Genomic DNA, 53,649 nt, shown 5'->3' with positions numbered 1-53,649 from the left:
GAAGCTTGCCGATGCCTTCGGCGAACTGCCGGGCGTGACGACGCGGAAGATCACCGACGACGACGACGACAGCAACCACGGCGTCCTGCTGGTCCAGGCCAACGGCGACCCGCTGGAGGGTTGAGGTGGGGCCAAAATCCTTGAGTAAGGATTTTGACCTCTGCCCCGCCGCTTGCGCCTGCCGCCTGACCGGCTAGGCTTGGCCCGTCGACAACCGGGAATTGGGATTTGCGCATATTCGGGGTCATCCTCGCCGGAGGAGAAGGTCGCCGCATGGGAGGCGCGGACAAGGCGTTCCTGCCCCTGGCCGGGCGGCCGCTGATCGCCCATGTCCTTGACCGGCTGGAGCCGCAGGTGGAGCGGGTGCTGATCTCGGCCAATGGCGATCCGGCGCGGTTCGCGGGGCTGGACTGCCCCGTTCTGCCGGATGCCCGGCCGCAGGGGCCGCTGTCCGGCATCCTTGCCGCTTTGCTCCGGGCCGGAGAGATGGGTGCTTCGCATCTGGTCTCGACGCCTGTCGATACGCCCTTCCTGCCGGGCGATCTGGTGCCGCAACTCATGCTGGCGGCCGAGGGATCCTCGGGCGGGCTGGCCCATGCCGCCGATCCGACCGGGGACCATCCCGCAACCGCCCTCTGGCCGGTCGCGCTGGCCCCGGCGCTGTCCGCATTCCTTGAGGCTGGCGAGGCAAAGGTGACGCGCTTTGCCGCCGCGCATCAGGCGACGCGGGCCACCTTCCCCGACGCGCGCGCCTTCCTGAACCTGAACAGGCCCGAGGACCTGGCCCGGGCCGAGGCGATGCTGAAAGGCGCGGAATGAGGGTCTACGGCGTGATCGGCTGGAAGAACTCGGGCAAGACCAGCCTGATGGAGCGGCTGGTGGCCGAGATCACCAGGCGCGGCTTCAGCGTCTCGACCGTCAAGCATGTGCATCATTCGGTGGATCTGGACCAGCCGGGCAAGGACAGCTTCCGCCATCGCGCCGCCGGGGCGCGCGAGGTGGTGCTGGCCTCGGCCGACCGTTTCGCGCTGATGGTGGAGCATCGCGGGCCGGAGCCGGAACTGCCCGCAGTGCTGGCGCGGCTGGCCCCGGTCGATCTGGTGCTGGTCGAGGGCTACAAGCGCGACGCCCATCGCAAGGTCGAGGTCTGGCGCGCGGAGACCGGGCAGGCGCTGATCCAGCCGCAGGATCCGCTGGTGCGGGCGGTGGCGACGGATGCGGCCATCGCGGTGCCGGTGCCGGTGCTGGACCTGAACGATACGCGCGCCGTCGCCGATTTCATCCTGCGCGAGGTCGGGCTTGTTTGACCGGGTGATCGTGGTCGACTGGTCGGCGGCGAACCTGCCCACCAGCGCGACGAACCGGGCCAATGCCGTCTGGATCGGCTGCCATGACGCCGAGGGCGGGGCCGAGTGGCACCATCGCACCCGCGCGGGGGCCGAGGCGCAGCTGGTGACGCTGATCGACACCGCCCGCGCCGACGGGTTGCGGTTGCTGGTCGGCTTCGACTTCGCCATGGGTTATCCCGCCGGCTTTGCGGCCCGTCTGACCGGCGGCGATGTGCGCGCGGTCTGGGAGTGGCTGGCGCGCGAGATCACCGACACGCCCGAGAACCGCAACAACCGCTTTGCCGTGGCCGCCCGCATCAACGCGGCCTTCCCCGAGGGTCCCGGCCCGTTCTGGAGCCATCCAAGCGGGCAAAGCTGGCCCGGCCTGCCCTTCCGCCGCCACGGCATCGATTATGCGGCGCTCGGCCTGGCCGAGATCCGCGCGGCCGAGGTGGCGGTCCGGGGGGCGAAAAGCCCCTGGATGCTGTTCAATCCCGGCTCGGTCGGGTCGCAAAGCCTGCTGGGCCTGCCGATGATCCACCGGCTGTCGCAGCGGCCCGATGTCTCGGTCTGGCCCTTCGACGCGCCGGAGGCCCCGGTGGTGCTGGCCGAGGTCTATCCCTCGCTGCTGGCGGGGCCGGTGGCGATCCTGGCCAATGCCGAGGGGCTGCCGGCCGATCAGGCGCAAGTCCGGCTCTTGTCGCGGGCGCTGCATCTTCTGGCGCGGGAGGGTCGGCTGGCGCCCCTGTTCGACGCGCCGGAGGGGGCGGAGGAGGAGGGCTGGATCCTTGGGGCCGGGCACGTCCCCCTTCTGGCCGAGGCCTCGGGATGGGCGTGACGATCTATCACGGCCTGCACGAGGGTCTGCGCCGGGAAGCGGCGCTGCTGTATTGGGAGGCTTTCGGCGGCAAGCTGGGCCGGGTCATGGGGCCGGAGCCGCTGGCGCTGGCCTATTTCGAGCGGGTGATCCGCACCGACCTGTGCTTCGCCGCGCTGGACGGCGACGGACGGCTGATCGGCATCGCCGGCTACAAGATTCCGGGAGGCAGCTTTGCCGGGGGCAGCTGGGACGACCTGACCGGCATCTATGGCCGGTTCGGCGGGCGCTGGCGCGGCGGGCTGCTGTGGGCGCTGGGGCGCGAGGTGGACAACGACTGCTTCCTGATCGACGGGATCAGCGTCACCCGGGCGCAGCGCAGCAAGGGGGTCGGCTCGATGCTTCTCGCCGCGCTGTGCAACGAGGCGCAGGAGCGCGGCTATCCGGCGGTGCGGCTGGATGTGATCGACACCAACTGGCGCGCCAGGGCGCTGTACGAAAGGCACGGCTTTGTCGCCACCCGCTCGCAGCGGCTGGGGCTTTTGGGCTATCTGTTCGGGTTCTCGGCCGCGACCACGATGGTGCGGCCGTTTTCGGCCTGACAACGGGGCAGGCCCTTGCCCCGGCAGGGCCGGCCTGTCAGAATATGATCAAATTCCTGAAAGGACCGGATCATGATCACCAAGCGTGAGTTCTATATCAACGGCGCCTGGGTCGCCCCAGAGGTCGCGCGCGACTGCCCGGTCATCGACCCCTCGACCGAGGAGGTCTGCGCGGTGATCTCGCTGGGCGGCGAGGCGGACACCGACGCCGCCGTCGCCGCCGCCAAGGCCGCGCTGCCCGGCTGGTCCGCGACGCCCCCGGCCGAGCGGCGCCGGGTGGTGGAGGGGATCCTGGAACAGTACCAGCTGCGCAAGGAAGAGATGGCGAAGGCGATCAGCCTGGAGATGGGCGCGCCGATCGACATGGCGCGGGACGATCAGGCGGAGTGCCTGCCGTGGCATCTGAAGAACTTCCTGCGCGCCTTCGATCATGTCGAATGGATCAGGCCGCTCGGTCCGCATGCGCCGGACACGATGATCGCGCTGGAGCCGATCGGGGTGGTCGGGCTGATCACGCCCTGGAACTGGCCGATGAACCAGGTGACGCTGAAGGTGATCCCGGCGCTGCTGGCGGGTTGCACCTGTGTGCTGAAACCGTCCGAGGAGGCGCCGCTGTCCTCGATGCTGTTCGCCGAATTCTGCCATGACGCGGGCGTGCCCGCCGGCGTGTTCAACCTGGTGAACGGCGATGGCGCGGGGGTGGGGACACGGCTGTCCAGCCACCCGGACGTCGAGATGATCAGCTTTACCGGCAGCACCCGGGCCGGGAGGGCGATCTCGGTGGCGGCGGCGCAGACGCTGAAGCGGGTGACGCTGGAGCTGGGCGGCAAGGGGGCGAACCTGGTCTTCGCCGACGCCGACGACCGCGCGGTGGAGCGTGGGGTGCGGCATCTGATGAACAACTCGGGCCAGTCCTGCAACGCGCCGTCGCGGATGCTGGTGGAGCGGAGCTATTACGACCGGGCGGTGGAGATCGCGGCCGAAGTGGCCAGCAGCATCAAGGTCGCCCCCGCCAGCGAGCCGGGAAAGCAGATCGGGCCGGTGGTGAACAAGCGGCAGTGGGACCAGATCCAGGGTTACATCCAGAAGGGCATCGACGAGGGTGCGCGGCTGGTGGCGGGCGGGCTTGGCCTGCCGGAGGGAATGAACAAGGGCTTCTACGTCCGCCCGACGGTCTTTGCCGACGTGGTGCCGGGAATGACCATCGAGCGCGAGGAGATCTTCGGGCCGGTCTTGTGCATGATCCCCTTCGAGACCGAGGCCGAGGCGGTGCGGATCGCCAACGACACGCCTTACGGGCTGACCAACTATGTCCAGTCGCAGGATGGCGCGCGGCGGAACCGGCTGGCGCGGCAGTTGCGGGCCGGGATGGTGGAGATGAACGGCAAGTCGCGGGGGGCCGGGGCTCCGTTCGGCGGGGTCAAGGCCAGCGGTCGGGCGCGCGAGGGCGGGGCCTGGGGGATCGAGGAGTTCCTGGAGGTCAAGGCGATTTCCGGCTGGGACGTGGCGGCGGAGTAGCGCGCAACGGTTCGTCAGGGGCCAAAACTCTTCGAAGAGTTTTGCAATTTTCTTCGAAGAAAATTGAGCCTTGCCGCACCGTTTCGAAAAACTTGACACAAGTGTCGAGATTCGCTGACATGGGGGCGAATGGAGGCCCCCATGACCCAGCACCCTCGACTGATGTCCCCCCTGAAACTGCGCGACCAGACGCTGCGGAACCGCATCGTCTTTGGCGCGCATACCAACAACATGTCCGACCAGGGCATGCCCGGCCCGCGTTTCGGCAAGTATCTGCTGGAACGCGCGCTGGGCGGCGCGGCGATGGTGGTGGCCGAGCCGGTGCCGGTGCATCGGACCGGGGTGCTGACGCGGGGCAATATCCTGCATTCCGACGACCGGGTGATCCCGGCCTATCGCACCATCACCGACGAGGTGAAGGACGCGGGCGCGGTGATCATCCAGCAGCTTTACCACATCGGTGCGCATGGCGATTCCGACCTGAGCTTCGCGCCGCACTGGTCGCCCTCGGGCGGGCCGTCCTACCATGACAGCGACGGCTCGCATGCGATGACGGGGGCGGAGGTCGAGGAACTGCTGGAAGCCCATGTCGCGGCGGCGGTCAGGGCCAAGGCGGCGGGGTTTCAGGGGGTGGAGGTCTGGGGGGCCTATCACTCGCTGGTGGACCAGTTCTGGACGCCCTGGTCGAACCAGCGCACCGACCAGTGGGGCGGGTCGCTGGAGGGGCGCACGCGGTTTTCGCGCGAGCTGATCGAGCGGGTGCGGCGGGCTTGTGGCGAGGAGTTCATCGTCGGTTTGGCGGTCAGCTATTCCACGGCCTACGAGGTGACCCTGGGGGCCGAGGCCCTGTGCGAGATCCTGGAGTTGCATGACCGGACGGGGCATGTGGATTACGTGACGGTCGGGGCCGGGTCTTACCTCGAGTTCGAGGCGATCATCCCGCCCTTCACCCATGGCGAAAAGCTGACGACGCCGCTGACGCAGCAGCTGAAGGGCGTGCTGAAACATGCGGTCGTCACCTCGGAGGCCGGGGTCAGGACGCCGGAGAATGGCGAGGCGATCATCGCCTCGGGCCTTGCCGATCTGGTGTCGATCGTCCGGGGGCAGATCGCCGATCCGCATCTGGCGCGGAAGGTGGCGGAGGGGCGAGCGGAGGACGTGCGGGGCTGCATTTCCTGCAACCAGATGTGCTGGGGGCGGCGGTCGCGGGACTACTGGATTTCCTGCCTGATCAACCCGAGTGCCGGGCGGGAGTTCGAATGGGGCGGGGATCGGTTTTCGCCTGCGGCCGTGGCGAAGGATGTGCTGGTGGTGGGCGCGGGCCCGGCGGGGCTGGAGGCGGCGCGGGTCGCGGCCGAGCGCGGGCACCGGGTGGAGATCGTGGAGGCTGCGCCGGTGGTGGGCGGGCAGTTCCGGCTGGCGGGGATGCAGCCGCGACGCGGGCAGATCCTGGAGCTGATGGACTGGTACGAGCGGCAGTTCGACAAACTGGGCGTGCGGCTGCGGCTGAACACCTTCCTCGACGAGGCGGAGGTTGCGGAACACCCGGCGGAGGTTGTGATCGTGGCGACGGGGTCGTTGCCCGACGAGACGGGGTTTCAACGCTGGGTGCCCGGAGAGACGTCGCTGCCGGGGATCGAGGCGGGGGGCGTGTGGTCGCCCGAGGCGGTGCTGCGGCGCGAGGCGCGGCTGGGCGATGCGGTGGTGGTCTATGACGAGGGGTCGAACTGGCGCGGGGTTGGCACGGCCTGGGCGCTGGCCGAGGCCGGGAAGAAGGTGACCATCGTGACGCCGGAGCCCTATGTGGGCAAGGAACTGGCGCGGACCGCCGCCGATGGCGTGGTGCGGCGGCGGCTGGGGGCCCTGGGCGCACGGATGCTGCCCGAACACCGTTTGGTGCGCTGGCACGGCAACGGGGTGACGGTGCGGTCGTTCCTGACCGGCGCGGAGGAGGTGATCCCGGCCTCGGGTCTGGTGATGGCGACGACGAACCGGGCTTTCGATCCGCTGCCCGAGGCGATTGCCGGGAAAGTGATGCACCGGATCGGCGATTGCACGGCGCCCCGGCTGGCGGCCTATGCCTTCCATGAGGGGCGGAAGCTGGGACTCGCGCTCTGACCGTGCGGCGGCAGGGTGGGTGAATCACCCATCCTGCGCCGGGGTCAGAAGGGCACGGGCGCGGTGAAGCTGACCCGCTCGCCGGCGGTCGGGTGGTGCAGGGACAGCGTCTCGGCATGCAGCATCAGGCGGGGATGGGCGGCCCTGGTCTCGGGCGCATAGATCTGGTCGCCGAGGATCGGATGCCCGAGCGCCAGCATGTGGACGCGGAGCTGGTGGCTGCGCCCGGTATGCGGCGTGAGGCGGACGCGGGTCTCGTCCGGGCCGCGCCCGATGACCTGCCAGTCGGTCTGCGCCGGGCGGCCATGCGCATGGTCGACCTTCTGGCGCGGGCGATAGTCCCAGTCGCTGCCAAGCGGCAGGTCGACGGTGCCGCTCTCGCCCGCGATTCGGCCCTTCAGCCGCGCGACATAGGTCTTCTGCGCCCGGCGCTGCTCGAACTCCTGCCCGAGGAAGCCCTGCGCCTGCTTGGTGCGGGCGAAGATGATCACGCCCGAGGTGTCGCAATCCAGCCGATGCACCAGAAGCGCGTCCCAGCGCGCGGCCTGCAGGCGGGCGATCAGGCAATCCTGCCGGTTCTCCAGCTTGCCGGGCACGGTGAGAAGGCCGGCCGGCTTGTCCAGGACCAGGATGGCCGCATCCTCGTGCAGGATGGCGAGCGGGGTGTCGGGCGGGTCATAGGCGAAGTCGGGGATCAGCGAGGGCTTATGCAATGACGTGACCTTCGGCCGTGAGGCGGGCATGGAGATGGCGGATATGGGCCGGGCCGACCTCGCAGCAGCCGCCGATCAGGGTGGCGCCCTGCGCGACCCAGCCGAGCGCGAAGTCGGCGTAGCGGTCGGGCGTCAGGTCGTGGCGGGCACCATAGGCGGGGGCGGAGGTGCCGTGGCTGTGAGGCGTGATCTCGGAAAAGCCGTTCGCATAGGCCCCGAAAGGGAGGCCGAGCCGCTTGAGTTCGACCAGGGCGGCAGACATCGCCTCGGGCATCGAGCAGTTGGCGAGGACGGCATCGGCGGGGGTTTCGGACAGGACATCGGCCAGCGCGGCCACGGGTTCGCCGGAGCGCAGGCGCGTGCCATCGCGGTCCTGCACCGAGACGCTCAGCCACACGGGCCGGTCGGTGGTCCGCGCACCCTTCAGGGCGCCCCGGGCGAGGTCGAGCGAGGAGATGGTCTCGATCAGGAGCAGGTCGACATGCGGGGCGAGAAGGCGGGCCTTCTCGGCGTAGAGCGCGGCGGAAACCTCGACCGGCGGGGTCAGGTCGGGGCGGTAGCTCTCGCCCAGCGGCCCCATGGAGCCCGCGATCAGCCCGCGCCCGGCGGCGGCGCGGGCCTCATGCGCCTCGGCCAGGGCGCGGAGGTGCAGGGCGTGGTAGAGGTGATCAAGGCCCTGGGGAAGCAGCCGGTCATGCAGGATGTTGTAGGTGTTGGTGGTGGCGAGGCTGGCCCCGGCGGCGAAATAGTCCTCGTGAATGGCCCGGACCAGGCCGGGGTGGTCGAGCATCACCCGCGTGGCCCAGAGCGGACCGGGGTCGGCGCCGGCGCGGGCGACCAGTTCCTGGCCCATGCCGCCGTCAAGGAGGGTGATGGTGGTCATCTGTCGTCCTGCCGTCATGCTCCGTGGCTGGCGGCTGGGGGTTTCACACCCCCAGCCCCCCGTCGAGTATTTATGCCAGGAGGAAGCACAATTTTAGTCGAATTGTTCAGGTCGCGTCGCGGAAGACCTCGGCGAGGAGGGGGATGAGCCAATCCTCGTCGGCCCTGGTGAAGGCGGCAGGGGCGTTGCTGTCGAGGTCGAGGACGCCGAGGAGGTCTCCCCTCCCGTTCCAGACCGGGAGGACGAGTTCGGATTTCGTCGAGGAGGAACAGGCGATATGGCCGGGAAAGGCGTCGACGTCGGGCACGTTCTGGACCTGGCCGGTGCGGGCGGCGGCCCCGCAGACGCCCCTTGAAAACGGGATGACAAGGCAGCCATGGCCGCCCTGGTAGGGCCCGATCTTCAGAAGCCCGGGCGCGGTGACGCGGTAGAATCCGGTCCAGTCGCAGAACGGGTGGGCGTGGTGGATCTCGCAGGCCATGGTGGCCATCAGCGCGACGGTATCCGTCTCGCCATGGGTGAGGGCGCGGATCGCCTGGGTGATCGCGGGGCGGTCGGGTTCAGTAGCCAAGGGCGCAGCCATCCTTTCTGGGATCCGAGGCGCCGACCAAGAGGTCGCCGTCGATGCCGATTGCCTGGCCGCCGCCCAGCGGCACCTCGGGGATCACGACCTTGTGGCCCATGGCGGCAAGCTCGGCGCGGACCTGGTCGGAATAGCCGCGCTCGACCTCCATTCCCTCGGCGCTTGAGAAAGAACGGGGCGCGTCGATCGCCTCCTGCGGGTCCATGCCGAAATCGGTGAGGTTCGAGACAAAGCGGGCGTGGCCGCAGGGCTGGTAGGCGCCGCCCATCACGCCGAAGGGCATGGTGACGCGGCCGTTCTGGCGGATCATGCCGGGGATGATGGTGTGCATCGGGCGCTTGCCGCCGCCGGCCTCGTTCGGGTGGCCTTCGGCCAGGGTGAAGCCCGCGCCGCGGTTCTGGAAGTTGATGCCGAACCTGGAGGAGGCGAGGCCCGCGCCGAAGCCCCAGAAGATCGAATAGATCAGCGAGACCGCCATCCGGTCGCGGTCGACGACGGTGATGTAGATCGTGTCGCGATGCACGGCCTCGGCCAGGGGGGCGGCTTGCGGCATCGCCTGCTTCGGGTCGATCAGCGCGGCCAGCTTCGCGGCGGTTCCGGGCTCCAGCATATGCGCGAGGCGGCTGGTGTGGTCGGGATCGGCGATGAAGCGGTTGCGGGCGTCATAGGCGAGTTTCGTCGCCTCGGCCTCGATATGGGCGCGCTGGCTGCCGAAGGGATCCATCGACGCGATGTCGAAATGGCGGAGGATGTTGAGCAGAAGGATCGCCGTCGCGCCCTGGCCGTTCGGCGGATGCTCGACCAGCTCGACCCCCTGGTAGGGGCCGGCGACCGGGGTGGTGTAGTCGCAGGCGGTGGCGGCGAGGTCGTCCAGCGTGTGGGTGCCGCCCAGGGCCTGCAGCGAGGTGATCATGTCCTCGGCCACTTCGCCCTGATAGAATCCGGCGCGGCCTTCGCGCGCGATGCGGCGCAGGACCTCGGCCTGGCCGGGGGCGCGGAAGATCTGGCCCACGGCCGGGGCCTTGCCGCCGAAGCTGTAGAAGTCGCGGGCGGCCCCCTTCAGGCAGGGCAGGTCGTCGACCCAGTCGAAGGCGACGCGGGGGGCGACGGGAATGCCTTCCTCGGCATAGTGGATGGCGGGGGTAAGGATTTCGTCCAGCGATTTCAGCCCGTAATCGGCGTTCAGGCGGCAGAAGGCATCCACCGCGCCGGGGAGGGTGACCGATTCGATGGCCCGGATCGGCATGGCGGTCAGGCCACGGGCACGCAGCTCGGCGGCGTTCAGACCCCTTGGCGCGCGGCCGGAGCCGTTCAGGGCGACGATCTCCTCGGATCCCGGGGGTTTCAAGAGGATGAAAGAGTCGCCGCCGATCCCGGTCATCTGCGGCTCGGCGATGTTGAGGATCATGGCGCCGGCGATGGCGGCATCGGCCGCGTTGCCGCCGGCTTTCAGCACCTCGACCGCAACCTGCGCCGCGATCGGGTGCGAGGTCGCCGCCATGCCGTTCCGGGCATAGACGGCCGAGCGGCCGGGAAGGTGAAGGTCGCGCATCTGGTCCCCCGATGGTTCGCGCCAACCCTAGGGCCGGGACGGTCGGGAGTGCAAGGACGGCTGGCACCCGGAGATGATGGGGGCAGATGATCCGGGTGCCAGCGCGGCCAATAAGGCCACGGCCGGACCATCGCCGGAAGCCGCGGCGGAAAGGCGAATGGACTGCGGCAAATCCGGGACGCTTCGCGACAAGTCGAGAGGTCAGGCATCCTCGACCAGGGGAATGAGGAAGTTCAGCCGATTCGTGCCCCGCCGCCGCCGGTATTGCAGATCGCGGGTCATGCTGCGGATCAGGTGCCAGCCGAAGCCGCCCTCGGGCAGGTCGGTCCCGGGAAGGTCGGTCTGCGGCAACCTGCCTTCGGGCAGGAAGCCACCGGGCATGGATGCCCCCTCATCCACCACCTCGCACCAGAGCGCCCCGGGATGCAGCGCGACTGTGACCGCGACATGGCCCTCCAGATCGGCATAGGCATGTTCGGCGACGTTGTTCAGCACCTCGGCCAGCACGAGTTCGACCGTGGAGCGCAGATCGGGGGCAAGGTCGACGACCGGCGGCGAGGCGGTGACGCACCGGAGCGCGGCCCGGACCGAAGCAGGCTCGGCCCGGATCACCAGGTCGTGGGTGTCGGCCTGGGCGAAGGGGTCAGGTGCCGGGGGCATGCGAAACGGCAACCTCGACCGAGGAGTGGATGGTGAAGATCGAATCCATCCGCGTCAGGCGAAAGACCTTTTCGACGGTGGCGGTCAGCCCCGAAAGCTCCAGCGGGCGGTCGGGGCCGAGCATCTTCTTCACCGCGACGATGGCGCCGAGACCGCTGGAATCCAGGAAGCGGACACGGGCCAGGTCGAGCACCACGCGCTGGTCTCCGGTCCCGGTGACCTCGCGCATCCGTTCCTTGAACTGGATGGCGGTGGCGGCGTCGATCCGGTCCTCCATCACCGAGACGGTCAGGACCCTGGGTCTTGTCTGGGTTTTCAGCTGCATCTTGGTTCCCCTGGCTGCATTTCCTGCAGGCTAGGGGAAAAGCGTTAAGCGTCAGTTGAGCTGGAAGGTCACCGGATAGCACCCATCCTGGAAATCTCCGAAAAGATCGCCGAGATCGGGATGGTCCACTGGCTCTCCCGTCTCGTCCGGGATGAGGTTCTGTTCGGAGACATAGGCGACATAGTAGCTTTGGCCATTCTCGGCGAGCAGATGGTAGAAGGGCTGGTCCTTGGCGGGACGGCTGTCCTCGGGGATGTTGTGGTACCATTCCTCGGTGTTCGAGAATATCGCATCCACATCGAAGACGACGCCACGAAACGGGTGCTTCCGATGACGGAGCACCTGGCCCAGGTGATACTTGGCGTGGGCGGTGAACATCTGTGCGATCCCCATGCGCGATAATTACGCCGATGGGGCGGCCCTGTCCACCAAGCTGCGCCGAATCGGTGGAAACAGTGTGTGGGGCCTGCACCGACAGTCGCGGCTGTCGGTTTTATGATCGCAGGGCGTGGAGTTCCCCATTTCATCGCCCCCGGGCTTGCGGTATCCTGCGGCCAAAAGAAGAACGGGCACGAGGGGCAGATGAGCAGGTTTCTCCGTGCGTCGCTGTTGGTGGCGTTCCTTGCGTCATGCGGGGGCGGCGGCAATTATTCGGCGCCCAGGCAGCTGGACGATGCATGCGCGATCATCCGCGAACGGCCGCAGTATCTGCGGGCGATGGAGCGGACCGAGCGGCGCTGGGGCATTCCGGTGCATGTGCAGATGGCGACGATCTATCAGGAATCGAAGTTCATCGGCAACGCGCGCACCCCGCATACCTTCGCGCTGGGGGTGATCCCCATGGGGCGCCAGAGCACGGCCTATGGCTATAGCCAGGCGCTGAACGCGACCTGGGAGGAATACCAGCACAGCGGCGGCGGGCGGCGGGCAAAGCGGGACGACATCGCCGCGGCGACCGATTTCATGGGCTGGTACATGGACGAATCCAGCCGGACACTGGGGATCTCAAAGGCCGATGCCGAGGCCCAGTACCTCGCCTATCACGAGGGGCGGAAGGGCTATGCCAACCAGTCGCACCTGGGCAAGCCCTGGCTGGTCGAGGTGGCCGCCGCCGTGGGCCGGCGGTCCGAGATGTATCGCGGCCAGCTGGCCTATTGCCGCTGACCCGGAGCGGCGCGGGGCAGGTCCGCAGTGCGGGACGCCTGCCTTTGCGCCTGTTTCGCTTGCCTTTGGCCTAGTTCCCGCGCCGCTTCATCTCGGCCGAGATGTCGAAAAGCCGCGCACCCATGCTGCCGCCCTTCTTCAACTCGCCCAGGACCACGGTGGTCTGCTGGCCGAGATCGTCGGTGATGATCCATTGCCGCAACTCGACCGGGTTCGAGGTGAAGACCAGCTCGATCGTGCCGTATTCCGGGGTCTCGGGATCCTGCGCGCGGACGCGGGTCGAGGTGCCATCCTCGGTATGGCCCACGACCATCTTGGCGCGGGACAGGTCGATGTTCTCGGCCAGGATCAGGTTCAGGGGCGTGCGCTTCAGCGGATATTGCTCGGGTGGCTGGTTCGACTTGGCGTCGAAGACCGCAACCTGCTGGCCCCCGGCGATCACCAGGCTGCGGTCGGGCGGCGCATATTCAAAGCGCACGCGGCCAGGGCGGCGGATGTAGATCTTGCCGGTCGAGATCGAGCCGTCGGAGTTGACCTGGGTGAAGTCGGCCTCGACCGTCGTCAGGCCGTTCAGATAGTCCGAGATGGTGCCAAGCGGAATCTTCTCGGCCGCTGCGGGCAGCGGCAGGAGGAAGGCGAGCGGGGCCAGAAGGGCGAAGCGACGGTTCATGCCGGATATATAGCGGCGGCCCGGGCGGCTTGCACCCCCGGCGAGACGGGTTTGCAAGGACGTGCCGATGCGTGATTGCGCGTGAGGGCGCAAGGCTCTGCTGCGGGATTCGCCGACCTGGGGAGAATTATTCGCCTGTTTTCCATTTTCAAGCAAATTCCTTCGCTATTCTCAGCGAATCAAACCAGAAATCCCCAAGAACTTCGCAGAGGACAGACGTATTCTGCAATGCATCGGAAAATTCTGGCGGATGGCTGACATGAAAGTCGTGGTGCTTGGCGCAGGCGTGATCGGGGTGACATCGGCCTGGTATCTGGCCAGGGCCGGGCATGAGGTGACGGTGATCGACCGTCAGCCAGCCCCGGCGCTGGAGACCTCTTTCGCCAACGCGGGCGAGATCAGCCCCGGCTATGCCTCGCCCTGGGCGGCGCCGGGCATTCCGGTCAAGGCGATCAAGTGGATGTTCCAGGAACATGCGCCGCTGATCGTCCAGCCGCGCCCGGACTGGGCCAAGATCAGCTGGATGGCGCGGATGCTGATGAACTGCACCGCCTCGGCCTATGCGGTGAACAAGAGCCGGATGGTGCGGCTGGCGGAATATTCCCGCGACTGCCTGATGGAGCTGCGGGCCGAAACCGGGATTTCGTACGACGAGCGGACCCAGGGCACGCTGCAGCTGTTCCGCACCGAAAAGCAGGTGGCGGCGGCCGAGAAGGACATCGCGGTGCTGAAGGCGGACAGCGTGCCGTTCGAGGTGCTGGACGCCGACCAGTGCGTCGCGGCCGAGCCGGGCCTGGCGGCGGCGAAGCACAAGCTTGCGGGCGGGTTGCGGCTGCCGGGGGATGAGACCGGCGATTGCTTCAAGTTCACGCAAAGCCTGTCGCAGATGGCCGAGGCGCAGGGCGTGACCTTCCGCTATGGCGTGGGGATCGACGGGCTGGAGGCCGAGGGCGGCCGGATCGTCGCGGCCCGGACCAGCGCGGGCCGGGTGACGGCGGATGCCTTCGTGGTGGCGCTGGGATCCTATTCGCCGATGCTGGTGGCCCGCTTCGGGATCAAGCTGCCGGTCTATCCGGTGAAGGGCTATTCGATCACGGTTCCGATCGTGGACGAGGGCCGCGCCCCGGTTTCGACGGTGATGGACGAGACGCACAAGATCGCGATCACCCGGCTGGGCGACCGGATCCGCGTCGGCGGCATGGCCGAGATCGCGGGTTTCGACATGAGCCTGAAGGCCAAGCGCCAGGCGACCCTGACCCATTCGGTCGAAGATCTGTTCGGCGGCGCGGGCGACCAGTCGCAGGCGAGCTTCTGGTGCGGGCTGCGACCGATGACGCCGGACGGAACCCCGGTCGTCGGGCGCTCGCCGATCGAGAACCTGTTCCTGAACACCGGGCACGGGACGCTGGGCTGGACCATGGCCGCCGGCTCGGGCCGGGTTCTGGCGGATATCGTCAGCGGTCGCCGGGCCGAGATCGAGGCCTCGGATCTGGGCTATGCCCGCTACCTGCGCGAGGGGCGCAAGGGGACGCGGCAGGGCTCGGGGGTTGCGGTGCCGGCGTAAGACCGGCCATGCGATGCCTGGGGGGAGGGCCGCAGGGTCCTCCCCCTTTTTCATTCAGCCGGTGTAGAAGACATAGATCTTGCGCGTCTGCTCCAGGAGGCGCCATTCGCCCTTCCAGCCGCGCGGCAGCATCAGGGCATCGCCGGGCCCCAGCCGCTCTACCCGGCCGTCGGCATGGCGCATCTCGACCGAGCCGGAGAGGAAATGGCAGAACTCGGCCGCCTGCGAGCGGTCGGCGGTGAAACGGCCGGGGGTGCATTCCCAGATGCCGATCTCCAGCTTGCCGTCGGGCGATTGCCAGAGCGTCCGGGTCGCCTCTTTCTGGTCGCCTTCGATGGTGGTGGGCTTGGGCGCGAAATCGTCCAGCTCCATGCCCGCAAGGGCAAGAAATCCTGACAGGTCGATCATTCTGGGTCCTTTCAACGTCCGGTAAGCTTGTTGGCCAGCTTGGCCAGGGCCGAGGTCCGCACGCCGCCGGACCGGGCCTCTTGCGCGTCGGCGCGGTAGTAAAGCTGGTACATGCCGTGCACGCCCAGCCAGCGGAAGGGCTCGGGTTCCCATTCGCGGACCTTGCGGTTCACCCAGGGCAGGGTGACAAGCCCGGTATCGCGGCCAAGGATCAGGTCGGCCAGCGTCTGCCCCGAAAGGTTCGAGGTCGAGACACCCAGCCCGACATAGCCGCCGGCCCAGGCCATGCCCGACTTCCGGTCAAAGCCCACGCTGGCGCACCAGTCGCGCGGCACGCCGAGGACGCCGCACCAGCCATGCGAAAGCTTCAGGTCGGCGGCCTCGGGCAACAGGCGGCGCAGGATGCCCTGCAGCTTGTCGATGGTCGCGTCCTGGGTCTGGCCGCGCAGGTCGGTCTTGCTGCCGAAGCGGTAGGGCACCCCACGCCCGCCCATGGCGATGCGGTTGTCGGCCGTGCGCTGCGCGTAGGAATAGGTGTGCGAGGCGTCGCCCAGAAGCTCATACCCGTTCCAGCCGATCTGCTGCCAGACGGTTTCCGGCACCGGCTCGGTCACCACGATGGCGCTGTTCAGCGGCAGGATCTTGCGCGACTGGCCGGGCAGGCCGGGGGTGAAGCCCTCGGTCGCGCGGACGATCACCGGGGCGGTCACCGTGCCGCGGTCGGTATGGACGCGGCCCTTCTCCATCCCGGTGACGGTGGTCTGTTCCCAGATCTGCACTCCCAGACGCTCTACCGCGGCGGCAAGGCCCCGGGCCAGCTTGGCGGGCTGGACCCTGGCCACGCCATGGGTGACCAGCGCGCCCATGGCGTCCTTGACCTTGATCCGGGCGCGCATCTCCTCGCCGCCGATCATCTCGATCCGGGTCTTCGGCGTGCCCCAGGCGATCTCCTCCTCATAGGTCTCGCGCATCCGCTGCAACTGCGCCGGGGTGCAGGCGACGGTCAGGCCGTCCGTCGGCAGGATGTCGGCGGCGATGCCCTGCTCCTCGGCGACGCGCATCACCTCGGCCACGGTGCCGCGCAGGGCGTGGCCCATGGCGATCACGCCCTCGCGCGTGCCGCCCCCGGCCAGGTATTTCTCGCGGCTCCAGCTGAAGCCGCCGGTCAGCCAGCCGCCGTTGCGGCCCGAGGCACCGAAGCCCGCGAACTCGCGCTCGACCACGGCGACGGAAAGGTCGGGTTGCAGGGTCTTGAGGTACCAGGCGGTCCAGAGGCCGGTATAGCCCGCGCCGATGATGCAGACGTCCACGCTGCGGTCGCCCGGCAGCGGCGGGCGATAGCCGGGCGTGCCGCCCATCTGGGCATACCAGAACGAGACATCCCCGTTGCGTGCGACGGTCGCGTTCATTTGTCCTCTCCCGATTGGGCCGCGAGGCTGCTGCCGTCATCGGCCAGCAGGCGGGCATCCTGTTTCTGCCAGGCGACCTCGACCGGGTCGCCAAGGGCGAAATGGTCTTCCGCAAGTGTCATGCGGACGATGCCGCGGGTGCCGTCGGCCAGCGTCACCTCGTATTTCACGCCCGAGCCGAGATAGATCGCCTCGGTCACGCGGGCGGGAAGCGTGTTGGCCCCCGCCGCCGCGCCGGTGCCGGGGCGGTTGAGGGTGATCCGCTCGGGCCGCAAAAGCAGGGCCTGCGGACCGCTGCCCGCCGGACGTCCGGGGACGGCGACCCATTGCTCGCCCACCTTGATCGCCGTCTCGTCCCCCCGTGTCTCATGCATGCCCGCCAGCACGGTGGATTCGCCGATGAAGCGGCCGACGAACAGCGTCTCGGGGCGTTCGTAAAGGTCGCGGCCCGAGCCGACCTGCTCGATCCTTCCCTTGTTGAACACGGCGATCCGGTCGGACAGCGCCAGCGCCTCCTCCTGGTCGTGGGTGACGTAGACGAAGGTCGTCCCCAGCTCGCGGTGGATGCGTTTGATCTCCAGCTGCAGCCATTCGCGCAGCTTCTTGTCCAGCGCGCCCAGCGGCTCGTCCATCAACAGGAGCGGCGGGTCGAAGACCATGGCGCGGGCCAGTGCCACGCGCTGCTGCTGGCCGCCCGAAAGCTCGGCCGGGTAGCGGTGGGCGAAGTCGGTCAGATGCACCATCGCCAGCGCCGCCGCCACGCGCCGGACGCGGTCGGCCTTGGGCAGCTTGCGCAGCTTCAGCGGGTATTCGACGTTCCCGGCCACCGTCATGTGCGGGAACAGCGCGTAATGCTGGAACACCACGCCCACGTTGCGCTTGTGCGCGGGCAGGTTGCCGACCGATCGATCACCGATCAGGATCTCGCCCGCCGTCAGGTCGGTGAAACCGGCGATCACGTTCAGCGTCGTCGTCTTGCCCGAGCCGGAGGGGCCGAGGAAGGTCATGAACTGGCCCGCCTCGATCCGCAGGCTGACATTGTCGAGCGCGGTGAAAGTCCCGTAGGTCTTGGTGACGTCGCGGATGTCGACTGCGGCGCCGCGTTGTTTTGCATCCATGTTCAGGAGCGTCTCCGTCTTGTGCCAAGCCAGAGCCCGACAGCGATGGTGAACGAGGTCAGCACGAAGATCAGCGTCCCCACCGCGGCGACCGTGGGATCGGAATCGCGGGTCATGCTGGCGAAGATCTGCACCGGCAGGGTCTTCAGCGTCGGGCTGTTGATGAAGAGGGCCACGATCACCTCGTCGAACGAGGTGACGAAGGCGAAGAGAAGACCCGACAGGATGCCGGGGGCGATCAGCGGCAGGGTCACCGTGAAGAAGGTGGTGATGCGCGAGGCGCCAAGGCTGGCCGCAGCCGTCTCGAGCCGGGTGTCGAAGACGGCCAGGCTGGCCCCGACGGCGATGATCACGAAGGGGATCGCCAGCATCGAATGGGCCAGCACATAGCCCACCAGCGTGCCGACCATCTGGTGGTCCAGGTAGACGGCATAAATGCCGATCGCCAGCACCACGCCGGGCACGATCATCGGCGTGATCAGGATGGCGCGCAGGATGCCCCCTGCCCCGGCCTTCATCCTGGCCAGGCCGATGGCGGCCAGCGTGCCGATCACCGTCGCGACCACCGCGACGATGGCCGCGATCTTCAGCGAGCTGACGATGCTGCCCGACCAGTCCGGGCTGTTCAGGATGTTGGCATACCATTGCAGCGAAAAGCCGTCGGGCGGGAAGGCCAGCGACTTCTTCTCGGCAAACGAGATCGGCACGATCACCAGCGTCGGCGCGACCAGCCAGAGGGCCACTCCGGCGCAGAAGATCCAGATCAGGATGCGTTGCAGGCGGGTCACTTGCTGCCTCCCGAGATCTGGTAGCGCCGGCGGGTGAAGCGGGCGGCGATTGCCAGCAGCACCAGAGTCGAGGCGAGGAGGATCACCCCCATGGCGCCGCCCTTGCCCCAGTTCAGCTGTTGCAGCACCTGCTGCTGGGCCAGCGTCGACAGCATGGTGGCCCGCGGCCCGCCCAGAAGCGCGGGCGTGATGTAGAAGCCGAGGCCCAGGATGAAGACGATCACCGCGCCGCCGAAGACCCCCGGCAGCGAAAGCGGCAGATAGACCTGGAGGAAGGCCAGCACCGGCCGCGCCCCAAGGCTGCGCGCCGCCTGCACAAGGCGCAGGTCGATGCCGCGCATCACGGCGTAAAGCGGCATGATCATGAAGGGCAGAAGCACCTGGGTCATGCCGATCACGACTCCGGTCTGGGTGCGGATCAGCCGCACCTTCTCGAAGCCCAACGCCATGATCACCTTGTTGATGACGCCCGAGTCCTGCAGCAGGATGACCCAGGCCAGCGTCCGCACCACGCCCGAGACCCAGAAGGGCACCAGCACGCAAAGGATCAGCAGCAGCCGCAGGTTCGGCCCCACCGCCGTCATCAGCCAGGCGTAGGGATAGCCCAGCACGAGGCACAGGACGGTAACCCAGCCGGCGACCTCGAAGGTGCGCCAGAACACGGTCATGTTCACCGGACGACTGAAGAACCAGGTATAGTTGCCAAGGCCCGGCTCAGGGTCGGTGAAGCTGCGGATCACCACCTGGAGAAGCGGATAGCCCAGCGCGACCACAAGCAGCAGGATCGCGGGCAGAACCAGCCAGGCCGGGTGGCGGAAAAGCTTGGGCATCGCGGCACCTTCGGAGGGAAGGACGGGGCCGCCTGCGCAGCCCCGCCGAAGGGATCAGTTCCCGGCGATGAACTCGCCCCATTTGGTCTCGACCTCGTCGTAGTTCTCGATCCAGTAGGGAATGTCCTGCTGATAGCCCATCGCGACCTTTTCGGGCGTGTTGGTCAGCCATTTCTGCAGGAGTTCGTCCACCTGCGGCTGCGCGTCCTTGTGGATTGGCGAGTAGGAGGTCTGCTCGGTCATGATCTCCTGCGCGCGCTTGCCGATGGCGGCGTTGATCAGCGCATAGGAGGCGTCGGGGTCCTTGACGCCAACCGGGATCGTCAGCTGGTCCATGACGACGATCCAGTCCTGCCAGACCGGCTCATATTCCGCCCCGTTCTTCTGGGCGGCCATGGCGCGGCCCGACCAGGCGATGACCATGTCGGCCTCGCCCGATTCCATCATCTGCTGCGATTCAGCGCCGGTCTTCCAGAAGATCAGATCTTCGCCCAGACTCCGGAACTTGTTCAGGGCGCGGTCGACGTCGGCCGGGAAAAGCTGGTCCTTCGGCACGCCGTCGGCCAGAAGCGCGATCTCGACCAGCGTCGTGTCGGGCTCGGAATCGCCGGGCATCGCGCGGGTGCCGGGGAAGTTCTCGGTGTCGAAGAAATCGGCCCAGCCCTTCGGCGGGTTGTCGCCATAGGTGGATTTCTTGTACATCAGCACGGTGCCGTAGTTCATCGCCGGAACCGAACATTCGCCGACCTGGCCCTCGGGGATGTTCGAGGTGTCGATCTTCGACAGGTCCAGCTTCTGGAACAGCGTCCCGCAATAGACATAGGGCGTAAGCGTGCCGGTATCGACCACATCCCACTGCACGTCGCCCGATTCGACCTGGGCCTGGATCTTGGCAACCTCGGTCGGTCCGTCCGAGAGCAGGGTGACGCCCGACTTGGTGACGAAATCCTGCAGCGAGGCGATCTGGCCGTCCTGGTAGATCCCGCCGTAGGAGACGAAGGTCAGCGTCTTGCCGGCCAGCGAACCCTCGGCCACCTCGCCGGCGACCGGCGCGTCCTGGGCCTGGGCCGCAAGGCCAAGCGTCATCATGAGGCCGGCTTGCAGCGCGACCATGGCAGTCCGTTTCATCAGCATCCTCCGTTGGTTGTCCTGCGCCCTTCTGGGTGCCATCGTTCGTTCCTGCGTCCGCCCGGTCCTGCGCCGGAATCGGCACCAGGGTCGAGGTAACTTTACATAGCGTAAAGAAGTGCTGTACACAAATCAAGCGCGCGTCGCGCCGGGATGCGAACGTGTCGCGCCCCGGCCCGGAACGGAACGGAACGGAGTTGACGATGGCGGAGACAGTCATGCCTGCCGGGGAAGAGCCGGCCACGCCCGAGCTGGACATCCTGGCGCGCCGGGTGAAGCGGTTCCGTCAGGCCCGGCGGCTGTCGCTGCGCCAGCTGGGCGAGTTGTCGGGGACCACCGCCTCGTTCCTCAGCCAGTTGGAGCGCGGGGCGACGGGGGCCACGACCTCGACCCTGATGCGGATCGCCAATGCGCTGGATATCTCGATCGCGGACCTGTTCGACGACCGGCCCCGCTCGACCCACCGCGTCCTGCGCAAGGCCGAGCGTCCCTCGTGGCCCGAGGCGGCGGGCTATCGCAAGACGCTGCTCTCGCAGCGCCCGATCCAGGATTTCGAGGTCTTTGTCGGCGAGTTCGACGTCGGCGGCTCGACCGGGCCCGAGCAATACACCCATGGCGACAGCCATGAGATGCTGCTGGTCATCGCGGGCGAGATCGAGCTGTATCTGGCGGACGAGATCCACCCGATGTCCGAGGGGGACTGCATCGAATATTCCTCCTCCACGCCGCACCGGACGGTGAACCGGGGCGCGAGTGTCGCCATCGTGCAATGGATCATCTCGCCGCCCACCGGCTCGGTCGCGAAGGCCTGAGGTCAGGCGGGCCGGGCGGACTCGACCCTGGCCCCCGGGAAACTGGCGCAAAGCCCGTCGATCGCCGCGCGGCTGTCCATCAGGCAGGCCGAGGTCGAAAGCGCATCGGCCAACGCGGCCGAAGGGGCCGAGATCGAGACCGATTGCCAGGCCGAGCACAGGGGACGGCCGGTCCGGGGGTCGAGGATATGGCTTGTCACCCCATCGCCGCCGAAGGTCATGCCCAGCGGGGCCGAGGTCGCCAGCGCCCGGTCCCGCAGGGTGATCCCGCCGCCCGAGGCCAGCTTCACCGGCCAGTCGCCCTCGGGCAGGGCGCGCATCTCGCCGGTGTCGATCAGGGCGCGGGTCAGGCCGTGGCTTTCCAGAAGCGCCGCCACCCGGTCGGCGATGAAGCCCTGGGCGATGCCGTTCAGTGTCAGCGCCATGCCAGGACGCAGGATGATCGCCTCAGGCGCAAGGGTCACGCCCTCCCAGCCGATCAGCGCGCGAACCTGCGCCCGCTCGGCCTCGGTCAGGGGGGTGCCTTGGGTCAGCGTCCCGGCCTCGGCCAGCCAGAGCGGCTGGACCGTGGGGTCGAAGCTGCCGCCGCTGGCACGATGCACAGAGGCGGCGAGGGTGAGGCAGTCCAGCAGTTCGAACGGCGGGGTATCGAGCCGGGCCTCGCGGTTCAGCCGGACCAGCGAGGATTCGGGCTGATACAGCGAGAACACCTGCTCCAGCCGCCGGATCTCCTCCATCGCGAGGACGGCAAGGCGCGGGGCCTCGGGGTGCTGCAGGCGCAGCGTCACGGTCGCGCCCAGCGCGATGCCGGTCTCGACGTGCGGGTCGGGGCTGCGTCCCAGCGCCATGGTGGGCGCGAGAGCGGCGGAAATCGCGATGAAGCGGCGGCGGGTCAGCATGTCAGCCTCCAGTCTTGTCGGAGAGCGCCTTGAGGCGGCGGGAATAGTCGTCGTCACCGCCGACCTCGGGTATCGGGGCGATCACGGCACTGTCGGGGATATCCTTCAGGCCCATCACATTGCCACCATGTTCTGCGGCAAAGGCCTGGGCATCGGCAAGTTCGGCAAAGGGCGCGATCTCGGGCGCGCCCATGCCGCCGGGAAGATCGCCGCCCACGACATAATGCGCGGTGGTGGCATCGATCCAGTTCGCGGCGCCCGGCTCCTGCCAGGTCGCACCCTCGGCGCCCATGTCGCTGACATAGATGGCGAGAACCTTGTGCGTCTGCTCGGGCAGGCGGAGATAGGCTACGGTGTCACTCACCTGGCTGAAGAACAGCGGTGCGCCGGGCAGGCCCTCGAGATGCACCTGCCCCTTCGGCCCCTCATGCTCCAGCAGGTTCATCTGGCAGAAATGGCCGATGGTCTCGGGCGTCAGGGCGAGCGGATCGGTGTTCTGGGCCACCTCGTCCTGACAGGCGGCAAGGGCAAGGACGAACAGCAGGGCGCGTTTCATGGCGTGACCTTTCGGAAGGCGGCAGCGGCCAGGGCAAGGGCGGCAAACGGCCAGATAAGGACCGAGGACAGCGATTGCCAGAGCGGGATGGCATCCGCCGCCCCGCCCACCCCGGCCGCGGCAGCGGTGGCGCCGGAAGCGGTGAGGTTGAACAGGCGGAAGGCGTCGGCCGGGTTGGCGAGAAGCGCGATGGGAAAGGCATCGGTGGTGAACCAGCCGCCATTGTCCGCGACGATGGCCGAGAGGAGCGCGAGGTCGTAAAGGACGACAAGCCCCAGCCAGAGGCCGATCGCCAGCCCGGCCGCACCGGAGGGACGGCGCGAGAGCGCGGACAGCGCATAGCCCGCGCCAAGGAAGGTCGCGCCAAGCAGGACCGAGGACCAGGAGAGGCGGAACAGCGCGGGCAGGCCGGCAAGGGCGTTCTCGTCGGTGGCGATCGCCACCCCGGCGGCAAGGCCGTGGCCAAGCAGGACGGCCAGCGTCAGGATCGCCAGATGGGCGACCAGCTTGCCGAGCAGGATTTCCTCGCGCGCGATGGGATAGGCGAGGAGCAGCGACAGGGTGCCGCGCTCGGATTCGCCGGCGATGGCGTCGAAGCTCATCAACAGGGCGAGAAGCGGGATCAGGTAGACCGACAGCGAGGTCAGCGAGGCGACCGTGACCGACAGCCGGTCCACCCCCAGCCCGCCGGTGGGGGCCGATCCGGCCAGCGACAGGACCAGCGAAAACACCGCCATCAGCACCAGCGCGATGGCGACCCAGCGGTTGCGAAGGGCGATGCGGAACTCGGTCCCGGCGGTTGAGAGGATCCGGTTCATTGCGCGCCCTGCTGGCTGAAATGGGAATAGAGGTCTTCCAGGCTGGGCGGCAGGACCTCGAGGTCCGCCACCTTGTCGCCCAGCCCGGCGATGCGGCCCAGCGTCTGGAGCTTTTCGGTCTGCGCGCAGGTCAGGTGCAGCGCACCATCCACCAGGATCGCGCCCGGCAGCGCGCGGGCGATGTCGGGGGCATAGCCGTTGCGGGCGGTGACATGCATCGTCACCGGCAGGTCGGCCCGGCGGCGCAGGTCGGACAGCGTGCCCTCGGCCACGAGTCGGCCACGCGACAGGATCAGGATGCGGTCGGTCCGCGCCTCGACTTCCGTCAGGGCGTGCGAGGACAGCAGGATCGACGCCCCCTGCGCGGCAAGGTCGTCGAGAAGCGCATAGAACTCGCGCCGGGAAACGGGGTCGAGGCCCGAGGTCGGCTCGTCCAGCACCAGGAGGCGCGGATTGCCGATCAGCGCCTGGGCAAGGCCGACACGCTGGCGCATCCCCTTGGAATAGGTGCCGATCCGGCGGCGGGCGGCCTGGCCCAGGCCCACCTTCTCCAGCAGGCCCATGGCCAGCGACGGGCTTTCGCCGCGCAGGGAAAGGTAATGGCGGATCTGTTCCTCGCCGGTCAGGGCGGGATGGAAGGCCACGTTCTCCGGCAGATAGGCCACGGCGCGGCGCGCGGCAGGCGAGCCGGGGGCCGCGTCGCAGATCGTGACCTCGCCGCCCGTGGCGGGGATCAGGCCGAGGATGATCTTCATCAGCGTCGACTTGCCCGCGCCGTTGTGGCCCAGGAGCGCCACCCGCTCGCCCGGGGCGACGGTCAGGCTGACTCCGCCAAGCGCGGCAAGGTCGCCGAACCGCTTAGTGAGTGCCGAGATCTTCAAGGTCGATGTCATCGTAACTGCCTTTTGCCCAGCGTCCGGCGACCTCTGCCTCCATGGCGGCGATGTCGGCGGGAACCGGGATGGTAAGGGGTTGCATCAGCGGGTGGCTGTCGGTCACGCCGCCCGGCAGGATCGCCGGGAACGAGGACTGCGACCAGCGCACCAGTTGCACGGCGGGGGAGCCGGTCAGCAGCGCGGCGGCGGGTTGCGACCAGAGGATATGGTCCATCAGGTCGTTCGGGCGATAGACCCCGTCGGCGATGCCGTCGCCGTTCAGGTCGAAGGCGGGATGGTCGGACCAGTAGTTGCCGCGGCCCTCGAAGCTCCACTCCATGAAGCGGGTGCCGACGTATTTCACCTGCTCCTGGTTGGCGATGAAGGCGTTGCCGGTCAGCATGTTGCGCTCTGACCCCGCGGTGAAGTGGATGCCGATGCCGCAATCCTGGAAGCGGTTGTTCGCGATCAGGTTCTTATGGGCGTTGTAGATGAACAGGCACTTCTTCGTGCCGCCGCGCACCAGGTTGCCCGCCACGTCGGCGCTGTTGGCGAAGTTCAGCATCACCCCGTGCTCGCGGTCGCCGAGGGAAAGGTTGTCCTTCACCACGACCCGGTTCGAGAACATGATGGCAAAGCCCAGATGGTTGCCGATCGAGATGTTGCCCGACACTTCGCTGTCGTGGGTGTACATGTAGTGGACGGCGAAGCGCAGGTCGCGGAACAGGTTGTTGCGGTAGGTCCCGGTCTTCGATGCGTTCGAGAAGATGCCGTCACGGCCCCAGCGGACGGAGTTGTCCTCGATCACGGTGCCGGGGCTGTTCCAGATGTAGATGCCGTTGCCGCGCTCGTTCATGTGCGGATTCTTGCGGCCCTCGATGGTGTTGCCGCGCACCAGGCTGTCCAGCCCGCCATGCACGTCGACGCCATGCATGTTGTCGGTCAGCCGGTTGCCCTCGATCCGCGCGCGGTCGGCGCCCTTCAGGATCTTGATCCCGGCGTCGAGGTCCTGGTTCACCTTGCCCGAGCCGGTGACATGCAGCCCGGTCAGGACCACATCGTCGGCGTCGATGGTGACGACGGTCCCCTGCCCTTGCCCGTCGATGGTCGCCGTCCCGTCGCCTTGCAGCGTCAGGGTCCGGTCGATGGTGACGGGGCCAAGATAGGCCCCGCCGGATAGCATCAGCACATCGCCGGGAGCGGCCCCGGCGATGGCCTCGGCAAGCGTGCCCGTGCCCGGCGCGACATGCACCTCTGCCGCCTGAAGCGGCGTCGAAAGCAGGACGAGAAGGGCGGTCAGGCACGCGCGCATGGTCTTATGCCCCTGCGGGTTCCACGAACATCCGGCCGCGCATCTCCATGTGGAGGGCGTGGCAGAACCACTGGCAGTAGTACCAGTAGACCCCGGCATTCGCCGCGGTGAAGGTGACCGAGGACGTCGCCTGCGGCGCGATCTCCATCGCGACGCCGTGGTTGCCCATGGTGAAGCCGTGCGTCAGGTCGTCGATGTCGTCGAGGTTGGTGACGATCACCGTGACCTCGTCGCCCTCCTTGACCGTGAAGGACTCCAGGCTGAACGAGGGGGCCTGGCTGGTCATGTAGACGCGGACCTTCTTCGGATCGTCCTTGTCGCGGATGACCATGTCCTGCCAGTCGTCCAGGTTGACCCCGTCCGCCTCGGCCTGGGCGCGGGTCTCGGCCCACATCTTGTCCTGGCGGTCCCAGGTCGAGCGGATGTTGGTCATCTTCGACGCGGCGACGGCGATGGCGTCATGCGGCTCGGCGAAGTTCGGGCCGTCGTGAACGATGACCATCTTGTCGCCCGAGATGTCGATCAGCTGATCGTTCTCGGGTTTCAGCGGGCCCACGTTCAGGAAGCGGTCCTTCGAGAACTTGCAGAGGCAGACCAGCCAGTTGTTCTCGGCCTCCGAGGTCTCGCCCATCACGGTCTTCAGGTGGCCGGGCTGGTAGTGCACGTCCAGCTTGTCCTTGATCGGGTCGATCTGCTCGCCGGCATAGGCCTTGATCGCGTCCTCGATGTTCCACTTCACCACCTGGCTGTCCAGGAACAGCGAGGTATAGGCGTTGCCGCGGCCGTCGAAAGCGGTGTGCAGCGGGCCAAGGCCAAGCTCGGGTTCCGCCACAACGGCGCTGCGCAGGTCAACCTCGGCGGCGGGCTTCTCGAACAGGGCGTCGAACTTGGTCACGTCCAGCACGGTGACGGTGGGCGAAAGCTTGCCGGCAATGCAGAGGTGCTTCTTGTCCGGCGCCATGTTGCAGCCGTGCGGGTTGTTGGCGATCGGGATGTAGCGGGTGAAGTTGCTGCTGGCATCCTTGCGGCCGTCCAGCACGCGCACGCCGTTCAGCTCCTGCCCCTCGCCCGCCGCGACCGCCGCCTCGATGGCCGCGATATTGAAGACGACGACGTGGTCCATCTCGGCTGCGGTCATGTCGGCCAGCGTCATGCCCATTTCCGAGTTGTAGCTGGTCGAGAAGGCCCACTTGCCCTCATAGTCCGCGTCGCAGTTGTCCAGGTTGCCCGAGACCATCACCTGCCAGGCCGGCAACATGGCTTCGGCGTCGACCGCGGTGAAGATGTTCACATAGGTCGAGACGTCGGTCATCGTCGAGCCGTCGTTGACCAGCGGCGCCTCGTCCTCGCCGTTGCAGAAGAGGTACTTGGTCTCGGGGAACTTCTGCGGCCGCATCCCGTGGATCGCCTTGGCGTTCGGGATTTCCAGGATCGCGTCGGTCTTCATCACGTCGCAGCGTACCCGGGCGACGCGGGTGTTGGCCTTGTCGTTCATGAACAGGTACTTGCCGTCATACTTGCCGTCGGTGAACGACATGTGGACGTGGTGCAGGTCGCCGTTGTCGTGGATCTTCTTGCCGTTGGCTTCCAGCTGCTTCTTCGTCTTCTCGGTCATCGTGCGCTGGTGGATGCGGACCGATTCGTTGGTCGAGCCCCAGCCGGTGGCCGAGCAGCGGTTGAACACCGGCACCCGCATCAACTCGCGCATCGAGGGGATGCCGAGGATGCGCATCTCGCCGGTCTGGCCCGAGGACCAGAAGCCGTAATGCGTGTCCAGCTGGCCGGGCGCGATGTTGAAGCCCTCGCCAGCGGCCAGGGCCGCCGTGCTGCCCAGCGCCAATGCGCCGACGCCCGCGCCGGTGCCAAGCGCCAGACGCCCGCCACCGATCGCGCCCGCAAGCGCCGCACCGCCTGCGGTGGCCCCCAGAAGGCCGCGCCGCGTGATCCCCGAGATTGGTCGTTCAGACATGATCTGTCCCTTTCATTCTGCCGGTTGGGGTTTTGGTTGATTCGGATGCCCGGAGATGTTCCGGGCCGACGAAGCGGCGACAGCCTCGCGCCGCTTCAGTTTCTTGATGACCACCGGGCATTTGCTGGTGGACTGGTAGAGCACCTGGCAATGCAGGCAGTCGATGCACTCGTTCGGGTTGATCTCGCCCGTGGGGTGGATCGCCTGAACCGGGCATTCGTTGGCGCAGGTCTGGCAGGGGTTGCCGCATTCGCGGTACCGCTTCAGCCAGTCGAACATCCGTATCCGGGCCGGGATCGCCAAGGCCGCGCCCAGCGGGCAGAGATAGCGGCAGTAGAAGCGTTCGACGAACAGCCCCGCCGCCAGAAGCGCCAGCGCATAGGCGACGAAAGGCCAGGCGCGGACGAACTTCAGGATGATCGCGGTCTTGAACGGCTCGACCTCGGCCAGATGCTCGGCCTGCTCGATCGACATGAGGCTGACGCCGAACAGGCCGAGGAAGATCATGTATTTGACCGGCCACAGCCTTTCGTGCAGCCCCCAGGGCAGCGTCCATTGCGGGATGCGCAGCTTGCGGGCGATCTGGTTGGTCAGCTCCTGCAGCGCGCCGAAGGGGCACAGCCAGCCGCAATAGGCCCCCCGGCCCCAGAACAAGAGCGCCGCCGCGACCGCGAACCACAGGATGAAGGTCAGCGGGTCGAGGAGGAAGGCCTGCCAGCTGAAGCCCGTCATGAACGAGCCGAAGAGCGCCATCAGGTTGACGACCGAGAGCTGCGCATTGGCGTACCAGCCCAGGAAGACCAGGGTCACGGTCAGGAAGCCCATGCGGAACCAGTAGAACCGGCGCTCGGAGCGGGTGGCGAAACCCTGGAAGAAGAACGCCAGCGTCAGGACGGCCAGCATCGCGGCAGTGATCGCGATCTCGACCTGCTTGTCCCGCCAGATCCGCTTCCACAGCGCCTGGTGCGCGGCGCTTTCCTCTTGCGCGGCGACGGCTTCGGCCGCGCCGGGAACCGCGGCGGGCTCGGGCTGCGCGACGGGGCGCAGGTATTGCTGCGGCAGCTGGTAGCCAAGGTCGAAGGTGGTGAAGAGCTTTTCGATCGGCCCGACCTCGCGATGGACCAGAAGCTGGATGCGGAAGGGTTTCGTCGGGTCGAACCCCACGTCGGCGGGAATCTTGAACAGGTCCGCTTCGGTGAAATCCGGCGCGCCAGCCGCCTGCACCGCCACCAGACGCTTGTGCATCTTGTCGCGGAAGCGGACCGAGACGTCGTCCTGGATCAGCACGATCCGGTCGAAGATCCCGCCGCGCACATAGCCCGAACCCTTGAAGCTGTAGAGCCCCCGGCCCACCAGGACGATCGCGTTCTCGCCCGGTTGCAGCCAGGCGGCAAGGTTCGCGGCCTCGCCCTCGCCCAGGATCGCCTTGGCGACCGCGGGCTGGGTGACGAGGGCGGCCTGCATCTCGATGAAGGTGGTCTCGGGCGCCTCGGTCAGGGCGCGGGCGGTGGCGCGCTCGTCGCCAAGGGCGGCGAAGGCCTCGTTGACCTGGCCCACGTCCAGCGACAGGCGCCGCAGGGTGCCGTCGCCTTCCAGCGTCGTCCAGTCCGAGGCGGCCTTGGCCTCGGGGTTCAGCTCGAAACTGGGGCCGGTGGCTGCGGCGTCGGGCTTCAGCCCGCCCAGGCCCAAGGCACGCGCGACCTTCAGTCCGGCGCGCACGATCGAATCGTCGATGACCATGACCGTCACCGTCGCGCCCGAGATGATGTCGACATCATGCCCGGTGCCGCCCGATTGCGCCTCGGCCACCAGGTCGAGGCCGACATAGGCCTGCACCAGGGCGTCGATCTTCGCCTGGGGGATGCCGATCAGCACGATCGGCTCGGAATGCTTGACCAGCTTGAGGCCGGTGATCCGGGCGTCCTTGTCCACCACGACAAGCGTGTGGATCGGCTTGCCCGAGTAGCCGGTGGTCGAGACGAAATCCGAGGTGATGAAGGCCCAGCCCACCGTTTCGCCATCCTTCAGGACGGGTGCGACGGGGTGGGTGGCGTCCAGGGGACCGTAACCGTCAGCCTCGGGCACCAGCGTTTCGGCGGGAACTTCGGCCAGGTATTTGGTCAGGACGGGCTCGGCCAGGGCGGGAAGGCCGACAAGCGAGAAGAAGGCGACGAGCAGGAAGCGGAGCAGGGTCATAGGGCAATCCGATGCTTTGCCGTCGCGGCCGGGGGGCCGCGGGGCGCAGGGAACAGGTGCGGTGTCGGAACGGAATCCGTCGCCGGATGCAGCGTTGCCACCGCCGGGACGATCCGGGCGACAAAGGCAACGGGCTGGAGCGGTGGGTCAAGCAGGACCGCGCCTGCGGCCAGGCAATCGGGACAGGTACGGCAGTCCTCGGCGGGATCCACCGGGTTGCCGCTCTGGTCCAGCCAAACGGTCGCGACATTGCCATGGGCGCAGATCACGGTCATCGTCCCCGCCACCGCGACACGCGCCGCACCCGGGCCGGCCATGACCAGCGCGAGGGCGACGATTAGCCCGGTAAGAAAGGTGGACAGCCGTTGCATGTGGCCTCCATGGCTGGAAGTCGCCGCCGATTCCTTGACCAAGATCAAGTTAGTCTTTTTCCTCGGCATGACAACCGTGAGACGACTTCGGCAAATATCTGCAAGAAAAGGGGAAAGCAGCCGTATTGCACGGTTGCCCGAACCCGCGGTTGCGGAAATCCGCCGTGCTTTTCGGTATACTTCGGACCCCGATTTGATATTTGTCAGTTGTGCCCTTGCTCTGGCCGGAACTGGTAAGAGGTGACTTTTCGTGCGTGCCGAAGATTTCGACGAGGTCCGTCGCCTGCCGCTGTTTCGCAGCATGCGGCCCTCCTCGTTCGAGGCCGTGATGAAGGGCACCTATGCTCAGCGGTTTCCTCCCCGGCTGGAGCTGTTCCGCCAGGGCCAGGGCGCCGACTTCCTGCATGTGGTGCTCGAGGGTAGCGTCGAGCTGTTTGCCGATTGGCAGGGCGCCAGTACGACCATGGCGGTGGTGCGGCCCGTCGGGACCTTCATCCTTGCGGCCTGCATCCGCGACCTGCCCTATCTGATGTCGGCCCGGACACTCGAACAGACCCGCATCCTTCTTGTCCCCGCCCCCGGGATTCGCGCGATCTTCCGCGAGGATGCCGAGTTCGCGGTCTCGATCGTGGACGAGCTTGCCGAGGCTTTCCGCTCGATGGCGCGGCACGCGAAGAACCTCAAGCTGCGCAGCTCGCGCGAGCGGATCGCCGGCTACCTGCTGGAACAGTCCGAGCTTGCCGGACGCGCCGACCGTTTCGTGCTGCAGGTCGAAAAGCGGCTGGTTGCCTCCTATCTGGGAATGACCGCCGAAAATTTCTCGCGCGCGCTTCGATCGCTGGCGACGGATGGCGTCCAGATGAAGGGTCAGACGGTGACGATCACCGACCGCGCGGCACTGGTCCGGGCGTGCCCCAACGACATGCTGATCGACGGCCCCAATCCCGATGCGACCGGCGGCGGCCTGACGCTGCCCCGGCCGGAACTCCCGCGGGAATGGCGCAGGAGGGCCCGGCCGGGGCATGGCTGATGCCGGGGGGCAACATCGGCCAAACAGTTGCGTGACCGGGCTGAAACACGCTCGCGAAGGACTTGATTCGGCAGGCGAAAGCCTTTGATCATGGCAAGAGACTTCCGATGCATGCTGGAATGGCCGATCCGCACCCTGCGGCAACGGTCGGGCTGCGTGCGTCGGCGGCGGCAATCCGGCGAGAGGGACGACATCGGGGCATGATGGAAGGAAACCTGCTTCTGATCCTCGCCGGCCTGCCTTTTCTGGCGGCCGCCGTGGCAAGCACGGTTTCCTCGCGGGCGCACAGCGCCGCGGCCTGGTCCTCGGGGCTGATCCTGGCGGCAGGGTTGGCGATCCTGGTCGTCCTGCGCGGCTCGCTTCAGAACGGCGAGATCCTGCGGACCACGCTGCGCTGGGTGCCGTCGCTGGGGCTGGACCTGGCCTTCCGCATGGACGCCTTCGTCTGGCTTTTCGTGACGCTGGTCTATGGCATCGCGATCCTGGTGCTGATCTACGCGCGCTACTACCTGTCGCCTTCCGACCCGGTGCCGCGCTTCCATGGCGTGCTGATGGTCTTTACCGGCGCGATGGTCGGCATGCTCATCTCGGGCAACATCCTGATGCTCGTGGTGTTCTGGGAACTGACCTCGCTGGTCTCCTTCCTGCTGATCGGCTACTGGCACCAGGGTCAGGCCGCGCGGGACGGGGCGCGGATGGCGCTGATCGTGACCGGGATCGGCGGGATGGCCCTGCTGCTGGCCATGCTGATCCTGGGGCAGATCGCGGGCAGCTACGACCTTGACCGGGTGCTGGCCGCGGGCGAGGTGGTGCGGGCGCATCCGCTGTATCCGCTGGTGCTGGTCCTGTTCCTGCTGGGCTGCTTCACCAAGTCGGCGCAGATGCCCTTCCACTTCTGGCTGCCGGGTGCGATGGCCGCGCCCACGCCGGTCTCGGCCTTCCTGCATTCGGCGACCATGGTGAAGGCCGGGGTGTTCCTGCTGATCCGCTTCTCCCCGGTTCTGGGAGAGACGCAACTGTGGTTCTTCCTGGTCACGGGGACCGGGATGGCGACGCTGGTGCTCGGCTCGCTCATCGCGCTGTTCCGGCACGACCTCAAGGGTCTCCTGGCCTATTCCACGATCAGCCACCTGGGCCTGATCACCGCGCTGGCCGGGATCGGCAGCAACGGCGCGATCCTGGCGGCGATCTTCCACATCGTGAACCATGCCGTGTTCAAGGCCAGCCTGTTCATGGCCGCCGGGATCATCGACCACGAGAGCGGCACGCGCGACATGCGGCGGCTGAGCGGGCTGATGCGGCTGATGCCGAAGACGGGAAGCCTGGCGATCGTTGCCTCGGCCGCGATGGCGGGGGTGCCGCTTCTGAACGGCTTCATCTCGAAGGAGATGTTCTTCGCCGAGGCCGCCGACTGGCACAACGGCACCTGGCTGGACAACTCGCTGCCGTGGTTCGCGACGCTGGCGGGGATCTTCGCGGTCGCCTATTCGCTGCGCTTCATCACCAGCGTCTTCTTCGGCCCGCCCCCGGTCGATCTGCCGAAAACCCCGCACGAGCCCCCCGCCTGGATGCGGCGGCCGGTGGAATTTCTGGTGCTGGCCTGCCTGGTGATCGGGATGCTGCCCGGCCTGACGCTGGGTCCGGTCCTGAACCAGGCAGCGCGGGCGGTCCTTGGGCGGAACCTGCCCTACAAGGACATCGCGATCTGGCACGGGTTCAACCTGCCCTTGGTGATGAGCCTGGTGGCCCTGGCCGGAGGGGTGGTTCTGGTCGCGCTGTTCGGCGCGCGGATCGCCGAGGGACCAGAAGGACCGCCGCTTTTGCACCGCCTGCGGGCGCAACGGTTGTTCGAGAGGGTGCTGCTGGTCACGACCTGGCGCGCACCGCGTTTCCTGCACGACATCTTCGGAACCGAGCGCCTGCAACCGCAGCTCCGCCTCGCGGTGCTGGCCGCCGTCGCGGCGGCGGCGGTGGCCCTGTGGGGAAGCCTCGCACCCTCGTCTCAGCCGCTGGGCAATCCGCTGGATCCGGCCTTCGCCGCGATGTGGCTGGCCGGCGGCGCCTGCGCCGTGGGATCGGCCTGGATGGCCAAGTATCACCGTTTCGCCGCGCTGATCCTGCTCGGCGGCGCCGGGCTGGTCACCTGCCTCACCTTCGCCTGGCTTTCGGCGCCCGATCTTGCCGTGACGCAGCTCCTGGTCGAGGTGGTGACGACCGTCCTTCTGGTGCTGGGCCTGCGCTGGCTGCCGAAACGGCGCGAGGAGATCCCGGGCGACCGTCTGGCCGCGGCCCATCTGCGCCGGTTCCGCGATCTGGTGATCGCGCTGGTCGGCGGGGCCGGGCTGGCGGCGGTCTCCTATGTGCTGCTGACCTGGCCCCTGGTTCCGAATGTCGGCGACTGGTTCCTGCGCAATGCCTACAAGGAAGGCGGCGGCACCAATGTGGTCAATGTGATCCTGGTGGATTTCCGCGCCTTCGACACCTTCGGCGAGATCACGGTTCTGGCCATCGTCGCGATCACCGTCTACGTCCTTCTGCGCCGCTTCCGCCCCGCGCAGGAAAGCCTCGACTCGTTCAAGACCGCCAGCCCCGAGGAAGCCGCGCAGCTTGCCGATGCGCTTCTGGTGCCGGCGGTCATCATGCGCTGGATGTTCCCCGTGCTGATGCTGGTCGCGGCCTATCTGTTCATCCGCGGCCATGACCTGCCGGGTGGCGGGTTCTCGGCCGGGGTCACGCTGTCGATCGCCTTCCTGCTGCAGTATCTGGCGCATGATGTCCGCTGGGTCGAGACCCGGCTGACCGTGCTGCCGATCCGCTGGATGGGAGTGGGCCTGCTGATCGCCGGGCTGACCGGGCTGGGGGCGCTGATCTTCGGCTATCCCTTCCTGACCGCCCATTCGCGCTATGTCACCCTGCCGCTGATCGGAGAGATCCCGGCCGCCACGGCGCTGATCTTCGACACCGGGGTCTTTGCGCTTGTGGTCGGCGCCACGGTCCTGATGCTGATCGCCATCGCGCACCAGTCGCTGCGCATCGCCCGCCTGCGCGAGCGCGAACAGGCCGCCGAACGGGAGGCCGCGTGATGGAGATCGTGCTGTCCCTCGCCATCGGCGTCCTTGCCGCCTCGGGCATCTGGCTGATCCTGCGGCCGCGGACCTTCCAGGTCATCGTCGGGCTTTGCCTGCTGTCCTATGCGGTCAACCTGTTCATCTTCTCGATGGGGCGGCTGACCATGGCCGCCGCGCCGGTGATGCCGCGCGGCGGCTTCGTCGATCCGACCGCCTATGCCGATCCGGTGCCGCAGGCGCTGGTGCTGACCGCCATCGTGATCAGCTTCGCCACCACGGCGCTGTTCCTCGTGGTCATCATCGCCTCGCGCGGGGTGACGGGGACCGACCACGTCGACGGACAGGACCGCGAGCCATGAGTCTTTCGCCTGAACATCTGATCATCGCGCCGATCCTGATCCCGTTCTTCGCCGGGGCGCTGATGCTGGTCTATGACGAGCGGCAGCGGCGCACCAAGCTGGTCATCGGCCTGATCGCCGTCACGGCGATGCTGCTCAGCGCGGCCGAGCTTCTGGTCCGGTCCAAGGGCAGCGAGCTGACCGGCGGCAACGACATCGGCTTCTACCTGCTCGGCGACTGGTCCGCCCCCTTCGGCATCGTACTGGTGATCGACCGGCTGTCGGCGATGATGCTGGTGCTGACCGCGCTCCTCGCCCTGCCGGCGCTGATCTATTCGGCCGCCGGCTGGCACCGGCAGGGGCAACACTTCCACAGCATGTTCCAGTTCCTGCTGATGGGCCTGAACGGAGCCTTCCTGACCGGCGACCTGTTCAACCTCTTCGTCTTCTTCGAGGTCCTGCTGGCGGCCTCCTACGGCCTGCTGCTGCATGGCGGGGGTCAGCTGCGGATCCGGGCCGGGCTGCATTACATCGCCGTCAACCTGACCGGCTCGCTCATGTTCCTGATCGGGGTCAGCCTGGTCTATGGCGCGACCGGCACGCTCAGCATGGCGCATCTGTCGACCCTGGTCTGGGGGCTGGAGGAACAGCCGCGCGCGCTTTTGCAGGCGGGGGCGGGGATCATGGCGGTTGCCTTCCTGATCAAGGCCGGGATCTGGCCGCTGTCCTTCTGGCTGTCCACCGCCTACATGGCCAGCGTCGCGCCGGTGGCCGCCATGTTCGCGATCATGACCAAGGTGGGCGTCTATGTCTTGATCCGCCTCTCCTTCCTGGTCTTCGGCGCGGCGGCGGGGGTGTCGGCGGGCCATGGCGCGCTGGTGCTGATCACCGGGGGCCTGGCGACGGTGGCCTATGGCTTCCTCGGCGTCCTCGCCTCGCAAAGCCTGGGGCGGATGGCGGCGCATCTGGTGCTGGTGTCCTCGGGCACGGTGCTCGCCTCGGCCGGTTTCGTGCTGGAGGGGGCGGGGACCGGCATCCTGGCGGGGGCGCTGTTCTATCTGCTCAGCTCTACCCTGGCGACGGCGGCGCTGTTCCTGCTGATCGAGCCGATGAGCCGCGAGGAAGGCGGGATCGCCGCCCTTCTGGCGCTGACCGCCGATGCCTATGGCCTGGACGAGCGTGAGGAACAGCCCGAGGTCGGCCTGGCCGTGCCCGGAACGCTGGCGGTGCTGGGCCTGTCGTTCAGCGTCTGCGCCCTGGCCCTGACCGGCCTGCCGCCGCTGTCGGGATTCATCGGCAAGCTGGGGATGCTGCGCGGCATCCTCGCGGCCGAACTGCCGGTCCCGGCCCTGGGCTGGGCCTTCGTCGCGCTGGTGATCCTGTCGGGCCTGGCCACGCTGATCGGCCTCGTCCGCATCGGCATCCAGACCTTCTGGGCCACGGATTCCGAACCGCCTCGCGTGCTGGCGCTGGAAATCGCGCCGGTCCTGGTGCTGGTGAGCCTGCTTTTCGTCCTGACCCTCAAGGCCGAGGTCACGATGCGCTATATGCAGCAGACAGCGCGGGCGATCATCTCGCCCACGATCTATGCCGAGGGCGTCCTGGGCGCCCCGCGTGCGGCCGACGGGCGGGAGAGCAGGCCATGAGCCGCATCCTGCCGCATCCCCTGCTGACCCTGGCCCTGATCCTGATGTGGCTGGTTCTTACCCGGGCCTCGCTGGGCCATCTGGTCCTTGGCACCGCCGTCGGCATCGGCGCGGGGTTGGTCTATGCGCGGCTGGAAACCGGGCCGACCCGCCTGCGCTCGGTCACGGCGCTGGTCCGGCTGGCAGGCGTGGTGGCGCTGGACATCGTCCGCTCCAACGCGGCCGTGGCGGTGCTGATCGTCTCCAGCCGCCGCCATCGCAAATCCGGCTTCGTCGAGATTCCGCTTCGGCTGCAGGATCCCGTGGGGCTGGCGCTGCTGGCGATGATCATCACCGGGACCCCCGGCACCGCCTGGCTGGAGCATGACCGGGCCACCGGCGTCCTTCTGCTGCATGTCTTCGACCTGAAGGATCCCGAGGAATGGCGGCACCTGATCCGCACCCGATATGAGGCCCTGCTGCTGGAGGCTTTCGCATGACCACCGCCGCCCTGCTTCTTGCCGCGCTGACCTTCGCCCAGCTCGCCCTGGCGCTGGCCGCCTGCCTTGCCGCCGTGCGCATCCTGATCGGTCCGCGCGCGCAGGACCGGGTGCTGGCGCTGGACGCGCTTTATGTCTCGGTCATGCTGCTGTTCGTGACCACAGGCCTGCGGCTTGGCTCGATCTTCCTGTTCGAGGCCGCGCTGGTGATCGCGGTGACCAGCTTCGTGTCCAATGTGGCGCTGGCCAAGTTCCTGATGCGCGGCGAGGTGATCGAATGACCGGGCTGGACCCGCTTCCGCTCTGGCTTGCGGTGCCGGTGGCGCTGTTCCTGGTCCTCGGCAGCACGCTGACGCTTCTGGGCACCCTCGGCCTCGTCCGGCTGCGCAGCTTCTACGACCGTATCCATGCCCCGACGCTGGGCACCAGCTGGGGCGCGGCGGCGATCCTGATCGCCTCGCTCCTCTCCTGGTCCTGGCTGCAGGACCGCGCGGTGGTGCATGAGGTGGTGATCGGCGTCTTCCTCCTGATCACCACGCCCGTCACCATGATGCTGCTCGGCCGCACCGCCCTGGTCCGTGACCGGGCCAAGGGCAATCCGGACGTGCCACCCCCGGCCGGAAGCGGCAGCGACTAGCGTTCCTCGACCAGGATCTCGCGCTTGCCGACATGGTTGGCGCGGGTGACGACGCCTTCCTCCTCCATCTGCTCGACCAGGCGGGCGGCCTTGTTGTAGCCGATCCCCAGTTTCCGCTGGATGTAGGAGGTGGAGCACTTGCGGTCCTTGGCCACGATGGCGACGGCCTGATCGTAAAGCGTATCGTCGCCTTCCGAATTCAGGCCCAAGACCATGTCGATCTCGTTGTCGCGCTCGTCATCCACGCTTTCGACCACGCCCGACATATAGACCGGCGGGCCGAAGCTCTTCAGGTGGTTGACGATCTCCTCCACTTCCTCGTCGCTGACGAAAGGCCCGTGGATACGGGTGATCTTCGCCCCGTTGCCCATGTAGAGCATGTCCCCGGCGCCGAGGAGCTGTTCCGCCCCCTGTTCGCCCAGGATGGTGCGGCTGTCGATCTTCGACGTCACCTGGAACGAAATCCGGGTCGGGAAGTTCGCCTTGATCGTGCCGGTGATCACGTCGACAGACGGCCGCTGCGTCGCCATGATCAGGTGGATGCCAGAGGCCCGCGCCATCTGGGCAAGGCGCTGGATGCAGGCCTCAATCTCTTTCCCCGCGACCATCATCAAGTCGGCCATCTCGTCGACGATGACGACGATATAGGGGAAGGGCTGCGGCGCGAATTCCTCGGTCTCGAACACCGGATCGCCGGTTTCCTCGTCAAAGCCGGTCTGGATCGTGCGCTTGAACATCTCGTTCTTCGACAGGGCCTCGCGGACGCGACCGTTGTAGCCCTCGATGTTCCGCACGCCCATCTTGGACATCTTGCGGTAACGCTCCTCCATCTCGCCCACGACCCATTTCAGGGCGACGACCGCCTTCTTCGGGTCGGTGACGACAGGAGAGAGGAGATGCGGGATGCCGTCGTAGACGGAAAGTTCCAGCATCTTCGGATCGATCATGATCAACCGGCATTCCTCGGGCGTCAGCTTGTAAAGCAGCGACAGGATCATCGTGTTGATCGCGACCGATTTTCCCGACCCCGTGGTCCCGGCGATCAGAAGGTGCGGCATCTTCGCAAGGTTCGCCACCACCGGCTCGCCGCCGATGTCCTTGCCAAGGGCCAGCGGCAGCCGCAGGTGGCTGTCGCCAAAGTCGCGGGCGGCGAGGATTTCGCGCAGCACCACCTTCTCTCGGTGCGCGTTCGGCAGTTCGATGCCGATCACGCTGCGGCCCGGCACGGTGGACACGCGGGCAGACAACGCCGACATCGACCGCGCGATGTCATCGGCCAGCCCGATCACCCGGCTGGCCTTCAGGCCCGGCGCAGGCTCCAGCTCGTACATCGTCACGACCGGGCCGGGGCGGACCGCCGTGATCTCGCCCTTGACGCCGTAATCGTCCAGCACCGATTCCAGCATCCGGGCATTTTCCTCCAGCGCCTCGTCCGACAGCTGGTTGCGGGCGATGCCGACCGGCGACGCCAGCAGCGACAGCGGCGGAAGCTCGTAGGCCTGGGCCTTTTCGTCAAAGCGCAGCGCGGGCTGGCTTTCCGCCATCGCCTGCCGCGAGGGGGCGGGCTTCTTCACCGCATGCTGCACCACCGCCTTGCGGTCGGGTGCAAAGGCCATCGGCCGGGCCGGGGGCGTGTCGTCGAAGGCATCCAGATCGTCCAGATCGTCGTCCAGCGCCTCGGCCCCATCGTTCCAGCCTGCGTCTTCCTGCGAGAACATGTTGACGGAAAGGTCGTCATCCTCCGCCTCGATCTCGGCCTGGAACGGCGGCGCGGACAGCGGCGGGGCGCTGCGCGGCAGCGGGCGGGTATCGGCGATCAGTGGCGTGGGCCCCTTCGGCCGCATCACCGGCGGCTCGATCCTTGCGGCGGGCGGCAGCGGCGGCGGCGCGGTGGGGAAATCCGGGCTGCGCTGGACGCGGGTGCGGATCACGTCGGAAATCCGCGCCTTGATCCGGTCCTCGCTCGGCATGGCCTCGTTCCAGGAAGGGGCCTCGGGCTCGATCAGTTCCGGCTCGGGCTCGGGGATCGCATTGCGGCGCAGGCGGGCCAGCAGGCCCAGCTTCGGCTGCGGCGCGGGCGCAGGCTCGGGCTGGCGCGGATCGGCGCGCAGCGTCGTCGCCCGCGCCTGGCTGGCGCGCAGCGGCTCGGGCGCCATGACCGGCGGCACGGCGTGGCGCAGGCCGGCCTCGCGCGCCGAGAGCGGCGCGGCCCGGTTGCGGGCGCGATCCTGCAGCGCCACCGCCCCGGTCAGCGCGCCGCGCGCGCCCGAACCAAGCGCCGTCGCCGCCGCGTTATAGCCCAGGATCGAGCCGAGGAGGAGGAAGCGCCCGATCGCCTGCAATTCGGCCCGGTCAAAGCCGGTGACATACAGCATGAAGGCGACAAGCCCGCCGAAGGTCAGCAGCGACAGAAGCTTCAGCCCGAAGCCCGCGCTGCCCGGCATGACCCCGATCAGCGAGCCCAGCACCGTATCGCCGAACAGGCCGCCCAGGCCGAAGGTATGGGTCCAGGTATCCCCCGGCACCAGCGTGGCGCAATGGACGGCGGCGAAGGCCACGGCGACGACGGCAAAGACCACCCGGCCCAGCGCCCGCTCGCCGCCCCGGTGCAGCATGAACCGGCCGCCCCAGACCGCGAAGATCACCGGGATCGCCCAGGCGCCCTTGCCGATCAGGATGGTCAGGGTCGAGGCGACGGCCGCCCCGAACCGGCCCAGCATGTTCTGCGCCGGCTCGTCGGTGGCGACCATCCAGCCCGGGTCCTCGGCCGAGTAGCTGCCCAGGATCAGGGTGAAGCCCAGCGCGACAAGGATCAGGACCAGCCCCATAAGCTCGCGCCCGCGGCGCTCCAGCATCGCCTGCGTGCCCTGGTCCAGAAGCGGATCGCGCTGCCGTGCCTGAAAGGATGCCATTGGTCCCTCACCCATAGATGCAGTCGCGAAGCATGGTCAGCCCGCGCTGCGTTTCTTCTGGCGTGGCGACCAGCGCCACGCGGATGTAGCCCGCGCCGGGGTTGTCCGTTCCGTTCGGGCCCCCGACATCGCGCGAGAGATAGGCGCCGGGCAGCACCCGCACCCCCGTCTCGCGCCAGAGTTTCAGCGCCGCCGCCTCGCCATCCTCGACCGGCAGCCAGAGGAAGAAACCGCCGTCCGGGGCCTTGTAGCCCTGGACGCCCGCAAAGATCCGGTCGGCGTCGGCGAATTTGGCCTGATAAAGCGCCCGGCTGGCGGCGACATGGCCCTCGTCGGCCCAGGCGGCCTCGGCCACGCGCTGTAGCGGCAGGGGCAGCGGCGCCCCGGCGAAGGAGCGAAGCTGGCGGATGCGCTTCATGCTCTCGGGCCCCGCAGCCACAAAGCCTGACCGCAGGCCCGGCAGATTCGACCGCTTGGACAGCGAATGGAACACCGCCACGCGCTCGGGATCGGCACCCTGCGCGGCGGCCACCTGCAACAGGCCCGGCGGCGGGGCCTTGCGCCAGATCTCGGAATAGCACTCGTCGGCCAGCACGGTGAAATCGTGCTTTTCGGCCAGGGCAAGCAGATCGGCCAGATAATCGGCCGAGGCGACCGCGCCCTGCGGATTGGCCGGCGAGCAGATATCGGCCAGCGCCACCCGGTCCAGCACCTCGGGCGGCAGGCTGCCGTAATCGGGCAGAAAGCCGGTGGCCGCCGTGGCGGGGACATAGACGGGTTCCGCCCCCACGGCCAGCGCCGCCACGGCATAGACCTGGTAGAACGGGTTCGGCATCAGCACCACCGGCCGCTTGCCACCCTTGGTCTCGGGGCAAAGGGCGATGCAGGCGTTGAACAGGCCTTCGCGCGTGCCGTTCAGCACCATCAGGCGGTCGTCCGGAACGGTGACGCCATAGCGGCGGTCGATCCAGGCGGAAATGGCGGCCAGAAGCTCGGGGGTGCCGTCGTTTGGCGGGTAGACGCCGAAGCCCGACAGGTTCGCGGCAAGGATCGGCCCGACGAACTCCGGCATCGCGTGGCGCGGCTCGCCGATGGTCATGGCGATGGGTTCGCCGCCGGGGGCGTGCGCGTCCAGAAGTTTCCGCAGACGCGGAAACGCATAATCCGGCAGGTTCGAAAACCGCTCAGGAAAAGCCATTGCTGCCTCAAGTCAGGGGTCTGATCGCCCCAATTGTGGCAAGGATAGCGGGGCGCAGGCGCGAGGTCCAGAAAAACCCTTCGCAGTGAGAGGCTTGAGGTTCGCAGTTGTGGCTTTTGCGCGCGGTGTCCCGGGCCTGAAAATTTTCGACGAAGATTTTCAGGCTTACCGCAGCGCGCGTTCCGCCGCCGATCCCAGCCGCAAGAGCCGCGCCTCCTGGCCCGGACCGGCCATCAGGCTGATCCCGCAGGACGGCTGCGAGGTCGGCAGGGTCAGGGCGCAGGCCCCCATCAGGTTGCCGATCCGGGTGTTGCGCAGCGCCAGGAGGTTCTCGGTCACATAATAGGCGTCGTCGGTCATCAGCCGGTCCACCTCGGGCGGCAGGATCGGCGAGGTCGGCAGCAGCACCGCATCGAACGCCGCCGTGCGCGCGGCCCAGGTCTCGCGGATCCGGGCCAGCCGCCGCCACCCGGCCACGAAATCGGTGGCGGCAACCGTGGCGCCCGAGCGGAACCGCTCCAGGATGCGGGGGAACATCTTCTCCGGCGCGGCCTCGATCGTCTCGCGCCAGATGCCATAGGCCTCGGCGGTGAACAGGATCCCGGCAAGGGACAGGGCCTCGGCCGCCTCCGGCGCCTGGATGCGGGTGATCGTCGCCCCGTCCCGGGCCAGGCGGGCGACGGCATCCTCGAAACCACTTGCCGGGCGGTCGCGCAGATCGTCCAGCGCCACGGTTTCCAGCACTGCCAGCCGGGCGCCGGCAAGGCTCGCGCCGGTCAGGTCGGCCGCGCGGGCGCCGCTGAGCGCGGCAAGAAGCTGGGCGCAATCCTCGACCGTGCGCGCCAGCGGGCCGATCGTGTCGAAGCCTTCGCACAACGGCACCGTGCCCGCCATCGGCAGGCTGCCATGCGTCGTCTTCAGCCCCACCAGATCATTCCAGGCCGCCGGGATCCGCACCGAACCGCCGGTGTCCGAGCCGATCGCCGCCGGAGCCAGTCCGAAAGCTACCGAGGCCGCCGCGCCCGAGGACGATCCGCCGGGAACCGCGCGCTCATCGTTCAGGCAGGGCGGCGTCCCCGTCACCGGGTTGAGGCCAAGGCCCGAGAAGGCCAGTTCCGACATATGCGTCTTGCCCAGGCACACCAGCCCCTGCAGCGTCGCGGTCTCCAGCACCGCCGCATCCCGGGCGGGGGTGCGGTGCTTCAGCAGGGCCGATCCGGATTCGGTCGCCACGCCGGCGGTGTCGAACAGGTCCTTCCAGCTGACCGGCACCCCGTCGAGAAGCCCCCGCCGCATCCCCGTCTTGGCCCGGCTCGCCGCGGCCATGGCCTCTGCCCGCGCGCGGGCCGGGGTGCTGCGGGCGTAGATCCGGGACGCCAGGGGGTGACCTTCGATCGCGTCCAGGAACGCCTCGGTCAGTTCGACCGGATGGATCCGGCCCTTGTCGATCTCGCGTCCAAGGTCGGATGCGGTCATGTTCGCCCAGGTTCCGGTCATGGCTCTCCCCATTTTCGGCGAAGGTAGCGGCTTGCAGACGCATGGACAATCGGGCCGTGCGGGATATGTAGGGGGCATGAACCGGGACACCGACATCCTGATCGCGGGCGGGGGGCTGAACGGCCCCGCCCTTGCCCTGGCCCTGGCGCAGGGAGGGTTCCGCGTCACGGTCGTCGACGCGCGCCCGGCACCGGACCGGGCCGAGGCGGGCTTCGACGGGCGGGCCTATGCGCTGGCCATCGCCTCGGTGCGGCTGCTGAAGGCGATCGGGGTCTGGGGGGCGGTGGCCGACAAGGCGCAGCCGATCCTGCAGATCAAGGCCAGCGACGGCCGCGCGGGCGAAGGCGCGGCGCCGTTCTTCCTGCAGTTCGACGCGGCCGAGATCGAGGAAGGCCCGATGGGCCACATGCTCGAGGATCGCTTCCTCTATGCCGCCTTCCTGTCCGCCATGCGAGAAACGCCGGGCATCACGCTGCTTTCGGGCGAGACGGTGGTGGGGCAGGAGGTCTCGGCCTCGGGCGTGGCGGTGACGCTGGCCTCGGGGCGCAGGCTGGTGGCGGGGCTGCTGGTCGGCTGCGACGGACGCGGCTCGGGCGTGGCGGCGCGGGCGGGGATCAGGCGGATCGGCTGGGGCTACGGCCAGACCGCGCTGGTCACGGCGATCCGGCACGAGAAGGACCACCAAGGGGTCGCGCAGCAGTTCTTCATGCCCTCGGGCCCGCTGGCGATCCTGCCGCTGAAGGGCGGGCACCACTCCAGCATCGTCTGGAGCGAGACCGACGAGGTCGCGCAGGCGATCCAGGCCCTGCCGGATGCCGGGTATCTGGAGGCCCTGCGGCCCCGGTTCGGGGACTTCCTGGGCGAGATCAGCCTGGCCGGGACACGGTTCACCTACCCGCTCTCGCTGTCGCTGGCCGAGCGGTTCGTGGCGGACCGGGTCGCGCTGGTGGGGGACGCGGCGCATGGGGTGCATCCGATCGCGGGGCAGGGGCTGAACCTGGGGCTGCGCGACGTGGCGGCGCTGGCCGAGGTGCTGATCCTGGCCAGGCGGCGGGGGGAGGATGTGGGCTCTCCGGTCGCGCTGGAGGAATACCAGCGCTGGCGGCGGTTCGACGCGACGGCGCTGGCGCTGGGGATGGATGCGGTGAACCGGGTCTTTTCCAGCGACAACCCGGTCCTCCGGCTGGGGCGCGACCTGGGGATGGGTCTCGTCTCGGCCCTGCCGGGGCTGCGGCGGGGGTTCATCCGGCAGGCGGCGGGGCTGACGGGGGAACTGCCGAAACTTCTGGCGGGCAGGCCGATCTGAAGGCTGTCCACAGTGGACAGGCAGCATTCCGCACGGGATTTCAACGGGTTGGCTGTCGGCGTTAGGGGTTTGGCAACCATGCCGGCCTGCGGGATGGCGCGCTGTGGCGCATCCTGGGATCTCGCAGCCGCTACAGTTCGCGCGCCTCGCCGACCAGCATCACCGGGATGCCGTCGCGGATCGGAAAGGCGAGATGGGCGGCCTTGGAGATCAGCTCCTGCTTCTCGGCGTCATAGGTCAGGATCGCATGGGTCACCGGGCAGACCAGCGCCTCGAGCATCCGGCGATCGGCGGGTTCGGTCATTGCAGGATCTCCTCATCCGAGCCGCCGCGCAGGGCGAACTCGATCAGGGTCACGATGGTCTCGCGCCTTGTGGCGAGGGTCGGGGCTTCAAGCAGGGCCTGCTTGTCCTCGGGCGAGAAGGGGCAGAGCATGGAGAGCGAGTTGATCAGAAGCTCTACCTCGGCCTCCTTCAGGCTGTCCCAGTCGGTCGAGAGGTTCATCTTGACGAAATAGCGGCCGAGAAGCGCCATGAACTCGCCCCGGCGGAAGCCGGGGTCCTCCTCGGCCGGGCCGAGGTCGCGGGTGAAGGAGGTCCAGTCCACCAGGCAGCGGCGGTAGGGGGTGAAGCCCTGCACCTCATCCCGCAGGCGAAAGCGCGAGATGCCGGAAAGGGTGATCATGTAGCGCCCGTCCTCGGTTTCGGAAAAGCCGGTGATACGTCCGGCGCAGCCGATGGCCTGCAGGAGCGTCTCGCCCTCGCGCCTTTCCGAGGCCGGGGCCTCGCGCGGCTGGATCATGCCGATCAGCCGGTGCGGGGTCTTCAGGCAGTCCTCGATCATCGCAAGATAGCGCGGCTCGAAAATGTGCAGTGGCAGGCGGGCCCTGGGCAGCATGAGGGCTCCGGGCAGGGGGAAGACCGGAATCACCTCCGGCAGGTCTGACGCGCTGAACATGGGCAGGGACATAGCCCGCTGCCCGCCTCAGGCAAATATCATCGACGAGAGGCGGCGGCGGCCGGCAAGGACGATCGGATCCTGCGGCTTGAGCGCCTCGAAGATGGTGAAGAGCTGGGTCTTGGCCGCACCCTCGTTCCATTCGCGGTCACGGCGGAACAGTTCCAGCAATTCGTCGACGGCTTCCTTCTGGTTTCCGGCCGCCAGAAGCGCGGCGGCAAGGTCGAAGCGGGCCTGGTGGTCGTTCGGGTCCGCCTCGACGGCGGCGCGAAGCTCGGCCTCGGGGCCGGCATTGGCGGCCTGCCGGGCCAGTTCCAGCTGGGCGCGGGCGGCGTCCAGCTCCTTGGACTTCGCCACCGGAGCGGGAGCGGCGGCAATCAGCGCCTCGGCCTGGTCGAGATCGCCAAGGGCGAGATGGGCGCGGGCAAGACCGGCATAGGCGACGGCATTCTCCGGTTCCTCGCCCAGGATGGCGGCGAAGGTTTCGGCCGCGTCGGCGGCGGCGCCTTCGGTCAGCATGTCCTCGGCCGCCTGGATCGCCTCGGCCAGGCCGCCGTCCCCGGCAAGGGCGGAGACACGCTCGATGAAGGCCTTGAGTTCGGACGCGGGCACGGCGCCCTGGAAGCCGTCGACCGGCTGGCCCTGCCAGAAGGCATAGACGGTGGGGATGGACTGGATGCGCAGCTGCCCCGCGATGCGCTGGTTCTGGTCGACATCGACCTTGACCATGCGGACCTTGCCCTTGGCGGCGGTCACGGCGGATTCCAGCATCGGGCCGAGCGTCTTGCAGGGGCCGCACCAGGTGGCCCAGAAATCGACGATGACCGGAACCTCGCGGCTGGCCTCGATCACGTCGGCCATGAAGCTGGCTTCGGTTGCGTCCTTGATCAGGTTCGCGTCGGCTTGCGGTTTGTCGCCCATGCCCAGCATGCTGGCCCCCTTGCGGTTTGTCTGCCGGATATATGAGCCCTTGGCGCGGAAAGTCCAAGGGGTCTAGCGGGAGGGGCAGCCGGCCAGATGGTCGTTCACCAGGCCCGCCGCCTGCATGAAGGCATAGGTGATCGTGGGGCCGACGAAGGAGAAGCCCCGGGCCTTCAGCGCCTTCGACATCGCCTCGGATTGCGGGGTGCTTGCGGGGACCTGCGCCATGCTGGCGGGATGGTTGACGAGGGGGGCGCCGCCGACGAAGGACCACAGGAAGGGCGAGAAACCTTCGGCCGCCTCGATCTGCAGGAAGGCGCGGGCGGCGCGAAGCGTGGCCTCGATCTTGCCGCGATGGCGGATGATGCCGGGGTCCTGCAGCAGGCGGGCGACATCGGCCTCGTCCCAGGAGGCAAGGACCCCGGGCCGGAAGCCGTGGAAGGCGGCGCGGAAGGCCTCGCGCTTGCGCAGGACGGTGATCCAGGAAAGCCCGGCCTGGAAGCTTTCGAGACAGAGGAGTTCGAACAGGCGGTGCGGGTCGCGTTCGGGCCGACCCCATTCCCGGTCATGGTAGGCGACATAGAGCGGATCGGTGCCGCACCAGGGGCAACGTGTCGAATTGTCGGGATTTTCCATCGGTCCGGCCCTGGGATGTTAGCGAGGGGTTTACCGAAGCGGGTGCAGGCTGTCGATCAGGATCGGACTGCACCCGGGGGCTGCGCATGAGTTTCATGAAGGACGCGAAAGTGTCGAAGTTCGACCGCGACCCCGCGCTTGCCAATCCGCTGGCCGCCGCGATCGCCGCCGCCGACCGCGAGACGCTGAAGACCGTGGCGGGGGCATTGCGGGACCGTCGGATGCGGCTGGCCTGGCAGCCGGTGGTCTATGCCTCCGACCCGTCGGTGATCGGCTTCTTCGAGGGGTTCATCCGGCTTTTGAACCTGCGCGACCAGGTGATCCCGGCGCGGGACTTCATCGGCGCGGTGGAGCAGACCGAACTGGGCCGCGAGATCGACTGCGCCGCCCTGCAGATGGGGCTGATGTGCCTGCAGCGCAATCCGCAGATCCGGGTCTCGATCAACATGTCGGCGCGGTCGGTCGGCTATCAGCGCTGGGGGTCGATCCTGCGCAAGGCGCTGCGCGACAGCCCGAAGCTGGGCTACAACCTGATCCTCGAGATCAGCGCCGCCTCGGCGATGCAGGTGCCCGACGTGCTGCGCCCCTTCATGGCGGAGATGCGCAACCACGGCATCGTCTTCGCGCTGGACGATTTCGGGGCCGGCATGGTCTCGTTGCAGGTCCTGCATGAGCTGCGCTTCGAGATCGCGAAGATCGAGGGCAATCTGGTGCGCCACATCGACCGGCTGGAGACGAGCCAGGTCATCGTGCGGGCCGCGCTGGCGCTGGCGCGGGAGATGGGAATGTATGTCGTGGCCGAGGCGGTCGAGACCGAGGCCGAGGCGATGTGGCTGCGCGAGGCGGGGACGGGCTGCATGCAGGGCCATCTCTTCGGCGCACCCTCGGTCACGCCGGACTTCCGCGCCTTCCGGAACGGCCGGCCGAACCTGGGTCCGCTGGCGGAATGATAGGGAATCGCGCTGGTTGCGCCAACATTCTTGCGCTTGCGGCCGGTTCCGCTTAGGCCATGGGTGACGCGGCGAAAGCCCTCTCGGGTCGCCGGGCGCTAGAGAGAGGATCTGGAATGACCAATGTCGTAATCGTCGCCGCCGGCCGCACCGCCGTAGGCAGTTTCAACGGCTCGTTCGCGAACACTGCGGCCCATGACCTGGGCGCGGCGGTGATCGAGGCGGTCGTCGCCCGCGCCGGAATCGACAAGGCCGAGGTCGAGGAGACGATCCTGGGCCAGGTGCTGACCGCCGGCCAGGGCCAGAACCCGGCGCGGCAGGCGCATATCAAGGCCGGCCTGGCCAAGGAAGCCAGCGCCTGGTCGCTGAACCAGGTCTGCGGCTCGGGCCTGCGGGCGGTGGCGCTGGGGGCGCAGCACGTGCAGCTGGGCGACGCGCGGATCGTCGTCGCGGGCGGGCAGGAATCGATGTCGCTTTCCCCCCATGTCGCGCATCTGCGCGCGGGGCAGAAGATGGGCGACCTGAACTTCATCGATTCGATGATCAAGGACGGGCTCTGGGACGCGTTCAACGGCTATCACATGGGCCAGACGGCGGAAAACGTCGCGAACCAGTGGCAGATTTCCCGCGACATGCAGGACGAATTCGCGCTGGCCAGCCAGAACAAGGCCGAGGCCGCGCAGAAGGCCGGCAAGTTCAAGGATGAGATCGTCCCCTTCACCATCAAGACCCGCAAGGGCGACACGGTGGTGGATGCCGACGAATACATCCGCCACGGCGCGACGATGGAGGCGATGCAGAAGCTGCGTCCCGCCTTCGTCAAGGACGGCTCGGTCACCGCGGCGAATGCTTCGGGCATCAATGACGGCGCGGCGGCGGTCGTGCTGATGACCGAGGAAGAGGCAGCGAAGCGCGGGCTGAAACCGCTGGCGCGGATCGCATCCTACGCGACCGCGGGTCTCGACCCGTCGATCATGGGCGTCGGCCCGATCCATGCCAGCCGCAAGGCGCTGCAGAAGGCGGGCTGGAAGGTCGGCGACCTGGACCTGGTCGAGGCGAACGAGGCCTTCGCGGCCCAGGCCTGCGCGGTGAACAAGGACATGGGCTGGGATCCGTCGATCGTGAACGTCAACGGCGGCGCCATCGCCATCGGCCACCCGATCGGCGCCTCGGGCGCGCGGATCCTGAACACGCTTGTGTTCGAGATGGGCCGCTCGGGCGCGAAGAAGGGCCTTGCCACCCTGTGCATCGGCGGCGGCATGGGCGTTGCCATGTGCCTGGAGCGCGCCTGAGCCGCAAGCCCCGCTGCGCCGCAGCAGCGGATCGCAAAATGAAATCGGGCGCGCAATAATGTTGCGCGCCCGATTTCATTTCGGTAACAGGATTTCAATGGGATAGGTTGACTTACCTGGATGAGGAGAATCACGATGGTACGGGTTGCATTGGTCACGGGCGGGTCGCGCGGCATTGGCGCGGCGATCTCGGTCGCGTTGAAGGCGGCAGGCTACAAGGTCGCGGCGAACTATGCCGGCAACGACGAGGCAGCCGCAGCCTTCACCAAGGAGACCGGCATCCCGACCTACAAGTGGTCGGTCGCGGAATATGACGCCTGCAAGGAAGGCATCGCCAAGGTCGAGGCCGAGCTGGGCCCGGTCGACATCCTGGTGAACAACGCCGGGATCACCCGCGACGCGATGTTCCACAAGATGACCCCCACCCAGTGGAAGGAAGTGATCGACACCAACCTCTCGGGCCTGTTCAACATGACGCATCCGCTGTGGTCCGGGATGCGCGACCGCAAGTTCGGCCGGGTGATCTCGATCAGCTCGATCAACGGGCAGAAGGGCCAGGCGGGGCAGGCGAACTATTCGGCGGCCAAGGCCGGGGACCTCGGCTTTACCAAGGCGCTGGCTCAGGAGGGCGCGCGGGCCGGGATCACGGTCAACGCGATCTGCCCGGGCTATATCGCGACCGAGATGGTGAAGGCGATCGACGAGAAGGTCCTGAACGAGCGCATCATCCCGCTGATCCCGGTCGGCCGCCTGGGCGAGCCCGAGGAAATCGCGCGGATCGTGGTCTTCCTGGCCAGCGAGGACGCGGGGTTCATCACCGGCTCGACCATCAGCGCGAACGGCGGACAGTTCGTCGTCTGATCCCTCCTCGTTCGATCTCCTCGTCGGCGAGGAGTCATCGACAGGCATCGGGCCGTCCTGCGGGGCGGCCCTTTTCCTTGTGCGCCGGGGCGGCTATGCGGGGCGGACCGGAGCGGGAGGCTGGAATGGGCAAGGGACGGGCAACGGGGATCGGCTTCTCGGCAGTGCTGATGTGGTCGCTCTTGGCGCTGTTCACCATCGGCAGCGCCCCGGTGCCGCCCTTCCTGCTGAACGCGCTTTGCTTCGGCATCGGGGGAAGCATCGGCCTGATCTGGACGCTGCGGCAGGGATTCGGGGTGCTGCGGGGGGTGGGATGGAAGGTCTATGCCTTTGGCACGATGGGACTTTTCGGCTATCACTTCCTGTATTTCACCGCCTTCCGCCTGTCGCCCAGCGCCGAGACCGGGCTGATCGCCTATCTCTGGCCGCTGTTCATCGTGCTGCTCTCGGGCCTTCTGCCAGGCGAGCGCCTGCGGGCCGCGCATGTGACCGGCGCGCTGATCGCCTTTGCCGGCGCGGCGGTGATCGTGCTGGGACGCGAGGGGGCGGCAAGCTCGACCGCCGGGCTGGCGCTGGCGTTCCTTTGTGCGCTGGTCTGGGCGGGCTATTCCGTGCTGTCGCGACGGCTGGGCGATGTGCCGACCGAAAGCGTGACGGTCTTCTGCCTGGCCACGGCGGCGCTGTCGGTCGCGGCGCATCTGGCGCTGGAGGAGACGCTGTGGCCGGATGGCGCCCTGGGTTGGGGGGCCGTGCTGGCGCTGGGGATCGGGCCGGTCGGCGCGGCCTTCTTCACCTGGGATATCGGGATGAAAAGGGGCGACATCCAGCTTTTGGGGGTGGCGTCCTATGCGGCGCCGCTGCTGTCGACCCTGGCCCTGGTGGCGGCCGGGATCGCCCGGCCGACCTGGACCATCGCGCTTGCGGCCGTGCTGATCACGGCCGGTGCGGCGCTGGCGGCACGGGCCAGCGCCAGGATCAGGTGCTGAGCCGCTCGATCTCCTCCTTCAGGCGCAGCTTCTGCTTTTTCAGTTCGGCGATCTTCAGGGCATCCGTACTGGGGCTGCGCTGGGCCTGCTCGACCTCGGCCGAGAGGGTTTCGTGCTTCTTGCGCAGTTCCACCAGATGCGATGCGATCGTCATGGTCGTCCTCCTGTAAAGCTACCCATGGGACGAGTGCACCACGAAACGCGAGTCGTGTCATCACCTGTTACAGCCCCGTGACAGGATGATGCAGCGGGTTCAGCGAAAATGCGCGACAAGGTCGGCGCCTTCCCGCAGAACGGCGTTGGCCTCGGCGGTATAGCTCTCGCGGTCGCCGTCATGGGCCGGCCCGGCGTGGAGGACCAGCGGCGCGAGCAGGCGGAAGGCCGCCCGGCCGCCCTTGCGCGCACGCAACAGGATGCGCAGCGCCGGACGCCCCTGCCGCGCGGCCAGCGGCAGGACCGAGGCCGAGCCGAGCTTGGGGGCCATCGCGGCCAGCACCTCGGGTAGGCCATCGGCGCCGCAGATCAGCGTCAGCCAGCCGCCGGGACGCAGGCGGCGGGTGGCGGCGGCGATCCAGTCGGCCAGGGGCGTCTCGACCTGCATCGCCCGGGCCCGGTCCTGCCGGGGCGAGGGGCTGCCTCCGGGCGGGTAATAGGGCGGGTTGGCGATCACATGGTCGAAGTCGCGGCGCAGCGCGGCGGGCATCCGGGCCAGGTCGCCCTCATGGACCGCAAGCGCCAGGCCGTTGCGACCGGCGTTGCGGCGGGCAAGCTCGGCGTAATCCGGCTGCAGTTCCAGCCCCGCGAGGGCAAGGCCGGGCACCCGCCAGCCAAGGCAGAGCGCCGCCGCCCCGGCCCCGCAGCCAAGGTCGAGGACGCTTTCCCCCGGTTCCGCCGGGCAGGCCGCGGCCAGCAGCACGGGATCGGTCGCGGCGCGATAGCCTTTCAGCGGTTGCAACAGGCGCAACCGGCCGCAGAGGAACTTGTCGTCGGAAAGCTGGTCCTCGGCAAACATCAACGGGTCGGGATGTCGTTGTCGCGCAGGATGGCCACCGCGCGGAAATGGTCGCGCTCGGCCACCATGAGGCGCTGCGGCAGGATGCCCATGCTGCCGTCAAGGACGCTCATGTGGACGTCGAGCGGAAAGGTGGCTATACCCTCGCCACCAAGAAGATGCGTGGCGAAGGCGATCAGCGTGGGGTCGGTCGTCCGCAGAATTTCCTTCATGGCATGGAGTTAACCCCGCCTTCCGGCCGGGGGCAAGGCGGAAGGCGGGGGATGGACGGGGTGGCTGAGGCAAAGGTGAAGGCGCCGCATGACCGGCTGGCGGAATGGCTGGCCGAGGATATGGCGGCGGTCAATGCGCTGATCCGCGCGCGGATGGCCAGCAAGCACGCCCCCCGCATCCCCGAGGTCACCGCCCATCTGGTCGAGGCCGGGGGCAAGCGGCTGCGGCCGATGCTGACCCTGGCTGCGGCGCGGCTTCTGGGCTATCGGGGCAGCGACCACCAAAAGCTGGCCGCGACGGTGGAGTTCATCCATACCGCGACGCTCTTGCATGATGATGTGGTGGACGAAAGCCAGCGCCGGCGCGGGCGGCCGACGGCGAACCTGTTGTGGGACAACAAGTCCTCGGTCCTGGTGGGGGACTATCTTTTCGCCCGCAGTTTTCAGTTGATGGTCGAGACCGGCAGCCTGCGGGTGCTGGACATCCTGGCCAATGCCAGCGCGACGATCGCCGAGGGCGAGGTGCTGCAGCTGACGGCGGCGCAGGACCTGGCGACGGACGAGGCGATCTACCTGCAGGTCGTGCGCGGCAAGACGGCGGCACTTTTCTCGGCGGCGACTGAATCGGGCGCGGTTATCTCGGGCGCGACGGATCGTCAGATCAAGGCGCTTTACGATTACGGCGATGCGCTGGGGATCGCCTTCCAGATCGTCGACGACATTCTGGATTACGGCGGGCAGGATGCGGTGATCGGCAAGAACACCGGCGACGACTTCCGCGAGCGCAAGCTGACCCTGCCGGTGATCAAGGCCGTGGCGAAGGCCGATGCCGGGGAGCGCGCCTTCTGGATCCGTACGATCGAGAAGGGCGACCAGCGCGAGGGCGACCTGGAGCAGGCCATGGCGATCCTGGCCCGGCACGGCGCGATCGCGGCCGCCCGGGACGAGGCCCTTGCCTGGGCCGAGCGGGCACGGCAGTCCATGTCCGCGCTGCCCGATCACCCGCTACGGCAGATGCTGGACGATCTGGCCGGTTATGTCGTGGCGCGTGTGCTCTGACCGGGGCAAACCGTGAAATGACCGAATTGGGATCATTTTTTGGTCAAAGTCTAAGGGAATTTTAAACCAAGACGTTGTGGTATTGACTGGTGATCGTCGAACGATCTGCCCGGGACGAGGATGCACATAAGCATCCCGGGGCAGAGGCTGCAGAAACGGCACGGAAGTGGCCGGACCTGCGGCAGGCTGCAAACGACGAAGGTGAATGGTGCAAAAGCGGGTGGATCTCCGGCCGCGCCCGGAGAGGGAGTATTGAAGATGGACGTCCTTTACTGGCCGCGCCGCAGGCCAGGGGCGCGGCTGTATTTGCCGTGCCTTGGCAGCGGCACCGAATCGATCCGATCCTTCCCCCGGCCCCGGCAGGCCGCGCCCCATGGCGGCGCGACGCTGCTGCCGCGACTGGACGGCCTCCGGGGCCGGAGGAGACGGGCATGATATGGCGATCGCGTGAGCCGCGTTATGACGTCGCCTCGGGGATAAGCCAGGGCGCGCGCGACTATCAGGAGGATGCGATCACCGCCGATTTCCCGGTGGGGGCGGAGGCCGGTTTCGTGGTGCTGGCCGACGGGATGGGCGGCCATGCGGCGGGGGACGTGGCCAGCAAGATCGTGCTGACCGAGGTCTATTCCGAGCTGAAGTTCCATTTCGCCGATGTCGAGGCCTTCG

55 protein-coding genes and 1 pseudogene (1 of these 56 only partly in view) are annotated in these 53,649 nt (G+C 68.0%); 24 read left to right on the top strand and 32 right to left on the bottom strand.

Annotation, left to right across the window (positions count from 1 at the left end):
- The 7 genes from ACE3UA_RS14270 to ACE3UA_RS14240 all read left to right on the top strand — a co-directional run.
- Positions 1–124, top strand: the 3' portion of a protein-coding gene (locus tag ACE3UA_RS14270) for a hypothetical protein (RefSeq protein ID WP_374646234.1). 491 nt of this gene lie to the left of the window's left edge; only the last 124 of its 615 coding nucleotides appear in the window; its start codon lies beyond the left edge, outside the window; the stop codon is at positions 122–124.
- 104 nt (positions 125–228) lie between these two features.
- A complete protein-coding gene (gene mobA, locus ACE3UA_RS14265) occupies positions 229–819 on the top strand; it encodes a molybdenum cofactor guanylyltransferase MobA (RefSeq protein ID WP_374646232.1) in 591 nt (196 codons plus the stop codon).
- Positions 816–1,307 (top strand): molybdopterin-guanine dinucleotide biosynthesis protein B, encoded by a 492-nt coding sequence (mobB, locus tag ACE3UA_RS14260; protein WP_374646230.1) that lies wholly within the window; start codon positions 816–818, stop codon positions 1,305–1,307. Before mobA ends, mobB begins: the two co-directional genes overlap by 4 nt.
- Positions 1,300–2,166 carry a molybdopterin guanine dinucleotide synthesis gene (locus ACE3UA_RS14255; protein ID WP_374646228.1) on the top strand — a complete coding sequence of 289 codons (867 nt, stop codon included), beginning with the start codon at positions 1,300–1,302 and terminating at the stop codon, positions 2,164–2,166. Before mobB ends, ACE3UA_RS14255 begins: the two co-directional genes overlap by 8 nt.
- Positions 2,157–2,747 carry a GNAT family N-acetyltransferase gene (locus tag ACE3UA_RS14250; RefSeq protein WP_374646226.1) on the top strand — a complete coding sequence of 197 codons (591 nt, stop codon included), beginning with the start codon at positions 2,157–2,159 and terminating at the stop codon, positions 2,745–2,747. Before ACE3UA_RS14255 ends, ACE3UA_RS14250 begins: the two co-directional genes overlap by 10 nt.
- A gap of 72 nt (positions 2,748–2,819) precedes the next feature.
- Entirely contained in the window at positions 2,820–4,265 is a 1,446-nt protein-coding gene (locus ACE3UA_RS14245) for an aldehyde dehydrogenase family protein (RefSeq protein WP_374646224.1), read from the top strand.
- Between the two features lie 141 nt (positions 4,266–4,406).
- On the top strand, positions 4,407–6,383 hold the full coding sequence (locus ACE3UA_RS14240; RefSeq protein WP_374646222.1) for an FAD-dependent oxidoreductase: 1,977 nt from the start codon (positions 4,407–4,409) through the stop codon (positions 6,381–6,383).
- A gap of 44 nt (positions 6,384–6,427) precedes the next feature.
- Here the strand turns inward: ACE3UA_RS14240 and ACE3UA_RS14235 are convergent, their stop codons facing one another.
- The 7 genes from ACE3UA_RS14235 to hspQ form a co-directional block, all read right to left on the bottom strand.
- Positions 6,428–7,096, bottom strand: coding sequence for a pseudouridine synthase (locus tag ACE3UA_RS14235; RefSeq protein WP_374646220.1), 669 nt, complete (start codon positions 7,094–7,096; stop codon positions 6,428–6,430).
- The gene (locus ACE3UA_RS14230; protein WP_374646218.1) at positions 7,089–7,979 is read right to left on the bottom strand and encodes a homocysteine S-methyltransferase family protein; all 891 of its coding nucleotides are present in this window, start codon (positions 7,977–7,979) and stop codon (positions 7,089–7,091) included. Before ACE3UA_RS14230 ends, ACE3UA_RS14235 begins: the two co-directional genes overlap by 8 nt.
- Before the next feature lie 106 nt (positions 7,980–8,085).
- The gene (locus ACE3UA_RS14225) at positions 8,086–8,469 is read right to left on the bottom strand and encodes a GAF domain-containing protein (protein WP_374646259.1); all 384 of its coding nucleotides are present in this window, start codon (positions 8,467–8,469) and stop codon (positions 8,086–8,088) included.
- 70 nt (positions 8,470–8,539) lie between these two features.
- On the bottom strand, positions 8,540–10,114 hold the full coding sequence (locus ACE3UA_RS14220; protein WP_374646216.1) for a gamma-glutamyltransferase family protein: 1,575 nt from the start codon (positions 10,112–10,114) through the stop codon (positions 8,540–8,542).
- A gap of 201 nt (positions 10,115–10,315) precedes the next feature.
- Complete coding sequence (locus ACE3UA_RS14215) at positions 10,316–10,774, bottom strand: ATP-binding protein (protein WP_374646214.1); 459 nt, start codon at positions 10,772–10,774, stop codon at positions 10,316–10,318.
- Positions 10,758–11,099, bottom strand: a complete 342-nt coding sequence (locus ACE3UA_RS14210) for an STAS domain-containing protein (protein WP_374646212.1) — start codon at positions 11,097–11,099, stop codon at positions 10,758–10,760. Before ACE3UA_RS14210 ends, ACE3UA_RS14215 begins: the two co-directional genes overlap by 17 nt.
- A 51-nt stretch (positions 11,100–11,150) precedes the next feature.
- Positions 11,151–11,477, bottom strand: coding sequence for a heat shock protein HspQ (hspQ, locus tag ACE3UA_RS14205; protein ID WP_374646210.1), 327 nt, complete (start codon positions 11,475–11,477; stop codon positions 11,151–11,153).
- 204 nt (positions 11,478–11,681) lie between these two features.
- On the opposite strand from hspQ, the gene ACE3UA_RS14200 reads away from it, so the two are divergent.
- A complete protein-coding gene (locus ACE3UA_RS14200) occupies positions 11,682–12,263 on the top strand; it encodes a lytic transglycosylase (protein ID WP_374646208.1) in 582 nt (193 codons plus the stop codon).
- A gap of 70 nt (positions 12,264–12,333) precedes the next feature.
- Here the strand turns inward: ACE3UA_RS14200 and ACE3UA_RS14195 are convergent, their stop codons facing one another.
- Entirely contained in the window at positions 12,334–12,933 is a 600-nt protein-coding gene (locus ACE3UA_RS14195; protein WP_374646206.1) for an outer membrane lipoprotein carrier protein LolA, read from the bottom strand.
- A 259-nt stretch (positions 12,934–13,192) separates the two neighbouring features.
- Here ACE3UA_RS14195 and ACE3UA_RS14190 point away from each other — a divergent pair, with 259 nt between their 5' ends.
- Positions 13,193–14,497, top strand: coding sequence for a D-amino acid dehydrogenase (locus ACE3UA_RS14190; RefSeq protein ID WP_374646257.1), 1,305 nt, complete (start codon positions 13,193–13,195; stop codon positions 14,495–14,497).
- 54 nt (positions 14,498–14,551) lie between these two features.
- Here the strand turns inward: ACE3UA_RS14190 and ACE3UA_RS14185 are convergent, their stop codons facing one another.
- From ACE3UA_RS14185 to ACE3UA_RS14160, 6 genes are read right to left on the bottom strand one after another with little or no spacing between them, the layout of a single operon-like run.
- Positions 14,552–14,905 (bottom strand): cupin domain-containing protein, encoded by a 354-nt coding sequence (locus ACE3UA_RS14185; protein ID WP_374646204.1) that lies wholly within the window; start codon positions 14,903–14,905, stop codon positions 14,552–14,554.
- A gap of 11 nt (positions 14,906–14,916) precedes the next feature.
- The gene (locus tag ACE3UA_RS14180; RefSeq protein WP_374646202.1) at positions 14,917–16,314 is read right to left on the bottom strand and encodes an NAD(P)/FAD-dependent oxidoreductase; all 1,398 of its coding nucleotides are present in this window, start codon (positions 16,312–16,314) and stop codon (positions 14,917–14,919) included.
- Positions 16,311–17,432: an ABC transporter ATP-binding protein gene (locus ACE3UA_RS14175; RefSeq protein ID WP_374646200.1), complete on the bottom strand. Its 1,122-nt coding sequence runs from the start codon at positions 17,430–17,432 to the stop codon at positions 16,311–16,313. Before ACE3UA_RS14175 ends, ACE3UA_RS14180 begins: the two co-directional genes overlap by 4 nt.
- 2 nt (positions 17,433–17,434) lie before the next feature.
- On the bottom strand, positions 17,435–18,220 hold the full coding sequence (locus tag ACE3UA_RS14170) for an ABC transporter permease (protein ID WP_374646198.1): 786 nt from the start codon (positions 18,218–18,220) through the stop codon (positions 17,435–17,437).
- A complete protein-coding gene (locus ACE3UA_RS14165) occupies positions 18,217–19,050 on the bottom strand; it encodes an ABC transporter permease (protein WP_374646196.1) in 834 nt (277 codons plus the stop codon). The genes ACE3UA_RS14170 and ACE3UA_RS14165 overlap by 4 nt, the downstream gene beginning before the upstream one ends.
- Positions 19,051–19,104: 54 nt before the next feature.
- Positions 19,105–20,178, bottom strand: a complete 1,074-nt coding sequence (locus tag ACE3UA_RS14160) for an extracellular solute-binding protein (protein ID WP_374646194.1) — start codon at positions 20,176–20,178, stop codon at positions 19,105–19,107.
- A gap of 203 nt (positions 20,179–20,381) precedes the next feature.
- Here ACE3UA_RS14160 and ACE3UA_RS14155 point away from each other — a divergent pair, with 203 nt between their 5' ends.
- A complete protein-coding gene (locus ACE3UA_RS14155; RefSeq protein ID WP_374646192.1) occupies positions 20,382–20,990 on the top strand; it encodes a helix-turn-helix domain-containing protein in 609 nt (202 codons plus the stop codon).
- 2 nt (positions 20,991–20,992) lie between these two features.
- Here ACE3UA_RS14155 and ACE3UA_RS14150 read toward each other — a convergent pair whose 3' ends face one another.
- The 8 genes from ACE3UA_RS14150 to ACE3UA_RS14115 are packed head-to-tail and all read right to left on the bottom strand — an operon-like array spanning position 20,993 to position 30,034.
- On the bottom strand, positions 20,993–21,889 hold the full coding sequence (locus ACE3UA_RS14150; RefSeq protein ID WP_374646190.1) for an FAD:protein FMN transferase: 897 nt from the start codon (positions 21,887–21,889) through the stop codon (positions 20,993–20,995).
- Position 21,890: 1 nt separating this feature from the next.
- Entirely contained in the window at positions 21,891–22,445 is a 555-nt protein-coding gene (locus tag ACE3UA_RS14145; protein ID WP_374646188.1) for a nitrous oxide reductase accessory protein NosL, read from the bottom strand.
- Positions 22,442–23,263 carry an ABC transporter permease gene (locus ACE3UA_RS14140; RefSeq protein WP_374646186.1) on the bottom strand — a complete coding sequence of 274 codons (822 nt, stop codon included), beginning with the start codon at positions 23,261–23,263 and terminating at the stop codon, positions 22,442–22,444. The genes ACE3UA_RS14145 and ACE3UA_RS14140 overlap by 4 nt, the downstream gene beginning before the upstream one ends.
- Entirely contained in the window at positions 23,260–24,156 is an 897-nt protein-coding gene (locus ACE3UA_RS14135; protein ID WP_374646184.1) for an ABC transporter ATP-binding protein, read from the bottom strand. Before ACE3UA_RS14135 ends, ACE3UA_RS14140 begins: the two co-directional genes overlap by 4 nt.
- On the bottom strand, positions 24,122–25,450 hold the full coding sequence (locus ACE3UA_RS14130; RefSeq protein ID WP_374646182.1) for a nitrous oxide reductase family maturation protein NosD: 1,329 nt from the start codon (positions 25,448–25,450) through the stop codon (positions 24,122–24,124). Before ACE3UA_RS14130 ends, ACE3UA_RS14135 begins: the two co-directional genes overlap by 35 nt.
- A 4-nt stretch (positions 25,451–25,454) precedes the next feature.
- A complete protein-coding gene (gene nosZ / locus ACE3UA_RS14125; protein ID WP_374646180.1) occupies positions 25,455–27,419 on the bottom strand; it encodes a TAT-dependent nitrous-oxide reductase in 1,965 nt (654 codons plus the stop codon).
- A gap of 12 nt (positions 27,420–27,431) precedes the next feature.
- Complete coding sequence (locus ACE3UA_RS14120; protein WP_374646178.1) at positions 27,432–29,615, bottom strand: 4Fe-4S binding protein; 2,184 nt, start codon at positions 29,613–29,615, stop codon at positions 27,432–27,434.
- The gene (locus ACE3UA_RS14115) at positions 29,612–30,034 is read right to left on the bottom strand and encodes a hypothetical protein (protein WP_374646176.1); all 423 of its coding nucleotides are present in this window, start codon (positions 30,032–30,034) and stop codon (positions 29,612–29,614) included. The genes ACE3UA_RS14120 and ACE3UA_RS14115 overlap by 4 nt, the downstream gene beginning before the upstream one ends.
- 202 nt (positions 30,035–30,236) lie before the next feature.
- On the opposite strand from ACE3UA_RS14115, the gene ACE3UA_RS14110 reads away from it, so the two are divergent.
- The 7 genes from ACE3UA_RS14110 (at position 30,237) to mnhG (ending at position 37,184) form a co-directional block, all read left to right on the top strand.
- Positions 30,237–31,016 (top strand): cyclic nucleotide-binding domain-containing protein, encoded by a 780-nt coding sequence (locus ACE3UA_RS14110; RefSeq protein ID WP_374646174.1) that lies wholly within the window; start codon positions 30,237–30,239, stop codon positions 31,014–31,016.
- A gap of 200 nt (positions 31,017–31,216) precedes the next feature.
- Positions 31,217–34,099: a monovalent cation/H+ antiporter subunit A gene (locus ACE3UA_RS14105; RefSeq protein ID WP_374646172.1), complete on the top strand. Its 2,883-nt coding sequence runs from the start codon at positions 31,217–31,219 to the stop codon at positions 34,097–34,099.
- A complete protein-coding gene (locus ACE3UA_RS14100; RefSeq protein WP_374646170.1) occupies positions 34,099–34,443 on the top strand; it encodes a Na+/H+ antiporter subunit C in 345 nt (114 codons plus the stop codon). The genes ACE3UA_RS14105 and ACE3UA_RS14100 overlap by 1 nt, the downstream gene beginning before the upstream one ends.
- Positions 34,440–36,068 carry a monovalent cation/H+ antiporter subunit D gene (locus ACE3UA_RS14095; protein WP_374646169.1) on the top strand — a complete coding sequence of 543 codons (1,629 nt, stop codon included), beginning with the start codon at positions 34,440–34,442 and terminating at the stop codon, positions 36,066–36,068. Before ACE3UA_RS14100 ends, ACE3UA_RS14095 begins: the two co-directional genes overlap by 4 nt.
- Positions 36,065–36,547: a Na+/H+ antiporter subunit E gene (locus tag ACE3UA_RS14090; RefSeq protein ID WP_374646167.1), complete on the top strand. Its 483-nt coding sequence runs from the start codon at positions 36,065–36,067 to the stop codon at positions 36,545–36,547. The genes ACE3UA_RS14095 and ACE3UA_RS14090 overlap by 4 nt, the downstream gene beginning before the upstream one ends.
- The gene (locus ACE3UA_RS14085; RefSeq protein WP_374646165.1) at positions 36,544–36,828 is read left to right on the top strand and encodes a K+/H+ antiporter subunit F; all 285 of its coding nucleotides are present in this window, start codon (positions 36,544–36,546) and stop codon (positions 36,826–36,828) included. Before ACE3UA_RS14090 ends, ACE3UA_RS14085 begins: the two co-directional genes overlap by 4 nt.
- Positions 36,825–37,184 (top strand): monovalent cation/H(+) antiporter subunit G, encoded by a 360-nt coding sequence (gene mnhG / locus ACE3UA_RS14080; RefSeq protein WP_374646163.1) that lies wholly within the window; start codon positions 36,825–36,827, stop codon positions 37,182–37,184. Before ACE3UA_RS14085 ends, mnhG begins: the two co-directional genes overlap by 4 nt.
- On the opposite strand, the gene ACE3UA_RS14075 is transcribed toward mnhG, so the two are convergent.
- From ACE3UA_RS14075 to ACE3UA_RS14065, 3 genes are all read right to left on the bottom strand, one after another.
- Entirely contained in the window at positions 37,181–40,096 is a 2,916-nt protein-coding gene (locus ACE3UA_RS14075; RefSeq protein WP_374646161.1) for a DNA translocase FtsK, read from the bottom strand. The two genes, mnhG and ACE3UA_RS14075, sit on opposite strands and share 4 nt — an antisense overlap.
- Before the next feature lie 7 nt (positions 40,097–40,103).
- Positions 40,104–41,294, bottom strand: a complete 1,191-nt coding sequence (locus ACE3UA_RS14070; RefSeq protein ID WP_374646159.1) for an aminotransferase class I/II-fold pyridoxal phosphate-dependent enzyme — start codon at positions 41,292–41,294, stop codon at positions 40,104–40,106.
- A gap of 165 nt (positions 41,295–41,459) precedes the next feature.
- Complete coding sequence (locus tag ACE3UA_RS14065) at positions 41,460–42,791, bottom strand: amidase (RefSeq protein ID WP_374646157.1); 1,332 nt, start codon at positions 42,789–42,791, stop codon at positions 41,460–41,462.
- A gap of 76 nt (positions 42,792–42,867) precedes the next feature.
- Here ACE3UA_RS14065 and ACE3UA_RS14060 point away from each other — a divergent pair, with 76 nt between their 5' ends.
- Entirely contained in the window at positions 42,868–44,097 is a 1,230-nt protein-coding gene (locus tag ACE3UA_RS14060) for a UbiH/UbiF/VisC/COQ6 family ubiquinone biosynthesis hydroxylase (protein WP_374646155.1), read from the top strand.
- Between the two features lie 130 nt (positions 44,098–44,227).
- Here the strand turns inward: ACE3UA_RS14060 and ACE3UA_RS14055 are convergent, their stop codons facing one another.
- The 4 genes from ACE3UA_RS14055 to ACE3UA_RS14040 all read right to left on the bottom strand — a co-directional run bounded on the left by ACE3UA_RS14055 (position 44,228) and on the right by ACE3UA_RS14040 (position 46,611).
- Positions 44,228–44,401 (bottom strand): Trm112 family protein, encoded by a 174-nt coding sequence (locus tag ACE3UA_RS14055; protein WP_374646153.1) that lies wholly within the window; start codon positions 44,399–44,401, stop codon positions 44,228–44,230.
- The gene (locus ACE3UA_RS14050) at positions 44,398–45,054 is read right to left on the bottom strand and encodes an LON peptidase substrate-binding domain-containing protein (protein ID WP_374646255.1); all 657 of its coding nucleotides are present in this window, start codon (positions 45,052–45,054) and stop codon (positions 44,398–44,400) included. The genes ACE3UA_RS14055 and ACE3UA_RS14050 overlap by 4 nt, the downstream gene beginning before the upstream one ends.
- A gap of 27 nt (positions 45,055–45,081) precedes the next feature.
- Positions 45,082–45,984 carry a thioredoxin gene (gene trxA, locus ACE3UA_RS14045; protein ID WP_374646151.1) on the bottom strand — a complete coding sequence of 301 codons (903 nt, stop codon included), beginning with the start codon at positions 45,982–45,984 and terminating at the stop codon, positions 45,082–45,084.
- Positions 45,985–46,047: 63 nt separating this feature from the next.
- Positions 46,048–46,611 carry a DNA-3-methyladenine glycosylase I gene (locus tag ACE3UA_RS14040; protein WP_374646149.1) on the bottom strand — a complete coding sequence of 188 codons (564 nt, stop codon included), beginning with the start codon at positions 46,609–46,611 and terminating at the stop codon, positions 46,048–46,050.
- An 86-nt stretch (positions 46,612–46,697) separates the two neighbouring features.
- Here ACE3UA_RS14040 and ACE3UA_RS14035 point away from each other — a divergent pair, with 86 nt between their 5' ends.
- The 4 genes from ACE3UA_RS14035 to ACE3UA_RS14020 all read left to right on the top strand — a co-directional run bounded on the left by ACE3UA_RS14035 (position 46,698) and on the right by ACE3UA_RS14020 (position 50,700).
- Positions 46,698–47,561: an EAL domain-containing protein gene (locus ACE3UA_RS14035; protein WP_374646147.1), complete on the top strand. Its 864-nt coding sequence runs from the start codon at positions 46,698–46,700 to the stop codon at positions 47,559–47,561.
- Between the two features lie 116 nt (positions 47,562–47,677).
- A complete protein-coding gene (locus tag ACE3UA_RS14030) occupies positions 47,678–48,853 on the top strand; it encodes an acetyl-CoA C-acetyltransferase (RefSeq protein WP_374646145.1) in 1,176 nt (391 codons plus the stop codon).
- A 135-nt stretch (positions 48,854–48,988) separates the two neighbouring features.
- Positions 48,989–49,714 carry an acetoacetyl-CoA reductase gene (gene phbB / locus ACE3UA_RS14025; RefSeq protein WP_374646143.1) on the top strand — a complete coding sequence of 242 codons (726 nt, stop codon included), beginning with the start codon at positions 48,989–48,991 and terminating at the stop codon, positions 49,712–49,714.
- Positions 49,715–49,839: 125 nt separating this feature from the next.
- Positions 49,840–50,700, top strand: a complete 861-nt coding sequence (locus tag ACE3UA_RS14020; RefSeq protein WP_374646141.1) for a DMT family transporter — start codon at positions 49,840–49,842, stop codon at positions 50,698–50,700.
- On the opposite strand, the gene ACE3UA_RS14015 is transcribed toward ACE3UA_RS14020, so the two are convergent.
- From ACE3UA_RS14015 to ACE3UA_RS14005, 3 genes are all read right to left on the bottom strand, one after another.
- Positions 50,690–50,854 (bottom strand): YdcH family protein, encoded by a 165-nt coding sequence (locus ACE3UA_RS14015; protein WP_197646864.1) that lies wholly within the window; start codon positions 50,852–50,854, stop codon positions 50,690–50,692. The genes ACE3UA_RS14020 and ACE3UA_RS14015 overlap by 11 nt on opposite strands.
- Positions 50,855–50,953: 99 nt before the next feature.
- Positions 50,954–51,712, bottom strand: a complete 759-nt coding sequence (locus ACE3UA_RS14010; protein ID WP_374646139.1) for a tRNA1(Val) (adenine(37)-N6)-methyltransferase — start codon at positions 51,710–51,712, stop codon at positions 50,954–50,956.
- Positions 51,712–51,924 carry a DUF2007 domain-containing protein gene (locus ACE3UA_RS14005; RefSeq protein WP_374646136.1) on the bottom strand — a complete coding sequence of 71 codons (213 nt, stop codon included), beginning with the start codon at positions 51,922–51,924 and terminating at the stop codon, positions 51,712–51,714. Before ACE3UA_RS14005 ends, ACE3UA_RS14010 begins: the two co-directional genes overlap by 1 nt.
- 51 nt (positions 51,925–51,975) lie before the next feature.
- On the opposite strand from ACE3UA_RS14005, the gene ACE3UA_RS14000 reads away from it, so the two are divergent.
- Both ACE3UA_RS14000 and ACE3UA_RS13995 read left to right on the top strand, forming a co-directional pair.
- A complete protein-coding gene (locus tag ACE3UA_RS14000) occupies positions 51,976–52,983 on the top strand; it encodes a polyprenyl synthetase family protein (RefSeq protein WP_374646134.1) in 1,008 nt (335 codons plus the stop codon).
- A 434-nt stretch (positions 52,984–53,417) separates the two neighbouring features.
- Positions 53,418–53,649: pseudogene (locus ACE3UA_RS13995) on the top strand (serine/threonine-protein phosphatase); the annotation flags it as partial.

Source organism: Tabrizicola sp. (assembly GCF_041919135.1).
GTDB lineage: Bacteria > Pseudomonadota > Alphaproteobacteria > Rhodobacterales > Rhodobacteraceae > Tabrizicola.
This window is presented reverse-complemented; position numbering and strand designations above follow the sequence as displayed.

What these genes read in the sequence shown, in the direction of transcription:
- ACE3UA_RS14140 (WP_374646186.1), bottom strand. Translation starts at nt 23,263, where the DNA reads ATGAACCGGATCCTCTCAACCGCCGGGACCGAGTTCCGCATCGCCCTT.
- ACE3UA_RS14145 (WP_374646188.1), bottom strand. Translation starts at nt 22,445, where the DNA reads ATGAAACGCGCCCTGCTGTTCGTCCTTGCCCTTGCCGCCTGTCAGGAC.
- ACE3UA_RS14105 (WP_374646172.1), top strand. Translation starts at nt 31,217, where the DNA reads ATGATGGAAGGAAACCTGCTTCTGATCCTCGCCGGCCTGCCTTTTCTG.
- phbB (WP_374646143.1), top strand. Translation starts at nt 48,989, where the DNA reads ATGGTACGGGTTGCATTGGTCACGGGCGGGTCGCGCGGCATTGGCGCG.
- ACE3UA_RS14150 (WP_374646190.1), bottom strand. Translation starts at nt 21,889, where the DNA reads ATGCTGACCCGCCGCCGCTTCATCGCGATTTCCGCCGCTCTCGCGCCC.
- ACE3UA_RS14210 (WP_374646212.1), bottom strand. Translation starts at nt 11,099, where the DNA reads ATGCAGCTGAAAACCCAGACAAGACCCAGGGTCCTGACCGTCTCGGTG.
- ACE3UA_RS14070 (WP_374646159.1), bottom strand. Translation starts at nt 41,294, where the DNA reads ATGGCTTTTCCTGAGCGGTTTTCGAACCTGCCGGATTATGCGTTTCCG.
- ACE3UA_RS14190 (WP_374646257.1), top strand. Translation starts at nt 13,193, where the DNA reads ATGAAAGTCGTGGTGCTTGGCGCAGGCGTGATCGGGGTGACATCGGCC.
- ACE3UA_RS14175 (WP_374646200.1), bottom strand. Translation starts at nt 17,432, where the DNA reads ATGGATGCAAAACAACGCGGCGCCGCAGTCGACATCCGCGACGTCACC.
- ACE3UA_RS14030 (WP_374646145.1), top strand. Translation starts at nt 47,678, where the DNA reads ATGACCAATGTCGTAATCGTCGCCGCCGGCCGCACCGCCGTAGGCAGT.
- ACE3UA_RS14155 (WP_374646192.1), top strand. Translation starts at nt 20,382, where the DNA reads ATGGCGGAGACAGTCATGCCTGCCGGGGAAGAGCCGGCCACGCCCGAG.
- ACE3UA_RS14055 (WP_374646153.1), bottom strand. Translation starts at nt 44,401, where the DNA reads ATGACCGAACCCGCCGATCGCCGGATGCTCGAGGCGCTGGTCTGCCCG.
- ACE3UA_RS14005 (WP_374646136.1), bottom strand. Translation starts at nt 51,924, where the DNA reads ATGAAGGAAATTCTGCGGACGACCGACCCCACGCTGATCGCCTTCGCC.
- hspQ (WP_374646210.1), bottom strand. Translation starts at nt 11,477, where the DNA reads ATGTTCACCGCCCACGCCAAGTATCACCTGGGCCAGGTGCTCCGTCAT.
- ACE3UA_RS14065 (WP_374646157.1), bottom strand. Translation starts at nt 42,791, where the DNA reads ATGACCGGAACCTGGGCGAACATGACCGCATCCGACCTTGGACGCGAG.
- ACE3UA_RS14230 (WP_374646218.1), bottom strand. Translation starts at nt 7,979, where the DNA reads ATGACCACCATCACCCTCCTTGACGGCGGCATGGGCCAGGAACTGGTC.
- ACE3UA_RS14010 (WP_374646139.1), bottom strand. Translation starts at nt 51,712, where the DNA reads ATGTTTGCCGAGGACCAGCTTTCCGACGACAAGTTCCTCTGCGGCCGG.
- ACE3UA_RS14160 (WP_374646194.1), bottom strand. Translation starts at nt 20,178, where the DNA reads ATGAAACGGACTGCCATGGTCGCGCTGCAAGCCGGCCTCATGATGACG.
- ACE3UA_RS14135 (WP_374646184.1), bottom strand. Translation starts at nt 24,156, where the DNA reads ATGACATCGACCTTGAAGATCTCGGCACTCACTAAGCGGTTCGGCGAC.
- ACE3UA_RS14165 (WP_374646196.1), bottom strand. Translation starts at nt 19,050, where the DNA reads ATGCCCAAGCTTTTCCGCCACCCGGCCTGGCTGGTTCTGCCCGCGATC.
- ACE3UA_RS14180 (WP_374646202.1), bottom strand. Translation starts at nt 16,314, where the DNA reads ATGAACGCGACCGTCGCACGCAACGGGGATGTCTCGTTCTGGTATGCC.
- ACE3UA_RS14035 (WP_374646147.1), top strand. Translation starts at nt 46,698, where the DNA reads ATGAGTTTCATGAAGGACGCGAAAGTGTCGAAGTTCGACCGCGACCCC.
- ACE3UA_RS14200 (WP_374646208.1), top strand. Translation starts at nt 11,682, where the DNA reads ATGAGCAGGTTTCTCCGTGCGTCGCTGTTGGTGGCGTTCCTTGCGTCA.
- ACE3UA_RS14120 (WP_374646178.1), bottom strand. Translation starts at nt 29,615, where the DNA reads ATGACCCTGCTCCGCTTCCTGCTCGTCGCCTTCTTCTCGCTTGTCGGC.
- ACE3UA_RS14250 (WP_374646226.1), top strand. Translation starts at nt 2,157, where the DNA reads ATGGGCGTGACGATCTATCACGGCCTGCACGAGGGTCTGCGCCGGGAA.
- ACE3UA_RS14130 (WP_374646182.1), bottom strand. Translation starts at nt 25,450, where the DNA reads ATGCGCGCGTGCCTGACCGCCCTTCTCGTCCTGCTTTCGACGCCGCTT.
- nosZ (WP_374646180.1), bottom strand. Translation starts at nt 27,419, where the DNA reads ATGTCTGAACGACCAATCTCGGGGATCACGCGGCGCGGCCTTCTGGGG.
- ACE3UA_RS14085 (WP_374646165.1), top strand. Translation starts at nt 36,544, where the DNA reads ATGACCACCGCCGCCCTGCTTCTTGCCGCGCTGACCTTCGCCCAGCTC.
- ACE3UA_RS14195 (WP_374646206.1), bottom strand. Translation starts at nt 12,933, where the DNA reads ATGAACCGTCGCTTCGCCCTTCTGGCCCCGCTCGCCTTCCTCCTGCCG.
- ACE3UA_RS14000 (WP_374646134.1), top strand. Translation starts at nt 51,976, where the DNA reads ATGGACGGGGTGGCTGAGGCAAAGGTGAAGGCGCCGCATGACCGGCTG.
- ACE3UA_RS14015 (WP_197646864.1), bottom strand. Translation starts at nt 50,854, where the DNA reads ATGACGATCGCATCGCATCTGGTGGAACTGCGCAAGAAGCACGAAACC.
- ACE3UA_RS14220 (WP_374646216.1), bottom strand. Translation starts at nt 10,114, where the DNA reads ATGCGCGACCTTCACCTTCCCGGCCGCTCGGCCGTCTATGCCCGGAAC.
- ACE3UA_RS14095 (WP_374646169.1), top strand. Translation starts at nt 34,440, where the DNA reads ATGAGTCTTTCGCCTGAACATCTGATCATCGCGCCGATCCTGATCCCG.
- ACE3UA_RS14215 (WP_374646214.1), bottom strand. Translation starts at nt 10,774, where the DNA reads ATGCCCCCGGCACCTGACCCCTTCGCCCAGGCCGACACCCACGACCTG.
- ACE3UA_RS14075 (WP_374646161.1), bottom strand. Translation starts at nt 40,096, where the DNA reads ATGGCATCCTTTCAGGCACGGCAGCGCGATCCGCTTCTGGACCAGGGC.
- mnhG (WP_374646163.1), top strand. Translation starts at nt 36,825, where the DNA reads ATGACCGGGCTGGACCCGCTTCCGCTCTGGCTTGCGGTGCCGGTGGCG.
- ACE3UA_RS14050 (WP_374646255.1), bottom strand. Translation starts at nt 45,054, where the DNA reads ATGTTCAGCGCGTCAGACCTGCCGGAGGTGATTCCGGTCTTCCCCCTG.
- ACE3UA_RS14090 (WP_374646167.1), top strand. Translation starts at nt 36,065, where the DNA reads ATGAGCCGCATCCTGCCGCATCCCCTGCTGACCCTGGCCCTGATCCTG.
- ACE3UA_RS14060 (WP_374646155.1), top strand. Translation starts at nt 42,868, where the DNA reads ATGAACCGGGACACCGACATCCTGATCGCGGGCGGGGGGCTGAACGGC.
- ACE3UA_RS14225 (WP_374646259.1), bottom strand. Translation starts at nt 8,469, where the DNA reads ATGGCCACCATGGCCTGCGAGATCCACCACGCCCACCCGTTCTGCGAC.
- ACE3UA_RS14240 (WP_374646222.1), top strand. Translation starts at nt 4,407, where the DNA reads ATGACCCAGCACCCTCGACTGATGTCCCCCCTGAAACTGCGCGACCAG.
- mobB (WP_374646230.1), top strand. Translation starts at nt 816, where the DNA reads ATGAGGGTCTACGGCGTGATCGGCTGGAAGAACTCGGGCAAGACCAGC.
- ACE3UA_RS14185 (WP_374646204.1), bottom strand. Translation starts at nt 14,905, where the DNA reads ATGATCGACCTGTCAGGATTTCTTGCCCTTGCGGGCATGGAGCTGGAC.
- ACE3UA_RS14020 (WP_374646141.1), top strand. Translation starts at nt 49,840, where the DNA reads ATGGGCAAGGGACGGGCAACGGGGATCGGCTTCTCGGCAGTGCTGATG.
- ACE3UA_RS14040 (WP_374646149.1), bottom strand. Translation starts at nt 46,611, where the DNA reads ATGGAAAATCCCGACAATTCGACACGTTGCCCCTGGTGCGGCACCGAT.
- ACE3UA_RS14100 (WP_374646170.1), top strand. Translation starts at nt 34,099, where the DNA reads ATGGAGATCGTGCTGTCCCTCGCCATCGGCGTCCTTGCCGCCTCGGGC.
- trxA (WP_374646151.1), bottom strand. Translation starts at nt 45,984, where the DNA reads ATGCTGGGCATGGGCGACAAACCGCAAGCCGACGCGAACCTGATCAAG.
- ACE3UA_RS14245 (WP_374646224.1), top strand. Translation starts at nt 2,820, where the DNA reads ATGATCACCAAGCGTGAGTTCTATATCAACGGCGCCTGGGTCGCCCCA.